A 48499-nucleotide genomic window follows, 5' to 3' on the forward strand; every position below is an offset into this window, starting at 1 on the left:
CCCGCCGTACCGTCCTGCGCTACAAGGCCGACCACCCCTGGACCAGCCTTCGGCTTGACGGCTTCGGGCACCTCTAGGCCCTACCGGCTCCGTAGACACACGGCTCCTGCCTCCTGTCCACCACGCCCCTGAAGGAAGAACCCTCTGGCCCCCGGAAAGGCCCGACCACCGCGAGGCGACACGCGGCAAGCCGTCACACCCAACCGGCATAATCTCACCCACGACACCGGCAACGACGCCGCCAAACCCCACTCAACCAACCAATGAAAGTTAGGATCGAGATGCACGACATGTCAAAGCGCATTCTAGGGGAAGCAACGCTGTCAACAACTTACCTTATAATTAAATGATTGTAAATGGGGCGGATACATTCCAAGGGTGGCTGTAGCCAACAACGGGGCGTAACATCTTCCTGCACCATTATCTGCTCCAATGAAGGACACCGCCATGCTCGGCTATCGCAGCAGTTTCTCTGTAGAACTAGATCCGCAGCTCGGTTTGGATCGTGAGAAGGCCGTCGATGTGCTCCTCGGTGAAGGGTTCGCCTGGATGCGGAGTCAGAAGGGGGTTAAAAGCGTTGAAGATCTGGAACCGCTTCATGAGCAGAGGTTTCCGGGAGGTGATCGGGCAATTTATACCCGCAGCCGAACGGGTGCAGGAGTTGACTACGCCAAACTAATTTACTTTGATGCGCCGAGAGGTGACGAGCAATGGGTTACCTCACTGCTCGTCGGTTTTGATTTCACTGATGACCGAGCTAAGCCCACAGTCGCCATCGAGATCGACTCACCGCCAGATCCGAAAAATGAAGGAAAACCGCACTGGACTGCGAGACCTAAGCTCGTTCAGCGTGTCCTCGAGGCATACTCCTGTAGTGAGCACGGCTTAGTTATGGGGGCTAAACCTGCATATCTACGCGGAGGTGAGGGAGTAAATTCCTTGATCGAGGGGATGGCTGATTCTCGTAGGCGTTCCCTTGTCATTATCTGTGCTGAGGATGGCACGGTTGATCCTACGTACTGGCAAAAAATTATGACTGAGTTAACGGTGCAGACGATTGGGCAAGCATCCGTATATGTGCTCGATAAGACGTCCACTGAAGAATTCAATGCCAGTGTGTCGAACGGACATCAAATCTCTCCATACTCCCCAAGAACTTTCAGGCCGCCGATTGACCCTACAGACCCTCAAGATGGGTTGAGGCACCGTGTGCTGTCTGCGCAAAGACTTATACAATCTACCGCTCCTTACCTTAGTCGCATGTATGGTCGCCTCTGTCGAGAACACGCCAATACTCAGCCTATCGGAAAATTTTTGCGGCGTCTCGATGCAGTGACTGCGCGAGAACTTGATCGTGCAACTCACCCGGGAAACAACGCTGTCGAGCTTCCCGCGGCCCCTGTAACGCCTGGATCCGAAACTATTGTGTTACAAACCATTCCCATTGGAGAGCAGGCTAAAGTAACCTCGATTGAAAAACGAAATCATGTTCGGAATGAACTCCAAGATTCTGTTACGGAAACAGTCAACGGTGAGCAACTAGTTGACTTGCTTAACGAAAATGCTGAACTGCGGGCTGAACGAGATCGGCTTCAAGCTGCGGACGCACTGCTAAGGGAATCGCTGCAACGCGCTAACTCGTCAATCCAAAGACTTGAACAAACCATCGACGACAACATTGTCGATCATAATGAAATAGTTCAAGAAATGGAGTCTCGACACAAAGAAGAAATAGAGAACCAACAATTTGAATGGCTAATTAAGGATGAGGAGGCTCGAACTTCCTCGGATAAGGTCCGTTCACTCACCTACCAATTAGATGAAGCTCGTCGGTTGCTGATCGAGAATGGTATAGATGTCAGTAGTTCCCGTGGCGCTCCAGAATGCCGTTACGTGCAGGAACTGGGACAGTGGGAAGAGATTGAATTGTTCGGTAAAGACAAATTTCCGAACTTGGTATTTACTTGTGACTGGAAGAAGATGATGTATATCGCAGAACGGGACGAGAGCGGCGCCTGGTTATCTCAGACTTGGCAAAGCCTTGCCATGCTCGATGACTATTGTGAATTCCGTCGATCAGAAAAAGGAAGTAGATTTATTGGTGGATTACGTGAGTATCTTGAAGGTGGTTATGGTGGGGCATGGGCTATATCGTCCGGTCGCTATCGCTCTAATGAATCAGACATTGTAAAGGGTTCTAGGAAGTACTCTGCAGAGCGCATTTTTAATGTGCCAAAGGAGGTGGATCCTTCGGGAAAAGCAGTAATGTACTCTCATATTGTTATCCAAACGAAGGGTACGGTGAGTCCTCGAATCTACTTTCGAGACTGTGTTCAGCAACTTGGTAAGATCGTTATTGGATACATTGGCAAGCATCCGCGTAATACTTTGACAAACTAATGGAGACATTTTGGGAGTTTGGTCGCCCCTACTGGGAAGGTCAACGAGGTCTGTACTGTTCCACGTGGGGAGTTTTTGGCTGCGTCCTGGCTTCCGGGACTGCGATGTGCGCCTCCTCCTGGCTCCGTTAGTACCAAGCGCTAGGAGGTCTCCAGTGTGGTCGTCCCCATCGACGAGTTGAGGCGTGCTCGTAACTGTTCTCTTCTCAGCTTCCGTTCTTCGGGAAATTGTCGGTAGGAGGTATCTCATCTCGCTGAACCTGCTCGTCGACGGGAATTTCGTAATGCCGATTACTTGATGGTGCTGGATTGTCTATGATGTCGAAAGTGATCCACTTTGCTCCTTCAGGGAGTCCTTCGTTGTTCACTTTTATGCTTTCGGGAAAAAATAAACTTACGTCTGGGCTAGGATTGAAGTTGGCATTCAGGAAATGATCGACTTCATTGTGCTTAGAGTTACTTTCTAGTTTGGTTTCCCAAAAATCAACGTCGTTTAAGAAAAAAGATCCCATAAAATTTGCGCCACGAGGAAACGTGGCTCTCCTAAAACTGACACTGTACTTGAATGTGACTTTATGAAATATAGATTCATGTGCGAATGTGACGCCCCACATAGAAGTGTCGCCATTGAAGGTAACGCCAGTGAAATTACTGCGCTGCTTAAAGATGGTTCCCGTAAAGTCGGTAGAATTATTAAATTCTGCATTTGAAAATATGGTGTCGTGCACAAAAATGGCGCCCAAAAAAAGGACACCATGTTTGAATTTTGCGTATTCTAAAATAGTTTCTCCACCAAATGTAACGCCTGTAAAATCGGCAAACTGACGAAAGGTTGCCCTCTTTAAATTAACATACCCTGGAAAGGTGACACCTCTAAATTGAATTTCTTTCTCACAATTAATGGCTTCGAAAGTGACGTTGGCTGTGAATGTGGCGAGGGTGAAAGAGATTTTATTTTCAAATGTGGATCCATCGAAGTAAACGTCCGAAAAACGAGTACCGGTGAAGTTGACTTTCTTTTTAAGTGTCGCATCACTAAAAATTGCCTGTCGATCAAATCTAACATTACCAAAGTTGACGCCTTGAGTAAAAATAGAATTTATGAAAATTGCGCAATTTGCGAAAACGGAATCCTGAAAAGAAATATGTCCTGCGAATTTGATGTCTTGCACATTAAATGCTCCAATGTGTGATCCTGTAAATTGAATCGATTCTGTTAGGGTGGCTCCATGAAGATTGAGGGTGCAGTGACTCCATGGGCCAGGGCTGGCGTTCTCTTTGGTGTCATTCTCGGAAACCGTTTTGAGATGGCTGTCCAGTACCGAGAGAATCGTAGATTCGACGGCTCCGTCTGCGCTGAGGGGCTGGTCATAGTTAGGGGTTCCATCGTCGTTGGTAGCGTACCGCGTGTCTCCGTTTGCGTCCTTGAGAAGTCGGTCGGTACGCAGGTATCCGCAGAGAATATCGACGACACGTTGATGGTAGGGGCCCTCGTAGGTGTCGGCCACGTCAGCCAGTGCGTAAACTCCAGCGATGCGCACCTGTGGTGAGGCGTCGCCCAGCTGCTGGACTGCACGAACAAGCTTTTCATCTGCCTCCCCGCGCTCAAGCGCTGCGCGTTCACGGTACTTGATGACTAGGTAGCCAACGGCGCCGACGCCGCCCAAAGCCGTCAAAGTGACTTTGATGCGTTCCAAAGGATCGTGGGTCGCGCCAATGTGCCATCCTGCGAGAATGCGGCTCCATCCGTGTCCATATCCCCATATTGCGCTCAGTAGTGTGTAGGCAATGATGGCTATAATGATCCAGGAGACAATAGCGCAGAACAACCCATTTTTGCGACGCCATGACGCGAACTGTCTCCATCGGAGATTGATGCTCATTTGACGTCTCCGGAGAGTCTGTGGAGATAGGTGCGTCCGGCGTCGGTGATTCGGTAGCGCTGAAGGCGGCTCGTGGGCTTGTCGGGGATCGTTCGTTCGACGAGTCCGGCCTCGATCAACGGTTCGACATGGCGCTGGAATGCGCGCGTCTGGTTCGTAATGCCCAGCGCGTTCATGATCTCTGCCCTGCTTGCTGTCGCTGTCTCCATCTGATGGAGAACAGTCAACTCGTCCGGCGTCAGAGCGGTAGTCGGTGTGCTTGGCACTCCGTCTTGGTGCTCCGACTTAGTGCCTCGACTTAGTGCCTTGGTGTCCTGACTTAGTGCCTCGACTTGGTGCCTTGGTGCTCCGTCTTGGTGCTCCGACTTAGTGCCTCGACTTAGTGACTGGCTACTCCGACTTGGTGACTTAGTGCTTCGACTTGGTGACTCACCGTGTTCTCCGGCATCGGCAGGGTTGTGGCTGAGCACGTGGATCGTGACCCGCACGCGGTCGATGACCTCCTCGATGGTGGGCTCGGGCAAGCCGGCCTGGGCCACCTGCTCGAAGACGCGCTGGATGCCCGTACCCCACTGCTCCATGATCCCGGCTTCGCGGAAGATGCGCGCCAGTGCGGGGTTACGCAGTCGGGACACCCGCCGCATGGTGTCGACGGTCATGCCGGGGAGGAGTAGCCCGGGGCTGTCGATCTGGATCCGGTCGTCGTAGAAACCGATGCGGATCGGGGTACTGCTCTCGGCGTAGGAGGCGTGAACGAGGGCGTTGACGATGACCTCGCGGATCGGCTCGATGGGGATGGAGTAGACATCGCGGCGGCGCACTTCTCCGAAGACGGCGGTCTTGTAAGCGTGCTTCAGCAGGAACTCCACGGCCTGGTCAACGGCCAACGGCATCGGTCCGTGGATCTCAACCTGGTCGAAGATGTCCGTGCCCTGGGGGCCGCGCAACCGGCCGCACTGAACCCAGGCGGAGGGCAGGAAACGCGTGGGGTCGGGGCACGCAGCGAGAATCCCTGCGTAGGCCGGAATGATCTGATCGCCTTGTCTCACTGCAAGACCGAGTGCCAGCAGATCATCCGTGTCGGTGGTGCGGCCGCGCAGCTCGGCCAGAGCGCTCAGATCCAGGTCAGTCAGGGTGGCGCGTGGCTCGGGCAGGTTCTCAAAAGCGATGCCGTGAGCGTTGCGTTCGAGCTCGGCGACCAGCGCCGGATCGGCCTGGCGAGTGGAGGAACCGAGACGCACGTAGACGCCCGCTTCTGGCCCCAGCCGAGTGATGTAGTGGGGGCGTCGGGTGCTCAGAGGAACATCGACGACGAGAACAGTATTGCCGCCGAGCGTGACAAGGTCGATGGCGGGAACCAGCTGGGGCGAGATCCAGTCATCGATGAGACTGGCGACGCGCTCCTCCTCGGCGAGTGGGTCCTCAACACCGACCACGGTGCCATCATCCGCGATCCCGATGACGAGGCGACCACCCGCGGAGTTCGCGAAGGCCGTGATGGTGCGCAGTGGCCCGGTGGGTGAGCTGAGATCCCGCTTGAGCTCCAGAGTCTTGCCTTCGCGGTCTACGAGTCGGCCGTCATTTCCAAGGGTGAGGTAGTCAGTCATACGAATCCTCGAAAGACATTACTGGTGCGGGTACCGCCCGCGATTCGGGGCCCTGGGCCGACTGCAACAACACTAGCCGATCCGAGATGGAGAGTCGGGATCAGATGTGACGTACCGGAAGAATGTTGAGAGGCCCAGCAGGTCCGGATGACGATTAGGACGTCATGATGTGGCTGCAGAGTGCGCGAGAGTGCGCGCGGCCCAGGGTGACGTGCCCTCGGCGTCTCTGGGGCCAATCATCTAGGATCGACAGTGATGACGACACCGCCCACCGCAGCAGCCGGTTCGCCGGCGATGACCTCCTCAACCGCCAGCTCCTCAATCCCGGCAGGTTCCGCAGCCCCGACCGTCTCATCAGTCAACTCGGCCACCACTCATCCGGAGTCCACCGCCCCCGACTCCACCGTGGTCCGCACCCTCACCCTGCCCGAGGACGTCGCCCCGGTGACCCTCCTGGGCGCCCGGGACGAGGTCCTGCGGGCCATCGAGAAGGGCTTCACCGACGTCGACATCCACGTGCGTGGCACCACCGTCACCGTCTCTGGCCCCGCCGCCCGCGTCGACACCGTCGTCGTCCTGCTCTCCGAGCTCATCGACGTCGCCCGTACCGGCACGCCCCTGACCGCGGACGCCGTCGAACGCGCCGTCGGCCTGCTGGAGACCTCCACCCGTCCCACCGAGGTCCTCACCGACGACATCCTCACCTCCCACGGCCGCACCATCCGCCCCAAGTCCCTCGGCCAGAAGGCCTACACCGACGCCATCGAGGAATCCACCATCACCTTCGGCATCGGCCCCGCCGGCACCGGCAAGACCTACCTGGCCATGGCCAAGGCCGTCGACGCCCTGGCCCGCAAGCGCGTCTCACGCATCATCCTCACCCGCCCCGCCGTCGAGGCCGGCGAGAACCTCGGCTTCCTGCCCGGCAGCCTCACCGACAAGATCGACCCCTACCTACGCCCCCTCTACGACGCCCTCCACGACATGCTCGAGCCCGAGGCCCTGCCCCGCCTCATGGCCGCCGGCACCATCGAGGTCGCGCCCCTGGCCTACATGCGCGGACGCACCCTTAACGACGCCTTCGTCATCCTCGACGAGGCCCAGAACACCAGCCCTGAGCAGATGAAGATGTTCCTCACCCGCCTCGGCTTCGGCTCGCGCATGGTTGTCACCGGAGACATCTCCCAGGTCGATCTGCCCGGCGGGCGCGAGTCCGGCCTCATCGTCGTGCGCAGGATCCTCGCCGGCGTCGAGGGCATCAGCTTCTGCGAGCTCGGGTCGGCCGACGTCGTGCGTCACCGCCTCGTGGGCCGCATCATCGAGGCCTACGCCCGCCACGACGCCGAGGTCGCCGCCCAGGACGCCGCCGCCCGACCCGCCGGACCGCCTGGCCGTAGCGGCCGCAACAGCCAGTACCGTCGGGGGAGCAGCAACCGCCCCGCCCGGCCTTACTCGGAGAGGAACCCGCATGACCACTGAGGTCATCAACGAGACCACCACCGTCATCGACGCCGCCGAGTTCGCGGACCTCGCCGACCACGTCCTGACCGCCATGCACGTCAGCCCCGCCGCTGAGCTCAACATCATGTTCATTGACCCCGAGCCCATGGAAGAGCTCCACGTGCGCTGGCTCGACCTGCCCGGCCCCACCGACGTCATGAGCTTCCCCATGGACGAGCTGCGCCCCGGCTCTGCCGACTCGCCCACCCCCGCCGGGACCCTGGGCGACATCGTCCTGTGTCCTCAGGTCGCCGCCAAGCAGGCCCTGGCCGCCGGGCACTCGGCGGCCGAGGAGATGCTCCTGCTCACCGTCCACGGCATCCTCCACCTCCTGGGCTACGACCACGCCGAGCCCGAGGAGAAGAAGGAGATGTTCGACCTCCAGCGCCGCCTCCTGCTGACCTTCCTGGCCGAGCGCGGCAAGTGAGACCCGCGTGACCGGTATCCCCACCGCCGCGCTCATCGCCTGCGCGGTCATCGTCCTGGCTCTGGGCGCCCTGCTCTCGGCCGGAGAGTCCGCCCTGCTGCGCTTCACCCGGGCCGCCGCCGACGACCTCGTCGAGGAGGGCCGCCGCGGCGCCGCCAGGGTCCGCCGCCTCGCCGAGCACCGCCCCCGCGTCCTGGGCGCTCTCAGCGTCGCCCGCGTCGCTGTCGACATGCTCGCCGCCGTCCTCATCACCCTGGCCGCCTCCGGGCTCGTGCGCGCCTGGTGGCAGGTCCTGGCCCTGGCCCTGCTGGCCAACATCATCCTGCTGGGAGTCGTCGTCGGCTTCTCCCCGCGCACCTACGGCCGGCGTAATCCTGCCGGCACCCTCCTGGCCCTGGGTGGTCTGCTCACCTGGGTCGACGTCCTGGGCGCCCCGCAGCGCCGCCTCCTCTCGCGCACCCGCCGTACCGAGGCCGCCCCCACCGACGCCGAGACCCGCGAGGCCGTCAACGAGGACCTGCGCGAGATGATCGACGAGATCGGCGAGACCGACACCATCGAGGACGAGGACCGTGAGATGATGCGCTCGGTCGTCGAGCTCGGCCAGACCCTCGTGCGCGAGGTCATGGTCCCACGCACCGACATGGTCACCATCGACGCCCACAAGCCCGCCTCCGCCGCCATGCGCCTGTTCATCCGCTCCGGCTACTCACGCGTGCCCGTCATCGGGGAGGACGCCGACGACGTGCGCGGCATCCTCTACCTCAAGGACGTCCTGCGCCGCCTGGCCGCCCACCCCGAGCACGAGGAGCTGGCCGTGGCCGGATTCGTCCGGGAGGCCGAGTACGTCCCCGAGATGAAACCCGCCGACGACCTCCTGCGCGAGATGCAGACCGGTCGCTTCCACATGGCCCTGGCCGTCGACGAGTACGGCGGCACCGCAGGCCTCGTCACCATGGAGGACCTCCTGGAGGAGGTCGTCGGCGAGCTCACCGACGAGCACGACCCCGAGCTGCCCGAGGTCGTCGAGGTCGCCCCCGGCACCTACCGCGTCCCCGCCCGGCTCGCTCTGGACGAGCTCGGCGAGCTCTTCGACCTTGAGATCGACGACGACGACGTCGACACCGCCGGCGGCCTGCTCACCAAGGCCATCGGCCGCGTCCCCCTGCCCGGAGCCGCCGGAGACACCCAGGGCGTCCACCTCCAGGCCGAGGAGGCCGCCGGCCGCCGCCGCCAGGTCTCCACCATTCTCGCCTCCCGCACACCCGCCCCCGAAGAGGACACCGATGACTGACACCGCAGACCGCTCCGACAACTCCGTCGAGCCCGCCCAGGACGACCAGCCCCAAGCCCCTGAGGAGGCAGCCCAGGCGCTCTCGACCGAGCCCCTCGAGATGCCCGAACCCGGCTCCGCCCCAGCCGGCTTCCGTTTTCCCTCCGACGCCGAGCTCATGGACGGCCCCAACCCCCTCACCGATCCTGACGATGAGGACGAGACCGGAGACGAGATCGACGATTCCGACGTCACGGCCCGGCTGGACGCAGACGGCTTCCCGATCCTGGGCGAGGAGGACGACGAGGATGAGGCCGCCGACTCTGCGGATTCGACCCGCGTCGAGATTGTCGTCCCCGACTTCCCCGAGGACTTCCGCGCCGGCTTCGCCTGCATCGTGGGCCGCCCCAATGCCGGCAAGTCCACCCTCACCAACGCCATGGTCGGCACCAAGATCGCCATTACCTCCGGGCGCCCCCAGACCACCCGCCACAACGTGCGCGGCGTCATCCACAAGGAGAAGGCGCAGATCGTCCTGGTCGACACCCCCGGCCTCCACCGTCCCCGCACCCTGCTGGGCAAGCGCCTCAACGACCTGGTGCGCGAGACCCTCACCGACGTCGACGTCGTCGTCTTCTGCATCCCCGCCAACGAGAAGATCGGCCCGGGCGACCGCTTCATCACCCGCGACCTCGCCGAGCTGCGCACCCCCGTGGTCGCCGTGGTCACCAAGGCCGACACCGTCACCCGCGAGGCCCTGGCCGCCCAGCTCCTGGCCGTCAGCGAGCTGGGGGAGTGGGCCGACATCGTCCCAGTCTCAGCCCAGCGCAACGAGCAGATCGACGTCCTGGAGGAGGTTCTGCTCAAGTACATGCCGCTGTCCCCTCCGCTGTATCCCACCGGCGAGATCACCGACGAGCCCCAGCAGGTCATGATCGCCGAGCTCGTGCGCGAGGCCGCCCTGGAGGGCGTGCGCGACGAGCTGCCCCACTCCCTGGCCGTCGTCGTCGACGAGATCGCCGACCCCGACGACGAGCGCGAGGTCGGCCGCATCAAGGGCGTCGGAGGCCGCCTCCAGGTACGTGTGAGCCTCGTCGTCGAACGCGACTCCCAGAAGGCCATCATCATCGGCAGGGGTGGACGGCGCCTCAAGGAAGTGGGCGTCAACGCCCGCAAGGGCATCGAGAAGCTGCTGGGGCGCAAGGTCTACCTCGACCTGCACGTGCGCACCGCCAAGGACTGGCAGTCCGACCCCAAGGCCCTGGCCCGCCTCGGTTTCTAGCCTCTCCTTCCCGATCCGATGAGGGCCGGGACAAGGCCCGGGAAGGGTACGGGGCCGGCGGGGCCGGCACTAGGGGATGCCTAGGACCAAGGTGTCTTGCGAAACGCCGGGGACTCGTGCAGCGAAACGGTCGCGCTTCAGGGGTGTTGTATCGCACACTATGTGTGTCTCACACAAGCCGAGCCTGGAGGCCCACGCATGACGAACAGTGTCGTTCCCAGCCAGCCCCGCACCAACGCAGGTAATGCAGGGCGCCGTTGCCCCGATGACCTGTGGGCGCTAGGGGAGAAGGCCGTCGCCCGAGCGCGCCGGTGGGCTGACGAGTCGGCATCCGAGCCGGTACCGCGCTCGGCCAAGCTGCTGTCCCGGATCCTCGCCGACCCCGACGGCCTGACCTTCACCACGCGCTTCGTCGACGACGTCGTGCGCCCCACGGACCTCGACGTCGCCGGTGACGCCCTCAAGCGCCTGTCCTCGGGCCGCACCGACTTCCTGCCTCCCGCCCTGGCCGGTGCCATGGGGCTGGGATCGGCCGCCTCCCGCCTCGCCCCGCGCACCGTGACCGCCGTGGCCCGGCGGGTCTTCCGTGAGATCGTCGGCGACCTCGTCGTCGACGCCACCGACAAGAGCCTCGGCCCGGCGCTCGCCCGCCTGCGCAAGGGCGGCAACCGCCTCAACGTCAATCTCCTGGGCGAGGCTGTCCTGGGGGAGAAGGAGGCCGCTCGGCGCCTGGCCGAGGTCTCCCGCCTGGTGACCCGCGAGGACGTCGACTACGTCTCGGTCAAGGTCTCCGCCGTGACGGGCCCGCACAACCCCTGGGGCTTCGATGAGGTCGTTGCCCACGGCGTCCAGGCCCTCCTGCCCCTCTACCGCCTGGCCCGCGACAACGGCACCTTCCTCAACCTGGACATGGAGGACTACAAGGACCTGGACCTGACGATCGCCGTCTTCACCGCGATCCTGGACCAGGAGGACATGTACGGCTACGAGGCCGGCATCGTCCTGCAGGCCTACCTGCCCGACTCCCTGGGTGCCATGCAGCGCCTCCAGGAGTGGGCCTCCCGCCGCGTGGCTGCGGGCGGCTCGCGCATCAAGGTCCGTGTCGTCAAGGGCGCCAACCTGTCCATGGAGAAGGTCGACGCCGAGATCCACGGCTGGGAGCTGACCACCTGGCCCTCCAAGCAGGCCACCGACACCAACTACAAGCGCATGCTCTCCTGGGCGATGACCCCGGAGCGCACCCGCGCGATCCGCCTGGGTGTGGCGGGCCAGAACCTGTTCGACATCGCCTTCGCCTACGAGCTGCGCGCCGCTCGCGGCGTCGAGGACGGCGTCGAGTTCGAGATGCTCTCCGGGATGGCCACCGGTCTGCAGGAGGTCGTGCGCCGAGACACCGGCCACCTGCTGCTCTACGTGCCCGTCGTCGACCCCCACGAGTTCGACGTCGCCATCTCCTACCTGGTGCGCCGCCTGGAGGAGAACGCGGCACCTGAGAACTTCATGTCCGGCGTCTTCGAGCTGGCCGCTGACGAGGCGGTCTTCGGCCGCGAGCGCGACCGCTTCCTGGCCGCTCTGTCCGACCTCGACCCGGACGCCCCGGTGCCCGAGCCCAACCGTCGCCAGGACCGCCTGGCCGAGCGGGACGCGGGTGTCCCGGAGGAGACCGGCACCCTGGAGGAGCGCTCCAGGAGGCCCTTCGTCTCCGAGCCGGACTCCGACCCTGCCCTGGCCGCCAACCGCCAGTGGGCCCGGGACATCGCCGCGGCCATCCCGGACTCCACGCGGGGCGTGGCCGAGGTGGAGGCCGGAGCCGCCCGCCTGGCCACGAACGCCGAGGTCGACGCCCTCGTGACCGCCACGGCCGAGGCCGCCGGCGTCTGGCAGTCCCTGGACCCGGCCGAGCGGGCCGCCGCCCTGCACCGGGTCGGCGACGTCCTGGCCGCCCGGCGCGCCGAGCTCATCGAGGTCGCCGGCTCCGAGGCCGGCAAGACCATCGACCAGTCCGACCCGGAGGTCAGCGAGGCCATCGACTTCTGCCACCACTACGCCGAGTCCTCCCTGCTGCTGCACGATGGTGAGCACATGGTCGGGGCCCGCTTCACCCCGGTGGACGTCACCGTGGTCGCCTCGCCCTGGAACTTCCCGTTGGCCATCCCCACCGGGGGCGTGGCCGCGGCTCTGGCGGCCGGCAGCGCCGTCATCCTCAAGCCCGCTCCGCCGGCCCGGCGCTGCGCGGCCGAGCTCGTGCGCGCCTTCCATGACGCTGGGATCCCCGAGGACCTCGTGGTGCTCGCCCCGCTGGAGGACGGCGACGTCTCACGCCACCTCGTGACCCACAAGGACGTCGACCGCGTGGTCCTCACCGGTTCCTACGACACCGCCCGCCTCTTCCGCTCCTGGAAGCCGGATATGCACCTGCTGGGGGAGACCAGTGGCAAGAACGCCATCATCGTCACCCCCTCGGCCGATCCCGACATCGCCGTGCGCGACGCCGTCTACTCGGCCTTCGCCCACGCCGGCCAGAAGTGCTCGGCCTCCTCGCTGCTGGTCCTGGTCTCCTCGGCCGGCACCTCCGAGCGCATCGCCCGCCAGCTCGTGGATGCGACCGCCTCCCTGCGGGTGCGCCTGCCGCTGTCCCTGGACTCCCAGATGGGGCCCGTCGTCGTGCCCGACGACGAGAAGGCCGTACGCGGCCTGACCACCCTGGGATCTGGCGAGCACTGGGTCCTCAAGCCCCGCTACCTCGGTGACGGCCTGTGGACCCCGGGCATCCGCGCCGGGGTCGTGCCCGGCAGCGAGTTCCACCTCACCGAGTACTTCGCCCCCGTTATCGGGGTGATGCGCGTGGACACGCTTCAGGAGGCCATCGAGGCGGTCAACGCCGTCGACTACGGGCTCACCTCCGGGATCCAGACCCTGGACGCCACCGAGCTGGCGATCTGGCTCGAGGGCGTTCAGGCAGGAAACCTCTACGTCAACCGCGGCATCACCGGGGCCATCGTGCGCCGCCAGCCCTTCGGCGGCTGGAAGCGCTCGGCCATCGGCTCCACCACCAAGGCGGGTGGTCCCTCCTACCTGCTGGGCCTCGGCGAGGTCGAGCCCGCCCGCGGTCAGGGTGGAAAGGTTGAGCAGGGAACCGCCGCCCTCGACCCGCGCGTGGCGAACCTGTGCGACGCCGTGAGCAGTCAGCTGGACGCCGCCGACCTGGCCGAGCTGCGCCGCGCCCTGGTGGCAGATGCCGCTGCCTGGCGGACCGCCTACGGTGCCAACCGTGACGTGACGGGCCTGGCCTGCGAGCGCAACATCCTGCGCTACCGGGAGGTCGACGTCGTCGTGCGCGCCGGGCAGGGCACCGCCCTGGCCGACGTCGTTCGCGTCATGGCGGCCGGGGTGCGTGCCGGCGGGTTCATCAGCCTGTCGGTCGCGGACCGTCTGCCCCAGCCGCTGCAGAACGCGTTACTGGCAGCCGGCGTCCAGGTGGCGGTCGAGGACCAGGGTGCCTGGGACGCCCGCCTGGCCGAGCTGGCGGCCTCCGGCGGGCTGGGTACGCGCGTGCGCGTCATCGGCCCGCGTGAGGAGACCTCGGCCGCCCGCTGGAGCCACGCCAGCCGGGTCACCGGTGGGAGCCCCGACATCGCCCTGTACACGGGCGCCGTGACGGCCTGCCCGCACTCCGAGCTGCTGCCCTTCCTGCGCGAGCAGGCGGTGGCCGTCACCAACCACCGTTTCGGCACCCCGCTGGACCTGGCTGAAGGCCTCCTGTAGGCCGGGCGATGCCGTAGCGTCCCGGCGGGACCGAGTGACAGGACCGATCATCCGGGTGGTGCCCTCCTGATTGGAGGGCACCACCCGGCTTCCATACTGCAAGGGACCGGGGAGGAAGGGATGGGGACAGGGCTCATGCGTCCTGCGGTGACGTCTTGGTGTGACCAGGCATGGTCACTGAGGCGAGGCCGGCGACTCCGTACGCGACGATAGGTACCCACAGGGCGGTTGTGACGGCCTCGCGAGCGTCGGCCGTGTCCTGAAGGATCCCGAAGAACATGGTTCCGGCAAGAGCGACTCCCAGCACCATACCGACCTGACCGAAGGTGGTCAGGGTGCCGGATGCCGCTCCGGCGTCCTGGGTGGGCACCGACTCAAGCGTGATACTCGTCAGCGGCATGATGAAGGTCATCAGCCCGGCACCCGTCAGTACCAACGGGGCGGTGAGGTCCCAACCCGTCAGGGACGTTCCGGCGGTCCAGATCGTCCACAGGACCCAGGTCAGTGCAGCCGCTTGCACCATCCCGCCGAGCAGCACGGCCCACTTGCCGATCTGCTTCGTCGCGAGGATCGCCAACGGCGTGGCCACGATGGAGCCCAGTGCGAAAGGCAGAAGCGTGAGCCCCGCCGCCAATGCGGTGAAGCCGAGTGCGCTCTGAACGTAGTACAGCAGGATGAGCACGTACCCGCCGTTGCCGATCGACGAGAGCACCTGCACCAGCTGTCCGCTCGCAAAGCCTCGGTCGCGAAACAGCGGGAGTGGCAGCAGCGGGGATCCGTGAGCCTTGAGCATGCGCCTCTGCTGCCACACGAAGGCGGCGATGATGAAGGGCGCCGTCGTCAGCATGGCCCAGATCCACCACGCCCACCCCGCGGCGCGGCCGTCGGTGAGCGGGAAGACGACCAGGAAGACACCGAGACCACCCAGCAGCACCCCGACCAGATCGGGCCTGAGCGGATGCTCCGAACGACTCCTCGGTACGAACAGGAGCGCCGCAGCGACAAGCACGATTCCGACCGGCACGTTCACGAGGAAGATGCTGCGCCAGCCCATACCCAGAAGGTCGGCCGTGACGAGCCAGCCACCGAGGATCAGTCCCCCGATGGCCCCCAGCGAGCTCAGCGCTCCAATAATGCCCAGGACAGGAGCGCGCTCCTCCGGTGCGAACATCACCTGCACGCTGGAGAGCACCTGGGGCACCATGATCCCGGCGAACGCGCCTTGAATCACGCGGGTCGCAACGAGCAGGTCGCCTGTCTGGGACAGCGCTGCCCCGAGGGAGGCGAGGGTGAATCCCACCATCCCGATCACGAAGATGCGCCGGTGCCCGAAGATATCGCCCAGCCGACCGCCCGTGATGAGTAGCGTCGCGAAGGCGATGACGTAACCGGCGAGAGTCCACTCCAGCTGCTCCGGCGTCGCATGGAGGTCCTTGCCGATCGTGGGCAGTGCGACGTTGGTGATCGTTGAGTCCATGAGATCCATGAATGTCGCCACCATGAGCACAGTGGTGGCAACGGTGCGTGACCTTGCGGTGGCCTGGTGCTGGGGTCGTTCCTCGTTCGTCATGCTCCCGTCCTCTCACGGCTCCAAGGTGTGTACGCTGTACACGTCGGTTGTGAGTACACTGTACGCATGTGTCGTGGTCGACGCAATCCGATCCCCGATGCAATGGCGAGGAGACAAAACGATGCACACCGATTCGGACACCCCGCCCAAGTGGGAGCGGTGGCTGTGGGAAGTCGATGCCTCTGAGGCGGCCGAAGAGTGGGAGGGGGGCAAAGGTCTGGGCGTCGGCAAGATCGTCCGCGCGGGTATCGCGCTCGCAGACGATGAGGGGCTGGAGGGCGTGTCGGTTCGCAAGCTCGCCCAGCGCCTGAGCGTGAGCACCATGGCGGCGTATCGGCACATCAGCTCCCGCGATGAGGTCATCGCCGCCATGGTCGATGTCGCCTTCGGGCCGCCTCCGGTCCTTTCGGGTTGCTCCGAGGACTGGTCAGGCGGACTGCGGTGCTGGGCGCTCGCCGTACACGCCCGCTATGACGCGCATCCCTGGCTCCTGGACGCCCCGGTCCACGGCATGCCAACCGGGCCGCATCGTCTGCGATGGATGGAGGCAGTCCTCCAGGTGCTCGCCGGTGCGGGGCTCGAGCTGCAGGAGCGGCTCAATGCGGCGCTGCTCGTCGACGGCCACGTGCGCACCGTCGCCGCGCTGAAGCGCTCCCTGGCGACTGCGGCGCACGGTACTACGCGCCGCAGTGCGTCCTCGACCTGGCTCCTGACCCGTCTCGAAGCCGACGGGCTGACATCCATGGCGCAGGTGCTCAAGGCCGGGGCCCTTGATGATGGACAAGGGTATGAGCTCGACTACGGCCTCGATCGGATCATCGCTGGGATCGAGGCCGATAGCACCTCAGGGTGACGGCCCGGTCAGAGCGTGAGGGCGGGGTGCGTCTCACGTCAGTCGGGGGAACTCCTCGAGGGAGAAAACTGACTCCACGGCCACGTCGAAGTAACGGGCGATGCGCAGGGCCAGGTGCAGCGAGGGGGCGTACTCCCCGCGCTCGAGGTAGCCCACCGTCTGGTAGTGGACGCCCAGCGCCTCGGCGAGCTCTCGGCGGCTCACCCGGCGGTCGGCGCGCAGGACCGCGATCCGGTTGTGGACGACGTCGTCGGACATGGTCACAGACCGGTCTGAGAACGGATGGTGGACTGCACGCGCGCCAGGCTACCGATCGTCTCCTTGCGGAAGCTGCGCCGCACGACGAGCGAGGCCCCTGCGAAGCCGAGGACTGTCCAGGTCACCAGGATCCCGACGGCGAGCACCGGGAAGAAGGCCCGGCCCAGCTCCCACGAGGGATCGCCCACCAGCGTCCACCGGGTCAGGTGCCCCGACCAGTAGGTGGGCAGTGCCAGCTGGACCGCCTGCACCCAGGAGGGGAGTCGGTCCAGGGGCATGAAGAGGCCGCTTGTCGCGATGAGGGCGAAGAGGGGCAGATAGGAGACCATGAAGCTGTAGACGCCTCGGACGAAGGCGCCCACGAGGAAGCCCAGTGGGGCTGTTGCGATGGCCGACAGCATCATGAGTGGCAGGCAGGCCAGTATCTGGGGTGGGCTCAGGGGAAGTGTCTCAACGAACAGGGCCCCGCCGAGAAGGATGGCGCCCTGGAACACGAGGGTCTGAGTGAGCGAGGACATCGTCTTGCCGATCGTCCACGTCAGCGGGCCGTGGGGGAGAACGCGCACCCGCAGCAGGGCGCCGCCGATGCGGTCGGAGTAGGTCTCGCTGGCGATCTGAAAGGTGATGAAGCAGCTGATCGTGCCGATGCTGCTGGTGAGGAACATGGGGCCGAAGGCCGTGTGGGCCTCGGTCGCGGCCTGGGTGCTCCTGCTGGCCAGCACGATGGCACTCACCGAGGCCAGCAATGCGATGCTCGACCCGACAATGCCTGCTCGCAGGTCCAGGGCGGCCTGGCGGCGGGCCGCGCGTAGAACTGCCAGAAAGGTGCGAGTGCTCATGAGTGGGGCTCCTTGCTGCTGACGAGGGAGAGGTAGGTCTCCTCCAGGGTGGGGCGGGTGATGGTGAGCCCGGTGACGTGATCGAGATCGAGCTCCTTGACGAAGCGCTCGGGGGAGTGGGTGGAGTGGACGTGGCGGGTGCCGTCCTGGACCCAGGTGATCTCAGCGCCGCGGTCAAGGCGCTCGCGCAGCGCGGTGACCGTGCCGTCGGCGATGATCCGTCCCTCGTTCATGATGAGCACGCGTGAGGCTAGGTGCTCGGCCTCGGCCAGGTCATGGGTGGTCATGACGATAGTGGCGTCGTCGTCGACCCTGGCCAGGATGAGGTCGTGCAGGCGCGCCTTCGAGGCCGGGTCCAGGCCCGTGGTCGGCTCGTCCAGGACGAGGAGCTCGGGTGCGGCCATGAGGGCGGCCGCGAAGTCAATGGTGCGTCGCTGCCCGCCGGAGAGCCGGGACAGCCGGGAGTCGGCCTTCTCGCTGAGCCCGACGGCGTCGAGCACCTCTTCGACGCCGCTCACCCGGCTCGCCGCCGTCAGCTGGACCGAGCGGATCCACTCCAGCTGGTCCCTCACCCGCCACTTGGCGTGGTCGGTCCAGCTCTGCTGCACCAGCCCGATTCGTGACCAGAAATCGGCGCCCGCCCGGTGCGGATCGGTGCCGAGTACTCGCACCCGGCCGCTGGTTGGCGTCAGCGAGCCCAGCAGGTTCTCCACCAGGGTCGTCTTGCCCACACCGTTGGGGCCGAGCAAACAGACGACCTCTCCGGCCTCGACCGACAGGTCGAGTCCGCGCAGCACCGGGGTGTCCCCGTAGGAGAACTCAAGGCTCTCCGTGGTGATGACTGGAGGCATCACACAAACCCTCCTCAGTAGAAGCACAACTATATATAGCAGAGATACTACAATATGGTGTTGGTGTTCGGTAGACCGAGGGGAGTGCTGCGTGGTTGATCGCCCCGGCGTGTGTCTCATACTGCGGTCCGGCGTGGTCGCCTTACCTGACGTCGGGTCGTCGTCGGGGTAGGGTCTACCCCGTGCGAGCGACTCCACGGCCTCAGGCCTGGCAGCGGGCGAGCCTCCTGCTTAGTCGCCGCGGCGGGGCCTGACAGGCCGGCACCCCGACCGCGGCTGACTCGTCCTGCTCGGCCACGTTCCCGACCGCGCCTCTCTGCTTCCCCAGAGCTCTCCGGAGCCTTCCGGTCTCTCGCCGGAACCGCCGTCGGAACCACGAAGCACCTGATCCCAGGAGAACCCCGATGCGTAACGCCCGCCCCGCCCCCCAGCAGCCCTCCGGTATGCCGTTTGCCAAGTACCGGCCCTTCCTCGACGTCGTCAGCATCGACCTGCCCGACCGCACCTGGCCGGACAAGCGCATCACCCAGGCCCCCCGCTGGCTGAGCACCGACCTGCGCGACGGCAACCAGTCCCTCATCGAGCCCATGGGCCCCCAGGCAAAGCGCGCCATCTTTGACCTGCTCGTGAACATGGGCTTCAAGGAGATCGAGATCGGCTTCCCCGCCGCCTCCCAGACCGACTACGACTTCGTGCGCTCCCTGGTGGACGACGGCGCGATCCCCGAGGACGTCACCATCTCCGTGCTCACCCAGTCGCGCGGTGAACTCATTGACCGCACCCTGGACGCCTGCGTCGGCATCCCGCGGGCCACCGTCCACCTCTACAACGCCCTGTCGCCGCTGTTCCGCAACGTCGTCTTCCGCATGGACCGCGACCAGATCCGCGAGCTCGCCGTCGACGGCACCCGCCAGATCATGGCCCGTGCTGAGAAGGTCCTGGATGAGGACACGATCTTCGGCTACGAGTACTCCCCGGAGATCTTCGTGGACACCGAGCTCGACTACAGCCTTGAGGTCTGCGAGGCCGTCATGGACGTGTGGCAGCCCGAGGATGACCGCGAGATCATCCTCAACCTTCCCGCCACCGTTGAGCGGGCTACCCCCAACGTCTACGCCGACCAGATCGAGTGGATGAGCCGACACCTGTCCCACCGTGACGCCGTGTGCCTGTCCCTGCACAACCACAACGACCGCGGCTCGGGCGTGGCCGCCGCCGAGCTCGGCCTCATGGCCGGCGCTGACCGCGTCGAGGGCTGCCTGTTCGGCCACGGCGAGCGCACCGGCAACGTGGACCTGGTGACCCTGGCCCTCAACCTCTTCAGCCAGGGCGTCGACCCCATGCTCGACCTGTCCGACATCGACGAGGTCCGCCGCATCGTCGAGCGGGCCACCGACATGGACGTGCCCCCGCGCACCCCCTACGCCGGCGAGCTCGTCTACACCTCCTTCTCCGGCTCCCACCAGGACGCCATCAAGAAGGGCTTCGCCGCACGCGCCAAGCAGGTCGACGCCAGGAAGGCCGAGGGGCTGACCAAGGCCGACGCCGAGATCGCCGTGCCGTGGTCCATGCCCTACCTGCCCATCGACCCCCATGACGTGGGCCGATCCTACGAGGCGGTCGTGCGCGTCAACTCCCAGTCCGGCAAGGGCGGGGTCGCCTACTTACTGGGCACCACCCGCAAGCTCGAGCTGCCGCGCCGCCTCCAGATCGAGTTCTCCCGCATCGTCCAGCGCCACACCGACACCTACGGCGGCGAGGTCGACGGCGCCCGCCTGTGGTCGATCTTCGCCGACGAGTACCTGCCCGCAGCGGCCGCTCCCGAGGCCGAGCTCAGCCGCTGGGGCCGCTTCGAGCTGCGGGGGGCAACCCTGACCTCCACCGGTGACGACAAGGACTCCACCCTCACCGTCACCCTGGTCGACGGCGGCCAGGAGAAGCGCCTGACCGCCGTCGGCAACGGCCCCCTGGACGCCTTCGTCACCGCCCTGGAGGGCACGGGCCTGAGCGTGCGGATCCTGGACTACGCCGAGCACGCCCTGAGCGAGGGACACGACGCGAAGGCCGCCAGCTACGTCGAGTGCGAGGTCGACGGACAGGTCCTGTGGGGCGTGGGCATCGACCCCTCCATCACGACCTCCTCCTTCAAGGCCGTCATCTCCGCCCTCAATCGTGCCCTGCGCTGACGGGGCGTGAGAGACTGCGTCCGTGACGAGCAGGCTGTACCGGGACGAGGCGATCGTTCTGCGCACCTACAAGCTGGGTGAGGCCGACCGCATTATCGTGCTGCTCACCCGTCACCACGGGCAGGTGCGCGCCGTGGCCAAGGGCGTGCGCCGCACCAGCTCCCGCTTCGGGGCGCGTCTGGAGCCCTTCTCCATGATCGACGTCCAGCTCCACGCCGGACGCAGCCTCGACGTCGTCACCCAGGCCGAGATCATCGATCCCTTCGGCCGGGCCATCTGCGCCGACTACGCCATGTTCACCTGCGCCTCGACCATGGTGGAGACCGCCGAGCGCCTCAGCGCCGACGACGGCGACCTGGGCACCGAGGCCAGCCCCCAGCAGTACCTGCTGCTGGCAGGGGCCCTGGCCGCCATGTCCCACCGGCGCCACGCGCCCGGACTCATCCTGGACTCCTACCTGCTGCGCGCGCTGGCCCTGGGGGGCTGGGCGCCGTCGTGCTACGACTGCGCCCTGTGCGGCGCGCCCGGACCGCACCGGGCCTTCCACGTACAGGTCGGCGGTGCGGTGTGCGAGTCCTGCCGCTCGGCCGGAGCCGTGGAGGTCGAGCCGGCCGCGATGGTGCTCCTAGGCGCCCTGCTCTCCGGCGACTGGGCCGTGGCCGACGCCTCCGGCCAGCGCGGGCGCTCACAGGCCTCCGGCCTCGTGTCGGCCTACACGACCTGGTACCTGGAGCGGCGCCTGCGCTCCCTCGCACTGGTGGAAAGGGCATAACATGACAGACGTCGCCAGAGACATGACGGTCGAGGCCGCCCCGCCCCTGCACCGGCCCGGCCTGACCCCGCCCGTGCTGCCGGCCGCCTCCCTGCCCCAGCACGTCGCCGTCGTCATGGACGGCAACGGGCGCTGGGCCAACGCCCGCGGCCTGCCCCGCACCGAGGGCCACCGGGTGGGGGAGGCCAATATGCTCGACGTTGCCGCCGGCGCCATCGAGATCGGTGTCAAAGAGCTGAGCGTCTACGCCTTCTCCACCGAGAACTGGCGGCGCTCACCCGGCGAGGTCCGCTTCATCATGGGCTTCGCCCGCAAGGTACTGCGCACCCAGCGCGATGTCCTCAACTCCTGGAACGTCAGGCTGCGCTGGATCGGGCGCACCCCGCGCCTGTGGAAGTCCGTGCTGCACGAGCTGCGCGAGGCCGAGCGCCTCACCGCCCACAACACGGGGCTGGTCCTCAACCTGTGCATCAACTACGGCGGGCGCGCCGAGATCGCCGACGCCACCCGCGCCATCGCCGAGGACGTCGCCGCCGGCCGGCTCAAGGCCTCCTCCGTCAACGAGAAGACCATTCAGCGCTATCTCTACTCACCCACCATGCGTGACGTGGACCTGTTCATCCGTACCGGGGACGAGCAGCGCACCTCCAACTTTCTCATGTGGTCCTCCTCCTACGCCGAGCTCTACTTCTCGCCCCTGCCCTGGCCCGACTTCAACCGGAGCGAGCTGTGGAGGGCCTGCGAGGTCTACGCTGGGCGTGAGCGCCGCTACGGCGGCGCCGTGGACAAGGTGCTGCACGAGGAGCCCGGCCAGGCCGGTGACCCGTTGGACGACGAGACCCCGGAGGACCACGAGCAGTAGCGGTCCGGCCGACTCCGGCTTGCTCGGTCTCAGTCCGGGGAGGTGTCTCAGGCGGTTTCCTGGACTGATTCCTGGGGTGAGCAGCTGGCGCACAGGCCGAAGAACTCCGCGGTGTGCTCCATCTGGGTGAAGCCCTGCTGGGCCGAGACCCGCTGAATCCATTCCTCCAGCTCTCCGCCGGCGACCTCCACGGCGTATCCGCAGCGGCGGCACACGATGTGGTGGTGGTGCTCCTGCCTCTCGCAGGCCCGGTAGAGGATCTCGCCCTCGGCGCTGCGCACCTGGTCCACCGCACCGGTCTCCGCCAGGGTCTGCAGGTTGCGGTAGACGGTGGCCAGCCCCACCTTGGTGCCCTCGGCTTCCAGAGCCGCGTGGATCTGCTGGGCCGAGCGGAACTCGTCGGTGCGCGACAGGATGTCGGCGACGGCGGCGCGCTGACGCGTGGCACGAGGGCGCTGCGTTGTGCCGCTTGCGCTCATGATCTACCTCCTGAGGTGATGCGGTGCCGTCGGGAGCGGCTGACGAGCTGCCACAGGCCGGAGAGGAGGGCGACGACGGCGTACCCCCCTACTAGGAGTACCACGATCATGGCGCCGGGGGAGGCTGCCACCAGGTAAGTGATCGTCAACCCGGACACGCAGGCCACCACGCCCAGCCCCATCGCCAGGTACATGGTGCGGGAGAAGGAGTGCGAGACGAGCTGGGCGATGGCCACCGGCACGATCATCACCGCCGAGACCAGCAGGGCACCCACCACCCGCATGGACACTGAGACCGTCAGTGCCGCCACCACCGCCACCAGGACGTTGAGGGCGCTGGTCGGCAGTCCGCAGGCGCGGGCGAACTCCTCGTCGTGGCACAGGGCGAACAGGGGGCCGCGCAGCCCCAGCCCCACCAGGAGGACCAGGGTCGCCAGGGCGATGGTGAACCAGGCGTCTGAGACCGAGACCGTGGAGATCGAGCCGAACAGGTAGGAGTTGAGGTTCGTCGTCGTGCCACCGGCCAGACGGATGAGGATGACGCCCCCGGCGATGCCCCCGTAGAACAGGATCGCCAGGGCCACGTCGCCGCGCGTGCGGCCGTTGGCGCGGATGACCTCGATCGCCACGGCGCCCAGCACGCTGATGATGATCGCCCCGGGGACGGCCCAGGCGTCGTGGGGGGAGACGTTGGCGGCGGCTCCGGCCAGCCAGCCCAGTGCGATACCGGTCAGGGCGATGTGCCCGATCCCGTCACCCAGCAGCGCCAGGCCCCGCTGAACCAGGTAGGTGCCCACCACCGGGGCGGCCAGCCCCACGAGTACCGCGACGATGAAGGCCCTCTGGATGAGGGGGCTGGCGAGCATGTCGGAGATGAACTCGATCATGGCCGGGCGCTCCTACCGGTGCGGGGCTGCGCATTGGGCAGCCGGTGATCCAGGACGGGGGCGTGGTGCGCCGGAGGTCCGCCGGCGTCCGGGTGGTGGTCTCCGTGGTCATAGTCGTCCTCCCAGTGCTCACCGTGGGCGCTGTGGTGGCTATGGTGCCTGCCGACGACGCCGTCGCGCAGGCGAGCGACCTCGCCGGCCGGCCCGTCGGCGACGAGCCTTCCGTCCTGCAGAAGGATCGCCCGCTCGACGACGTCAGCGAGCTCTCCCATCTCGTGCAGGACCGTCACCAGGGTCAGCCCCCGCTCCCGCAGCCCCTTGAGGATCTCGGCCAGGGACTCGCGGCTGGCCCGGTCGATCCCTGCCAAAGGCTCATCGAGGATGAGCAGCTCGGGGGAGCGGACCAAGGCCCGGGCGATGAGAAGACGCTGAGCCTGCCCGCCGGAGAAGACCTGGACGTGGTCACCGGCCCGGTGAGCCAGTCCGACGGCGTCGAGCGCGTCCATGGCCTGTCGCCTGGCGGTCCGGCCCCGGTCCGCCCAGGGGCGGCGCGGCCCCAGGAGCCCGGAGCGCACCACCTCCAAGGCTGTGGCTGGGACGCCCGAACCGGCACCGATCCGCTGAGGGACGTAGCCGATGCGCTCCCAGGGGACCCTGCGGCGCCGGGTGATGGAGGTGCCCAGCACCTCGATGCCTCCGCCGGCCATGGGCACCAGCCCCAGGACGGCCTTGACGAGAGTGGACTTGCCCGAGCCGTTGGCGCCCAGCAGCGCCACGGACTCACCGCCTCCCACCGCCAGGCTCACGTCCTCCAGGATGAGGGAGGCCCCCAGGACGACGCGGAGGTCTCGGACCTTGATGGCGAGCACGGACGACGCCGCCCGGGGTGAGCCGGACGGCGTCGCCGGAGACGATGCTGCTGATGGAGATGAGGAGGTCATACCTGAGTGATCATGCCGATCTGCTTGGATGTCATCTGCTCGGGCCGCCGGGCTCGGCCGGCAGCGTCCGACTCTACTGGCACACCAGGGCGCCCTTGAGCCGCTCCAGGTTGGAGGTCATGGCGTCGGTGTAGTCGCCCCGTTCGGGCTTGGACTCCAGAGGACTGAGGACACTCGTCTCCGCTCCGGTCTCCGCGGCGATCGCCTTGGCCGGCGCATCGGAGACCAGTTCCTCGGTGAAGATCGTCTTCACCCCCGTGCTCTGGACCACCGACTTGATGTTGGCCATCTCCGCGGGGCTGGGCTCGGTCTCCGGGTCGATGCCGGAGATGGAGGCCTGGGTCAGCTTGTAGCGGTCGGCCAGGTAGCCGAAGGCGGCGTGGGAGGTGATGAAGGTGTTGTGCTGGCAGCTGGACAGGCCCTTGGTGTACTGCGTGTCCAGGTTGGTCAGCGCCGTCTTGAGCTTGTCCAGCCCTGCCTTGTAGTCGTTGGCGTTGGCCGGGTCGACCTGGGCGAAGGAGGACTCCAGGGTCTCAGCCACCTTGATCATGCGCTGAGGGTCGAGCCAGAAGTGCGGGTCGAGGTCGCCGTCGTGATCCTCGCTGCCCTCGGCGTGGCTGTGCTCGGCATGCCCGTGATCGTCGTGGCCGGCCTCGGTGGACTGCGCGGTGGCGACGGCGGACGCTGTGTCAGTGGCGCCGTCAGACGCCTCCTCACTGTGCTCGTGCTCCTCCTCGACCCCCTCGTGGTGGACGAGGTTGGCCGGCTTGCTCAGGTCCACCACCGTGGGCCCGGAGCCGACCTCCTTGACGGCCTTGTCCAGGGAGGGCTGGAAGCCGGGGACGTAGGCGATGAGGTCGGCCTTGCTCAGCTCGGCGGTCTCCTTGCCGGAGAGCTCGAAGTCGTGCGGCTCGACGTTGGACGGGGTCACGGTGGAAACCTTGACGAGCGGGCCACCGATGGCCTCGGCCAGGTACTGGATCGGGTAGAAGGACGTGGATACTGTCAGCGTCTTGCCCGGGGCGATCGTGTGCGGTGCTGAGGCGCTTGACGAGCTCTCACTCTTCAGGGCGCTGCAGGCGCTCATGCCGGCAGCCAGGACCAGGGCGGCTCCGAGCGCGACGATGCGACGGAGATCATGGGAACGAGTCCGTGAAACACTCATGCGAATCATTCTCATACTGCTGGCGCGATGCGTCAAACCGCGGCGAGTCGCCATGTGCGCTGCTGAGGGGTTGTTTGCGAGCCCGGCCCCGTCCCCGCGGCCTTGCTGTGGCTGCACGCGCAGCCGCGGTGCGACGGGCCCCTCACCTCAATATGACGGCCCTCCGCCTAGACTGTCCCCACTCGTCCCCACCAACCAGGCGGGACCACGACTACTCCTGAAGGAGCACTCCGTTGGCATCCACCCCTTCACGCCTTGACGCCGTCATCAACCTCGCCAAGCGGCGCGGGTTCGTCTTCCCCTGCGGCGAGATCTACGGCGGAACCCGCTCGGCCTGGGACTACGGGCCGCTGGGCGTCGAGCTCAAGGAGAACATCAAGCGCCAGTGGTGGCAGTACATGGTTCGCTCGCGCGACGACGTCGTCGGGCTGGACTCCTCGGTCATCCTGCCGCGCGAGGTGTGGGTCGCCTCCGGGCACGTTCAGGCCTTCACCGACCCGCTCATCGAGTGCCAGTCCTGTCACAAGCGCCTGCGCGAGGACGAGCTCCAGGAGACCTACGCCGCCAAGCACGGCATCGAGGACCCCTCCACGGTGAGCCTGGAGCAGGTCGCCTGCCCCAGCTGCGGCACCCGTGGCCAGTTCACCGAACCCAAGGCCTTCTCCGGCCTGCTCAAGACCTACCTGGGCCCGGTCGACGACGAGTCCGGCCTGCACTACCTGCGCCCCGAGACGGCCCAGGGCATCTTCGTCAACTTCGCCGCGGTCATGAGCGCGGCCCGCAAGAAGCCGCCCTTCGGCATCGGCCAGGTGGGCAAGTCCTTCCGCAACGAGATCACGCCCGGGAACTTCATCTTCCGCACTCGCGAGTTCGAGCAGATGGAGCTGGAGTTCTTCTGCGAGCCGGGAACGGACGAGGAGTGGCACCAGTACTGGATCGACTACCGCAAGGCCTGGTACACCGACCTGGGCATCAGCGAGGACAACCTGCGCCTCTACGAGCACCCCGCCGAGAAGCTCTCCCACTACTCCAAGCGCACCGTGGACCTGGAGTACCGCTTCGGCTTCGCCGGCTCGGAGTGGGGCGAGCTCGAGGGCATCGCCAACCGTACCGACTTCGACCTGTCCACCCACGCCGAGCACTCCGGCAAGGACCTGTCCTACTTCGACCAGACCCGTTCCGAGCGCTGGATCCCTTACGTCATCGAGCCGTCGGCCGGCCTGACCCGCTCGCTCATGGCCTTCCTCGTGGAGGCCTACACCGAGGACGAGGCCCCCAACACCAAGGGTGGGGTGGACAAGCGCATCGTCCTCAGGCTCGACCCGCGCATCGCCCCGGTCAAGGCGGCCGTCCTGCCGCTGAGCCGCAAGGAGGAGCTGACCGGCCCGGCTAAGGAGCTGGCGGCCCGCCTGCGTCGCTCCTGGAACGTGGACTACGACGACGCCGGCGCGGTGGGCCGCCGCTACCGCCGCCAGGACGAGGTGGGCACGCCCTTCTGCCTCACCTATGACTTCGACTCGCCCGAGGACGGCGCGGTCACAGTGCGCGAGCGCGACACCATGGCCCAGGAGCGCATCCCGCTCGAGGGCGTGGAGCGCTACCTGGCTGAGCGTCTCGTCGGCTGCTGAGGTCCGTCCTAACTTTGCGCCCCGCCGTCGGATTTTGGTCCGACGGCGGGGCATCGTCAACGACGTCACGATCACCCGGGCCTCTGCGGTGTGGGGTCACTCTGCTGACTGTCTGGGCCGCCGGGCCCTTCGCCGTCGGACTACGGTGATGGCGAGCGGTATCGTCAGCGTCCAGAAGCCAGAGGCGGGCATGGTCGCTACCCCTGCGGCAGTCAATGCCGCCAGACCGCCTGTCACTGGTAGGGGCAGAGCGGGATTGCGTCTCTCCAGTTCCGCTACGGCGGTGCTGAGCACCATGAGCGAGGCGCCGGTGACCAGGAACCAGTAGGTGGCGCTGCGCTCCGCCGGCGCGGCCCAGACACCCACGAGGCCTTCGGCAACCCCTGCCTTGATGACGTCCCAGCCGGTGACCATGCCGATTCCTGTGTGGAGAACCGCCACAACTGCCAAGGACCATGCGACGAGCGGATGGCCTTCTGTGCTCATGCCAGGAGCGTATTCGGACCAGGTCTGTCCGGAGGGCGCAACAGCGTTCGCCCGGGGTGGACGATCCTGCGAAACACTGGTACGTGGCATGGGCTGATGACGCATGAGACTCGCCTGTGCGGGGTTCTGCCAATGGTTGCAGCAATGCCGGGACGACCCCCGTGCGCGCCGCCAGGTGTTCTGGGTCATGCAGCGATTCAGCACTTCCACCGTCGCCGCGTTCATCGGCGAGGAGCTCCTGGTGAGGCACTGCATCGAGGCCCTGCGGCTACGGATGGTCACGCCATGCGTCCGGACGGCCGGTCTCACGCTGCCCTGGTTCCCGTTCGCGATCGCGCGGTTGAGCACAGGGGGCTCGGGGCGGGCATGATGGGACGGTGAGCACCAACTCGACCTCTCCGAGCCACGAGACCTTCCCTCCCGAGGACCTTCCCGAGCCGCCGGCCGAGGAGGGGCGGGACAGCAGGGGCCACAGCCGTCATAGCCGCAGCGGGCACAGCCACTCCCACTCCGGTCCTCTCGACCTGGATGCCGGGGAGGCCCGCAGGGTACGGATCGTGCTCGGGGTCATCGTCGGCGCCCTGGTGCTGGCCACCGTCGTCGGGCTGTTCGTTCTCTGGCCTGGCAAGAGCTCACTGATCGGTTCGCGCTCCTTCACCGCCGAGGGCGGATCGGTGGGCAAGGCCACCATCACCTCCGTGGACCTGTCGGGCTGTCAGAGCGCCGTGAGCGCCCTGACGGAGGTCAACGGCGTCAAGCAGGAGGACTTCTCCAAGGGGCACGTGTGCGCCCGCATCACCGAGGGGGAGGGCAAGGGGCTGATCATGCCGGTCCAGCTGGTCGGCGAGCCCCGCAAGCTGGCCCATGCCGGTGACCGGCTCGTGGTGCTCTACTCGCCCCAGGCCATCCTGTCCGGCTCGCCGTACTCCTTCATCGACTACCAGCGCCAGCTCCCGGTCGGCGCCCTGGCGATCGTCTACCTCGTGCTCGTCGTCGCCGTGGCCGGACGCAAGGGTGTCCTGAGCGTCCTGGGCCTGCTGGTGGCCACCGGTGTGCTCGCCTTCTTCATGATCCCTGCGCTCCTGTCCGGCTCCCACCCGCTGGCGGTGACGCTGGTCGGGTCGATGGCCATGATGCTGGCGGCCGTCTACGTGGCTCACGGCGTATCCATCCGCACCACGACGGCCCTGCTGGGAACGGTGGCCGGCATCGTGCTGACCGTGCTGCTCGCCCTGTGGGGGACCGACGCCGCCCACCTGACCGGCGACGTCGACGAGACCGCCCGCCTGCTGGCCTCCCGCACGCATATCGATCTGCAGACGCTGCTGACCTGCGGCATGGTCATCGCCGGTCTCGGTGTCCTCAACGACGTCACCATCACCCAGGCCTCCTCAGTGTGGGAGCTGCACGCCGCCAACCCGCTGCTGTCGCGCACGCGCCTGTTCACCGGCGGGATGAGGATCGGCCGGGACCATATCGCCTCGACCGTCTACACCCTGGCCTTCGCCTACGCCGGCACGGCGCTGCCGCTCATCCTGGCCGCCTCCCTCATGGACCGGGCGGTGCTCGACACCATGCTCTCGGGCGAGATCGCCGAGGAGATCGTGCGCACCCTCATCTCCTCCATCGGCCTGGTCCTGGCGATCCCGGCGACGACGGCGATCGCGGCGGCCCTGTGTCGCGTCACCCCGGTCTTAGACGATTAACTGACGACTAACTGACGGCTGACTGACGGCTGACCGGACGACTGACCGGAGGGCGGCAGTCGGACTCGCTCAGCCGCCGGAGACGTCGGACTCGGCCTGGCTGAGCATCTCGCGGTGCGCCTCGTCCAGGACGGGGGAGTCCAGCCACCCGTCGGGTAGGCGTGGGGTCTTGGGGCTGCCGGCCCGGCCCCGGGGGCCCTCGACGATGTCACCGGGGTAGTCGACGACCTCCGGCAGGCGCGAGCGCATCCGCTCCAGGCCGGCGTCGAGCTCGGCCAGCGTCCTGATCCCCATGAGGTCGGCGCGCGCGGCGCCGCCGACCGGGTAGCCCTTGAGGTACCAGCCCACGTGCTTGCGCAGGTCGCGTACGCCCCGGTCCTCGCCCATCTCCTCGGCCAGCATGCGCCCGTGGCGGCGGATCACCTCGATGACGGCGTCCAGGTCCGGGCGAGTGCGCGCCGGTGAGCCGTGCAGGGCCGCCACGATGTCGGCGAACAGCCAGGGCCGCCCCTGGCAGCCGCGCCCCACGACGACGCCGTCGCAGCCGGTGGCCTCCATCATGCGCACCGCGTCGTCGCCGAGCCAGACGTCCCCGTTGCCGAGCACCGGCAGGTCGGTGGCCCCCTTGAGACGGGCGATCTCTTCCCAGCGGGCCTGACCCGAGTAGTGCTGGCGCGCGCTGCGGGCGTGCAGGGCCACGGCCGCGATCCCCGAGTTCTCTGCGGCCCGGGCGGCGTCGAGGAAGGTCTCGTGCTCCTCGTCGATGCCCAGGCGCATCTTCATGGTCACCGGGACCTCCCGTACCCGCCCGGTGGCGCGGACGGCCGCCTCACTGGCGCGCACCGCCTCGGTGAGGATCGCCGCCAGCAGGTCGCGCTTCCAGGGCAGCGCCGCCCCGCCGCCCTTACGCGTCACCTTGGGCACCGGGCAGCCGAAGTTCAAGTCGATGTGGTCGGCCAGGTCCTCCTCCACCAGGATCCGCACTGCGGCGCCCACCGTGGCCGGATCCACCCCGTAGAGCTGGATGGAACGCACCCGCTCGGCCGGGTCGGTGCGCACCATCGCCAGAGTGCGCTCGTTGCGCTCCACCAGGGCCCGGGTGGTGACCATCTCGGTGACGTACAGACCCGCCGGAGCCAGCAGGCCGCCACCCGGTGCCTCTATCGGGCCGGTCGAGGTGGGCGCCAGCGTCGTGGGCAAGGCGGCCTCGGCCATCTCGCGGCACAGGCGGCGGAAGGAGGCGTTGGTGACTCCGGCCATGGGGGCGAGCTCGACCGGGGTGGCCACTTCCAGCGGGCCGATGCGCAGTGGCACGGGCGCAGGACCGCAAGCGCCGGCACTGGGGGCGGAGGTAGTGGTCTCAGTCGTCGTCATCCTGACATGCTGACACATGACAGGCACCACGACGCAGACCGGCCGTGCCCTCCGGCTCCATATTGCGACAGGTATGGACCACCTGTGGGGTAGATAACACAGGTTGATCAAGGGTGGTGCGTGACGAACTGCTGATGATGAATGCTCGCGCGCGTTACCTTGTGTGCTTGTGCTGATGAACGAAGAGACCGAGCCGTCAATACCACGTTCCGTCGTCGTGACCGGTGCCTCCCGAGGGATTGGGGAGGCAGTCGCGAAGGAGTTCCTCGCACAGGGTGATCGGGTGGCCGGCATCTCCCGTTCCGGTGAGGCCCCAGGCGGGGTCCTGGGGCTGGCCGCCGATGTCACCGACCCCGAGGCGCTGGCCCAGGCGCTCAGCGTTGCCACCGAGGCGCACGGCACCATCGAGGTCCTCGTGGCCTCGGCCGGCGTCAACCGGGAGTCCCTGGCCGCCCGCACCTCCTCCCAGATGTGGGACGAGGTCATCTCAGCCGACCTGACCGGCACCTTCAACACGGTGCGTGCCGTCACCCCCGCCATGATGCGGGCCCGCCGGGGGCGCATCATCCTGGTCTCCTCGGTGATTGCTGCCCGTGGAGGCGTGGGCCTGTCCGCCTACGGCGCCGCCAAGGGCGGGGTGGAGGGCCTCACCCGTTCCCTGGCCCGCGAGCTCGCGCCGCGCGGCATCACCGTCAACGCGGTGGCGCCCGGATTCGTGCGCACCGCCATGACCGCCTCCCTGCCCGACCACATCCGCACGGCCTACCTCGAGCAGATCCCCCTGGGGCGCTTCGCCGAAGTCGCCGACGTCGCCGGCCCCGTCCTGTTCCTGGCCTCCTCAGCAGCCTCCTACGTCACCGGCGCGATCCTCGGCGTCGACGGCGGCATGGGCATAGGGCGATAGACGGTCGGCAGGCGTGGGACGATGAGGGCATGAACCCTCCCACGGGACTGCTCAGTGACCGTACGGTGCTTGTTACCGGTGTCCTGCGGCCCAGCTCGATCGCCAGCACTGTCGCCGACGTCGCCGCCCAGCAGGGCGCCCGTGTGCTGCTGAGCGGTCACCCTCGCACTCTGGTAGCCACCGCCTCGGTGGCTCGCGGCCTCGGTCTGCCCGACCCGGTGACGCCCCTTGACGTGGCCGACGCCAACTCCCTGTCCGCCCTGGCGCCGGCCTTGAAGGAGCTGGGCGTCACCCGCCTGGATGGTCTGGTCCACTCCGTCGCCCGTGCCGACCTCGACCTGCTGGGCACGGTCCTCCCTCTCGAGACGCCCGGTACCGGCGATACCGGACCCGAGTCCACTGCTCGGACTGAGGAGCGGTTGCGCGGCCTGGAGCGCGCCTTCACTGTCTCGGCGGCCTCTCTGCCCGCCCTTGTCGATGCCGCCGGCCCGCTGCTGAGCCGCGGGAGCAGCGTGGTGACCCTGACCTTCGACAGTGCCCGGGTCTACCCCGGCTATGGCTGGATGGGCCCCCTCAAGGCGGCGCTGGAGGCCTCAGTGCGCGCCCTCGCCGTCGAGCTCGGAGAACGCGGAGTGCGAGTCAACGCCATCTCGTCGGGCCCCATGAGCACCACGGCGGCCGGCGCCATCCCGGGCTTCGAGGAGCTCAGCAGGAGCTGGAGCGAGGTCGCCCCCCTGGGCTGGGACACCGGTGACGCCACCGCCGTGGCACGCACCGCCGTGGCCCTGCTGTCGACCTGGATGCCGGCCACCTCCGGGCAGACCATCCACGTCGACGGCGGGGCGTGCGTCGTCGGCCGAGCGCGCTGAAACGCTCCGTGACAGCTGTCCGTGACAGTCGTGTCAGGACCGCCGCGGTGCCGTAGGGTAGAGCCGTGACAACGGATCCCATGCGCCGCCTCGTGCTCGTCCGCCACTCCAAGGCCTCACACGACGCCGTCACCGACCTGGAACGTCCCCTGACCTCCAAGGGCGCCGCCCTCGCCGGCCTGCTGGCCAAGGAGCTGCGCAAGCGTCTGGAGTCCACCGACCTGCTCGTGGTCTCTCCGGCCGCCCGTGCCCGCGAGACCGCCCGCCCCCTGCGCGACCGCCTCGAGCCCGCCGACACCGTGGTGCGTGAGGAGATCTACAACCTGGGCCCCAACGGCATCCTGCGGGTCCTGGCCGAGGAAGGGGGAGACGCGAGCACAGTGGTGGTCGTCGGCCACGAGCCCACGATCTCAGTCCTGGCCCACATCCTCCACGACACCGACGACGACCTGGCCTCCCAGATCTCCTTCGGCGTGCCCACGGCCACCGCCGTCGTCATCGACGTCCCCTGCCGCTGGGCGGAGCTGGAGCCCAAGAGCGCCCGGATCCGCGAGATCTTCACCGCCCGCAAGCGCGACTGAGCCGGCCGGCCCCACAAGAGCCCGGACCGGCCCCGGTCCGCCTCTGATCAGCTCTGGATCAGCTGCAGGACTGCCCGCAGGTCGCGTACGTGGACTGCGGCGTCGGCCTGCTCGACGACGACCGGCTTGGCGCAGAACGCCACCCCCAGCCCTGCGGCTGCCAGCATCCCCAGGTCGTTGGCGCCGTCCCCGACGGCGATGGTGCGCTCCATGGGCACCCCGTCCTGCTCGGCCCAGGTAAGCAGGCAGCGGACCTTCTCCTGACGGTCCACGATCCTGCCCAGCACCCGGCCGGTGAGCACGCCGTCGTCCGTCTCCAGGCGGTTGGCCGCCACATGGTCGATACCGAGGCGCTCGGCCAGGGGCACCACCACCTCCTCGAAGCCGCCAGAGACGACCCCGACCCGGCAGCCGCGCGCGTGCAGTGCCTCAATGAGCTCGGCCGCCCCCCTGGTGGGGCGCACCTCGGCCAGGACGTCCGCGAAGACGCTCTCGCGGACCCCGGCCAGTGTCGCCACCCGCTCGCGCAGTGAGGCGGCGAAGTCCAGCTCCCCGCGCATCGCCCGGGCCGTGACCTCGGCGACCTGCTCGCGCGTCCCGGCGCGCTCGGCGATGAGCTCGATGACCTCCTGCTCGATGAGAGTCGAGTCAACGTCCATGACCAGCAGGCCGGGGCCCTCGGTCACGAGGGGCCCGTCGGTCAGCGCGCCGCTGACCGGACCGGCAGGGGCGGGAGAGGTGCTACTCATGGTGTCATGCTAACCGCGCACACGACTGCGCCGTCTCCCCGGGATGAACCGGGAGACGGCGCAGCGGGCAGCGGATCGGCAGCGGGTGCAGCCGGGGGCGGGCGGTGAGTGCCGCCCGGGTCAGCGGGTGACGACCTGCCCCTTGGCCACCACCGTGATGCCGGACTCGGTCACGGTGAAGCCGCGTTCACGGTCGTGCTCGGGATCGATACCCACCATGGCACCCTCCTCGACCCGGACGTACTTGTCCAGGATCGCGCGGTTGACCACCGTGTTGCGGCCGACCTCCGCGCCGTCCATGAGGACTGACTCGCGCACCGAGGACCAGGAGTTGACGCGCACGCCGGGGGACAGGACCGAGGAGATCACCTCACCACCGGAGACGATGACGCCCGGCGAGACGATCGAGTCGACCGCGTGCCCCAGGCGCTCGTGGTGCCCGTAGACGAACTTGGCCGGAGGCATCGCCGCCTGGTAGCCGGCGAACAGCGGCCAGCGGTCGTTGTACAGGTTGAACACGGGCGTCACCGAGATGAGGTCCTGGTGGGCGTCGAAGAAGGCGTCCACGGTACCCACGTCACGCCAGTAGTCGCGGTCACGCTCGGAGGAACCGGGAACGTCGTTGTCCTTGAAGTCGTAGACGCCGGCGGCGCCCCGGTTCACGAACCAGGGCACGATGCTGCCGCCCATATCGTGCTTGGAGGACTCGTCGGCGGCGTCCACCGTGACGGCCTCCAGGAGCGCGTCGGCGTTCATGATGTAGTTGCCCATCGAGGCCAGGACCTCATCGGGGGAGTCCGGCAGCCCCGGGGTCTCCTTGGGCTTCTCGACGAAGGCCTTGATCTTGCCTCGGTTGGTCGGGTCGGTCTCGATGACGCCGAACTGGTCCGCCAGGGACCTCGGCTGGCGGATGCCCGCCACGGTGCACGGCAGCCCGGAGGCGATGTGGTGGTCTAGCATCTGGGAGAAGTCCATGCGGTAGATGTTGTCCGCACCGGTGATGACCACGTAGTCGGGCCGCTCGTCGTCGAGCAGGTTGAGGGACTGGTAGATCGCGTCGGCGCTCCCCAGGAACCAGTGCTTGCCCACGCGCTGCTGGGCCGGTACCGGGGCGATGTAGTTGCCCAGCATGTCGGACATGCGCCACGTCTTGGAGATGTGGCGGTCCAGCGAGTGGGACTTGTACTGAGTGAGCACCACGACCTTGAGGAAGCCGGAGTTGATCATGTTGGACAGCGAGAAGTCGATCAGCCGGTAGATGCCACCGAAGGGGACGGCGGGCTTCGCGCGGTCGACGGTCAGGGGCATGAGACGCTTGCCCTCGCCACCGGCGAGGACGATTGCGAGAACGCGAGGTTGAGCCATGTGGCCTACCTTACGTTGCTCGAGGGACTTATGGGGCCAAACAGATCACAATCTGAGTCATCCCTGACTCAACCCGGACCTTCGATCTAGATCCCCTTCCGTCCGGGCTCTCGCAGGGCCTCGGTGTGAGAGTCGGTGGAAACCACCGACGTCGAACAGTCCCACTTCCAGGCGCGTGCGTATACCGTCGGGTGTGGCGCCCGCCCACCGTAGGGCGCCCGTCCTGCGCCGAGGACGGCGCGGTCAGTCCATCCAGCAGACAGAGGAGAGGCACACCCATGAGGGTCGACCTGCTGACCAAGGAGTACCCACCCTTCATCTACGGCGGCGCCGGGGTCCACGTCAACGAGCTCGCCAAGGTCCTGCGCCCCCTGGCCGACGTCCGCGTCCACGCCTTCGGCGGCCCCCGCGAGCCCGGCACCGAGGGCGCCGACGACGGCGTCACCGGCTACCCCGAGATCGCTGAGCTCGACGGCGCCAACGCCGCTCTGCGCACCTTCGGGGTCGACCTGGAGATGGCTCAGGGCACCGAGGGGACCGACCTCGTCCACTCCCACACCTGGTACGCCAACCTCGCCGGCCATCTGGCCGGTCTGCTCCACAGCGTCCCCCACGTCATCAGTGCCCATTCCCTGGAGCCCCTGCGCCCCTGGAAGGCCGAGCAGCTCGGCGGCGGCTACGCCCTGTCGTCCTGGGCGGAGAAGACCGCCTACGAGGCCGCCTCCGGTATCATCGCGGTCTCCAACGGCATGCGCGAGGACATCCTGCGCTCCTATCCGGCCATCGATCCCGAGCGCGTCAAGGTCGTCCACAACGGCATCGACCTCGAGGCCTGGAAGCACCCGCAGGGCGAGGACGCCGACGCCGCGGCCGCCGCCACCCTCAAGCGCCTCGGCATCGATCCCGACCGCCCCACCGTCGTGTTCGTCGGCCGCATCACCCGCCAGAAGGGACTGCCCCACCTGCTGCGCGCCTGCGAGCAGCTGCCTGCCGATGTCCAGGTCATCCTGTGCGCCGGTGCCCCTGACACCCCCGAGATCAAGGCCGAGGTCGAGGGCCTCGTGGCCCGCCTGCGCGAGAAGCGCACCGGCGTGGTCTGGATCGAGGAGATGCTGCCGCGTCCCGAGCTCATCGCCGTCCTGGCCGCCTCCGACGTCTTCGTGTGCCCCTCGGTCTACGAGCCCCTGGGCATCGTCAACCTCGAGGCCATGGCTGTGGGCCTGCCGGTGGTCGGATCGGCCACCGGCGGCATCCCCGACGTCATCGTCGATGGTGAGACCGGACTGCTGGTGCCCATCGAGCAGGTCCAGGACGGAACCGGCACCCCCATCGACCCGGCCCGTTTCGAGGCCGACCTAGCCGAGCGCCTGACCACCCTGGTCACCGACTCCGAGGCCGCCAAGGTCATGGGAGAGGCCGCCCGGCGCCGCGTCGAGGAGCACTTCGCCTGGGAGGCCATCGCCCAGCGCACCATGGACGTCTACAACTGGGTCCTGGCCCAGGGCTGATCCACGGCTGCCCCAGGGATGACGCAGACCGAGACGGCCGGTGTCGTCGGGCGCCACCGAGTGGTACGGCTCTGAGCCCCTTTACCGGGCCCACCACTCGGTGGCCGCCGCCGCGCCGTGGCGGGCCACCGCCAGCAGCGGACGCAGCACGTCGCAGCGCCGCTGGGCCTGAAGCGCCGTCGTAGCCGCACCGTCGTCGTCCAGAGCCAGCTCGCAGATCCCCGCCAACCGCAGTGAGCGCTCCAGCAGCTCCCGGTTGCGCCTCGGCAGCCAGGGCGGGATGAGACGGGGGTCCACCACGGCCGTGAGAAGGTCGTTGAGGGCATCGGCCGTATCCGGGCGCTCACGCGCCAGGTCGAGTTCGATGAGTGAGTCGATGGCCTCCTCGGTGGCGGCGTGCACCTGCCTGCGGGCGTGGGCGGCGTCCAGCGGGGGCAGCGGAGCGGTCACCGGATCGGCGTGCCAGGTCATGGAGGTGCCCGACTCCTCGGGCACCAGCAGCACCCGCCCGAGTGCCCCCTCGATGACGACTCCCTCCTCGACGTCGGGCAGGATGCCCCACGTTCCGGTACTGCCGGCAGGAGAGGGCAGGACCGCCGTCACCCGGGTGAGTGGCCGGGCATCCGTGAGCCAGTGCTCCAGGCCGACGCGCCCTGGACCGGTGGTGGCACCGGTCGACGCGCCCAGGGCCTTGGGGACGGTGCTGCCGACGACGTCGTGAACGCCGTCGGCGCCCTGAAGCAGCGACAGGCCGTGGGAGGAGGGAACCGGCGCCCACAGGGCCAGCACGATGCTCGCGGGAGGATTGAGGGGATCCATGGGGAACCACCTTAGTGAAGGGCGGGGCGCCCAGGACCCGGTTGGCCGACCGGATGGGGAGCAGGTCCCGCCGTCTCCTGCTCCGGTGGTTCCTCACCTGCCCGATGTGATGTCGGTAGCACGATAGGATCGGCCCATGACCAGTGTCCTGCGCCTCGACGACGTCTCGCTGCACCGCGGCAGCCACCAGATCCTCAGCCATGTCGACTGGACCGTGGAGGAGGGGCAGCACTGGGTGCTGCTGGGACCCAACGGTGCGGGCAAGACCACGATCGCCAGAATCGCCTCGGCCAGGCTCTTTCCCTCCTCGGGAACGGTGGACATCCTCTCCGAGAGGCTCGGACGCGTGGACGTCTCCGAGCTCCACCCGCGTATCGGTCTGCTGTCCTCCGCCCTGGCCGCCAATGTCCAGGGCGGCGAGAAGGTGCTGGGCGTGGTCCTGTCGGCCTCCTACGGGCGCATCGGGCGCTGGCGCGAGGAGTACGACGACTTCGACGTCGAGCGGGCCCAGGCCCTGCTGGGCGCCCTGGGCGCCGGTCACCTGATCGACCGCCTCTGGGGGACGCTGTCATCCGGGGAGCGCAAGCGCGTCGAGCTGGCCCGCGCGCTCATGCCGGACCCGGAGATGCTCTTCCTCGACGAGCCCGCCTCGGGCCTGGACCTGGCCAGTCGCGAGCAGCTCCTGGCGGCGCTCACGGAGATCATCTCCTCGCCCGACTCGCCCTCCATGGTTCTGGTGACCCACCACCTTGAGGAGATCCCAGAGGGCTTCACCCACGCGCTCACGCTGCGCGAGGGGGAGGTCGTGGGCTCCGGCCCGCTGGAGCAGGTCCTCACCGAGGACACGATCAGCGCGACCTTCGGTCTGCCGCTGGAGGTCACCCACGACCGTGGACGCTACACCGCCCGAGGCCGACGCACCGGTCACGGCAGGCGCGTCGCCGAGGCCAGGGGCTGACCGGCTCCGGGCACGGGCAGGCACCCCGGCTCACACCGTCCCCGCCCAGGACCGGACCACATACTCGCCAACCGCGTTCATCAGGAGGTTCTCATGGAATGGCTGTTCTGGATCGGAGGGGCCCTGCTCCTCGTCGTCATCGAGACGGTGACGGCCGATCTCACCTTCCTCATGATCGCCGGAGGCGCGCTGGGAGGCGGACTGACGTCCTTCCTCGGCGGGCCCCTGTGGGCGCAGGTGGTGGTCTTCGCCTGTGTCTCCACCCTGCTGCTCTTCGCCGTACGCCCCTGGGCCAAGCGGCGCCTGGCGGCCACCACACCGCAGATGAAGACCAATGTCGACGCCCTCATCGGCAGGTCGGCCACCACCATCACCGCAGTGGACGACGGCGGCGGCCGGGTCCGCCTGGGCGGTGAGGAGTGGAGCGCCCGCCTGGCCCCCGTCGTCCAGGGGACGACCCGCCTGGAGGCCGGAGCCAGCGTCATCGTCACCGAGATCGACGGGGCCGTGGCCGTCGTCGCCCCGGCGGCTGCGCCCGCCGATGCCTCCGCATCCTGATTCCGGACGCCGCCTGAGACGTCCGCAGCGGTTTCGAGCCGGCCGGTGATGTCCTACCGTGTTGGCATCTGTGGGCCTTGATGGGCGTCGTCGGCAGCTCACCCGTCCACCTGCCCCCTCGTCACCCGACACCTTCAGTTCCCGTGGCCGGCTCACAGCCGTCCTGACCACCCGTTCAACCCCGCAGGAGGAAACTCGTGCCCGTCATTTCCATCATCTTGCTTCTCCTGGCAGTGCTGGTCATCATCGCCATCTTCCGGGCGGTGCGGATCGTCAAGCAGAGCACCGCCATCATCGTTGAGCGCCTGGGTCGCTTCCAGGCGGCCTACACCGCCGGTCTGCACTTCCTGGTGCCCTTCGTCGACCGGGTGCGCAACGTCATGGACCTGCGCGAGCAGGTCGTCTCCTTCCCGCCCCAGCCGGTCATCACCTCGGACAACCTCGTCGTGAGCATCGACTCGGTCGTCTACTACCAGATCACCGACCCGACGCGCGCCACCTACGAGATCTCCAACTACCTGCAGGCGATCGAGCAGCTGACCGTCACCACGCTGCGTAACGTCGTGGGATCCATGGACCTGGAGCAGACGCTGACCAGCCGCGACCAGATCAACGGGCAGCTGCGCGGCGTCCTGGACCAGGCCACCGGCCGCTGGGGCATTCGCGTCAACAGCGTCGAGCTGAAGTCCATCGACCCGCCCGCCTCCATCCAGGGCTCCATGGAGCAGCAGATGCGCGCCGAGCGTGACCGCCGCGCCGCGATCCTGACGGCCGAGGGTGTCAAGCAGTCCCAGATCCTCACGGCCGAGGGTGACAAGCAGTCCGCGATCCTGCGCGCCGAGGGTCAGGCGCAGTCCGCGATCCTCAAGGCCCAGGGTGAGTCGCGCGCCATCCTCCAGGTCTTCGACGCCATCCACCGAGGAAACGCCGACTCCAAGCTGCTGGCCTACCAGTACCTCCAGACCCTGCCCAAGATCGCCAACGGCTCCTCCTCCAAGATGTGGATCGTGCCCACCGAGTTCACCGCGGCCCTTGACGGGATCGCCGGTGCCCTGGGTGGCGGCAAGGACGGGGGCCCCGGTGGCGGCCTGAGCGGCTCGGACGACGATGCCGACTCCGGGGCCGGCGTCGACCTGTCGGGCAGCGAGCTCGATCTGGGCATCGCCTCGGACCTGGCCAGCACCAGTCTCCAGGCCCCCGAGGAGGCCCTCGCCCAGGCTCGCGGCGAGGTCGAGTCGGCCTCCCAGGAGGCCAGTGAGGAGCCCGTCCCCAAGGGGAGCGCTGCTCCGAAGGCTCCCGCGGACGAGGCCGACGGCGGGCCGACCGTGACTGTTCCGACCTCCGACGGCGTCGAGGAGGCTCACTCCGCGCACGGCAGCCATACGGCCGCTCCCGGGGAGCACCCCGGCCAGCCCGGCACCGTGCCCCCGCGCGGCGGTTACGGTATCCAGGCCCAGCCCGGATACGGCACGCCTCCCGGCGCGCCCCAGGGGCCCCACGGGGCCTGAGACGCATCCGCTGACGCCGGTTGCCGGCATCGGCTGAGCCTCCCGGCACGCTACGGCGGGAAGACTAGGTGATCCAGGCGGATCGGCCTATTCTTCCCGCCGTACTGCTGTGCTGAGCGAGGACGGACCCAGAAGGTGACGGGCGATGATCATTGAGCTGGCCGACGGCGCCGACGAGCGCCTGGCGGACTACACCCGGCTGACGGACGTGGCGCTGCGCCGCCGGCTGGAGACCCAGCGCGGCCTGTACATGGCCGAGTCCTCCAAGGTCATCACCCGTGCCGTGGCCGCCGGGCACGCCCCGCGCTCCTTCCTCATGGCTCCGCGCCACCTGGACGAGATGCGTCCGGTCATCGCCTCCGCGGCCGGCTGCGGGGGAAGCGACGACGGCGGGGAGGTCCCCGTCTTCGTCGCCCCCGAGGAGGTGCTGGAGTCCATCACCGGGTTTCACCTGCACCGCGGGGCGCTGGCCGCCATGAATCGGCCCGAGCTCGCTGGCGTGCTCGAGCTGCTGGCCTCCGCGCGTGCAGGAGCGGGTGCCAGGCGCGTCGCCGTCCTGGAGGACCTGGTGGACCACACGAACGTGGGAGCCGCCTTCCGCAGCGCAGCGGCCCTGGGGATCGATGCCGTCTTGGTCACCCCGCGCTGCGCGGACCCGCTCTACCGGCGCAGCGTGCGCGTCTCCATGGGCACCGTCTTCCAGGTCCCCTGGACCCGGATCGAGCGCTGGCCTGCCATGGATGAGCTCCATGTGCAGGGCTTCACCGTGGCCGCGCTGGCCCTGTCGGAGAACTCGGTGGCGCTGGATGAGTTCGCGGCCTCGCCGGCCTGTACGGAACCGGACTCGCGGGTCGCCGTCGTCCTGGGCACGGAGGGTGACGGGCTGTCCCACCGGACGATTGCCGCGGCCGACGAGGTGGTGCGCATCCCCATGGCCGGGGGAGTGGACTCCCTCAACGTGGCGGCTGCCGCGGCCGTGGCCTTCTGGGCGCTGCGTCTGCACTGATCCGGACCGGAACCGGCACTGCCAGCAAGTACCGGGCAAGCAGCACGTCGGGGCCGGATCCGTCCATTCACGGATCCGGCCCCGACGTCGTATCAGCGGCCTATCGGGTCGGCTGTGTCGCTATGCGACTCAGGCCTCGGGTGCGGTGACCTTGATAAGGGCCTCACCGGGCTCCACCGAGTCTCCGCCGACGACCTCAACCGAGGCGAAGGAGGCGGTGTTGGTGATGAGCACCGGCGTGGTCAGCGGGTAGCCGGCCTGCTCGATGACGGAGCGGTCCACGCGGACGAGCTCCTGGCCCTCGCTGACGCGGTCGCCCTGGGAGACCTTGACGTCGAAGCCCTTGCCCTCCAGGTTGACGGTGTCCAGACCCACGTGGATGAGGATCTCCACGCCGTTGTCCAGGGTGATGCCGAAGGCGTGCCCCGAGGAGGGGGCAACGACGACGGTTCCGTCCGCGGGAGCTGTGACGACGATGTCGCCCTCGGGCTCCAGACCCACACCTTGGCCGACGGCGCCCGAGGAGAACACCGGGTCGGGAACCTTGTCCAGGTCCATGGTCGTGGCCTTGAGCGGCGAGGCGATCTCTGTGACCGCGCCGGGAACGAGGGCCGGCTTGGGCGTGGGGGCCTTGGCGGTCCGGTCGCCCTCCTCAGCGGTACCGGCAGCCGCGGCGGCGCCGTCGGTCTCGGGCTCCTCAGCGGCCTCAGCCGGGGCAGATGCAGAGACCTTGGCGGCCTCCGCGTCGGCCACAGCCGCACGGGCCTCGGCCCGCTCCTCCTTGGTGCGGTAGTCCGTGAAAATGATGAGAGTCATCGAGGTGGCGAAGGCCGCGGCGATGGCGATGCCGTACAGGGCCATGGGGGTGAAGACCGGGATGCTCAGCAGTGAGCTGAACACGAAGGTAGAGGCCTTGATACCGCCGCCGATACCGGTGATGAGACCGCCCACGAGACAGCCGGCCAGCAGACGCGGGTAGATGCGCTTGAAGCGCAGGTGGATACCGTAGAGGCTTGGCTCGGAGATGCCGCCGAAGAGGCCGGCGGCCAGGGCACCGGAGGCCGTCTGACGCATGACCTTGTCCTTGTCACGAATGGCCAGGACCAGCACACCGGCGGTGGCGCCGAAGCAGGCGAAGTTCCACGAGCCCATGGGACCCTGGATGAAGTCGTAGCCCAGCGAGCTGATGTTGGCCAGCATGATGGCGTTGAGTGGCCAGTGCAGACCCAGCGGCACCAGGAACGGGTAGAGCAGTGGGATGACGATTGCGAAGACGATCGGAGCGCTCGTGTTGAGCCACGCCAGTCCGGATCCCAGGCCTGTACCGACCCAGATACCTACTGGACCGATGATGAAGGCCGTCACCGGCATCATGATGATGAAGGAGAAGAACGGAACAAACACCATCTGCACGTTAGAGGGAATGAGCTTGGCCAGACCCTTGTAGACCAGGGCCAGGATGGCCACCATCATGAGGGGAACGAAGACCTGGCCGCTGTAGTCGTTGAGCTGCATGGGAACGCCCGCGATATGCGCGACACACAGGTCCTTGTTCAACGTGGCGTTGTGGGTGCATGTCGTTCCCAGTGCCTTGCTGAGGTCAAGGAATGGAGGCGTCATCAGCGCCGCCATGACCGCGGCGCCGACCCAGGGGTCGATGTTGAGCTTCTTGGCGGCGTTGTAGGCCACCATGATGGGCAGGAAGTGGAACACCGACTTGTACATGGCCTCAGCGAAGACCTGTGCGGCGGGCTTGTCCGCGGCCGTCAGGTTCGGATCACTGGCATTGATGACGCCGAACGCATCCAGTACCGCAAGACCGGCGATGATGAGCGAGGCGCCCAGCAGCACCGGCAGCAGGGGACGGAAGGAGTCCGAAAGGTACTCGAAGAAGGCGTCGACCATGGCGTTCTTGCCACGGGCCTTGGCGCGGGCAGCGGCCTTGACGTCGGCGTCGGACTCACCTGAGCCGGAACCGGAGGAGCCGCTCTGGCTCTTCATGGCCGGCAGGTTGTTGATCTCGTCGTACACGCTCTGTACGGCACCACCGATGACGATCTGGTAGCGGTCCCCGGACTGGGGGACGGCGCCCATGACACCCGGGATGGCCTCGACGGTCGCCTTGTCGACGCCGGAGGCGTCCTTGAGCTCGAAGCGCAGCCGGGTGGCGCAGTGGGTGAAATGGATGATGTTATCGGCGCCGCCGACGGCGTCGAGGATTGCCTCAGGGGTTGAGGTCGTAGTTGCCATTCGGGCCCTTTCCTACTGGGCGAGGTCGACGACGACGGATGCACGCCGGTGCGCTCCGGGCCCTCGGTGGGCTCGCTCTCGGTGGTGGGGAATCTGTCACCTCCCACGCTGCGCGGGCGCAGCAGAGGTGCTTGAGACAGAGGCTACTGCCTCACGGCCCAGAACTGAAAGGCAACAGTCCATCCGGCCGGTGCTGAGTCCTGGTGCGGTACCCAGGGGGCCACCGACGTCGGTTCGAGCAGAAGAAGTCGCTTTTGCGCACAGGCGCTCGGGGCAACTGCTGCGTCGGCGGAGCGGTTCTCGCAGTCTGGAGGCCCAACCCGCCTCGAACGAAGGAGCTCAACATGGTCGCGTCGACCACTCCAGTACGGCCGCCCACCACGACCCCGTCTCCCGCATCGTCTCCAACGGGCTCGCCCGATTCACCGCGCCTCTACGGTCCACCGGGGTGGACGGTGCGTATCGGCCTGTGGCACCTGCTCGAGCCCTGGCTCGATGCTCCGCGCTGCTTGCCGGGGGAGACGCCGTTGCGCACGGACGCCCTCGGCGCCCCGATGAGCGACTACGTGCCGTTCCGCGGGATGGATGCCGCCACGGCGGCCGACCTGCTCCTGCGCCTGCCGGCTCCGGCGCTGGTCGATCGCCAGAACCTCTCCCCGAGTCTGAGAACGATGCTGACCGCCTGTGCTCACGCCGACGGGCGGGTGCGTCTGTCCGGCTACGGGATCGGTCCTCAGCGCGAGGACGAGCGCCTGAGCGTCGAGGCCCTGTGGGTGGCCGACCCCGATCTGCAGGGCTATGAGGTCTTCGTCGAGCACAGCCGGGCCTGCCAGTGCTCCGCGCTGTGGGAGCGGGTCAGGGATCGGTACGAGCTCGATGCCCACAGCGTCCCGGACGACATCGTGCGCACCCGACCCGAGTGGGCCGGCGGCGGGGTCGGCTGGTGGATGTGGTGGGACTGATAGGTCCGTTGCGGCGGGCAGGAGCGGCGGGCCCGTACGATGGCGCGCGTGATCAATGTCCAGGACCTCACCATGCGTATCGGTGCCCGACAGCTCGTGGCTCACGCCGGCTTCCGGGTCGACAAGGGGATGCGCATCGGTCTCGTGGGCCGTAACGGCGCCGGTAAGACCACCATGACCAAGCTGCTCGCCGCCACCTCCGTGGCCCAGGGCGCCGGACGCGCCGTCAACGACGCCGATGAGCGCCACGGGCTGGAGGCCGTCGAGCACGAGGGCACGATCACCTGCACGAGCTCGGTGGGTTACCTGCCTCAGGACACGAAGGTCGGGGACTTGAGCGAGATCGCCCGGGACCGGATCCTCTCGGCCCGTGGCATCGATGCGCTCCTGGCCCGCATCCGCAAGGCCGAGGAGCGCATCGCCGTGACCGAGGGGGAGACTCAGGCCAAGGCCCTGGACCGCTACACGCGCCTGGACCACGAGTTCACCATGGCCGGCGGCTACGCAGCCGCCTCGGAGGCCGCCCGCATCAGCGCCGCCCTGGGCCTGCCCGACCGCGTCCTCGACCAGCCTATCGGCACGCTCTCGGGCGGTCAGCGTCGTCGGGTCGAGCTCTCCCGGGTTCTGTTCCAGCAGCCCGACACACTCCTGCTCGATGAGCCCACCAACCACCTCGACCACGACTCGATCCTGTGGCTGCGCGACCATCTGCGCACTTACGCCGGGGGCTTCATCGTCATCAGTCACGACGTCGAGCTCCTGCGCGACACCGTCAACCAGGTCATGTACCTCGACGCCGGCCGCGGGGTCCTCGACGTCTACCACCTGGGCTGGGACGCCTACCTCAAGCAGCGTGCCGACGACGAGCACCGACGCCGTCGCGAGCGCGCCAACGCCGAGAAGAAGGCCGCCGCCCTGCGCGCCCAGGGGGAGAAGATGCGGGCCAAGGCCACCAAGGCCGTGGCCGCCCAGCAGATGCTCAAGCGCGCCGAGCGCCTCATGGCCGACCTGGAGGACGAGGCCGCCGTGGAGAAGGTCGCCCACCTGCGCTTCCCCGACCCCGCCCCCTGCGGCAAGACGCCGTTGCGCGCGGCCGGGCTGTCCAAGGCCTACGGCTCCCTGGAGGTCTTCGCCGGCGTGGACCTGGCCATCGACCGCGGCAGCCGGGTCGTGGTCCTGGGCCTCAACGGCGCCGGCAAGACCACGCTCCTGCGCCTGCTCGGCGGGGTGGAGGAGCCCGACTCCGGCGAGGTCATCCCCGGCCACGGGCTCAAGATCGGCTACTACGCCCAGGAGCACGAGACCATCGACACCGAGGCGACCGTCGTGGAGAACCTGCGCCGCGCCGCCCCCGGCATGGATGACACCCAGGTGCGCAGTGTCCTGGGCTCCTTCCTCTTCTCCGGCTCGGACGCCGACAAGCCCGCCCGGGTCCTCTCCGGTGGGGAGAAGACCCGTCTGGCCCTGGCGATGCTGGTGGTCTCCAGCGCCAATGTTCTCCTGCTGGACGAGCCCACGAACAACCTCGACCCGGCCAGCCGTGAGGAGATCCTGGGGGCGCTCGGTACCTTCGCCGGCGCCGTCGTCCTGGTCACCCACGATGAGGGAGCCGTCGAGGCCCTGAACCCCGACCGGGTCCTCCTGCTGCCCGACGGCGACGAGGACCTGTGGGGTCCGGAGTACCTTGAGCTGGTGGCCCTGGCCTGAGGGTGAGACCATGTCCCTTTCGTCCCTTCCCCTCCCGAGCCAGGGGCGACGCCCTTGAACACAGTGAGTCCCGTCACCCCGGCTCCGGGGCAGGGACCGCGTAGGGTTGTCACCAGGAACAAGGCATCCGGATGGAGCGTTGGCTCCAGTGGATCCTTAGGGCTCTCGTCAGAAGGGCCGCCGCAGGACCCTCAGCGGCATCACACGGAGCGCCGCAGACACACGTAGGCATACCAGACCAGGAGATGATCATGGCAGAGACCGCCCTGACCGACACCACTGACACCGAGACCCCCGAGCACGAGGTCATCCTCACCGAGACCGCCGCGGCGAAGGTCGCCAGCCTCCTGGCCCAGGAGGGGCGTGACGACCTGCGCCTGCGCGTGGCCGTCCAGCCCGGCGGTTGCTCCGGCCTGGTCTACCAGCTCTACTTCGACGAGCGACTCCTGGACGGCGACGCCGTGCGCGCCTTCCCCACCGAGGGCGCCGAGATGGATAGTGTCGAGGTCGTCGTCGACCGCATGAGCGTGCCCTACCTGTCGGGCGCCACCATCGACTTCGCCGACTCCATCGAGAAGCAGGGCTTCACCATCGACAACCCCAACGCCGCCGGAAGCTGCGCCTGCGGCGAGTCCTTCCACTGATCCCTGCCGCGCAGGCCCTCCCGTACGCAAGGAGCTCATGTGCGCCGCACATCCCTGACCCTGACCGCCCTGGCCGCGGCCGCCTGCCTCGCGCTGGCCGGCTGCTCGGGGTCGTCGTCCTCCTCCTCAGCATCGGCGTCCAAGGCCGCTGCCTCCGAGACTCCGGTGCCGGCGGCCACGGCGCCCGTGGACTGCTCCACCCTGACGATCGACTCCGACTCCGAGTCGTTGCCGACCGTCGGTGGTGACGCGGGCAAGCAGCCCACTGTGACCTGGAAGAAGGGTTCGCAGGCGCCCAAGAACCTCACCGTCAAGACGTTGACGAAGGGGAACGGGGCTGAGATCGACGCCGCCGGTGTGGTCAAGGCCAACTACACGGGCTGGCAGTGGGACGGCTCCGACCCCTTCGACACCTCCTTCAAGAGCGGTGCTCCGGCGACCTTCCCGCTGGGGAACGTGATCCAGGGATGGAAGTGTGGTCTGGCCGGGCACCACGTGGGTGACCGGGTCGTCATGTCGATTCCCCCGGAGCTGGCCTACGGCAACAAGGCGGCCCAGGACGCTCAGGCCGCCCAGGCCGGCGGCGCCCAGCAGCAGAGGCAGCAGAACCCGGCCGGAACGCTCGTGTTCGTCGTCGAGATCGTTGACGGCGTCAGCGGCAAGATCTCCGGCGGCTCGGCCTCGGCCACGATGGAGGGCGAGGAGGCTGTCAGTCAGCGCGGAATCACGGTCAGCGGTGAGCTCGGCCAGCCTGCGAAGCTCTCCATCGGGGCCGACGCCGCCCAGCCGACCAAGTCCGAGGTCATCGTGCTGGCCCGCGGCTCCGGTCCGGCCATCAAGGAGAACTCCACGGCCGTGATGAACATTGCCGGAAACTACTGGGACGGCTCCCAGCCGTCCAACACCTGGGAGCAGCACGCCGCCGAGTCGATCAACATGGCGCAAGCACAGCAGTCCGTTCCGGGACTGATCGGCGTGCCGGAAGGCTCCCGGATCGTGGTGCTCATGCCACCGGTGCAGGCTACTGGCCAGCAGCAGGGGGCCCCGGCCTCGGCCTACGTCATGGACGTTGAGAAGGTTTTCTAGCAAGAGCTGTTTGGCAGCGCCAGATATGGCTG

Annotated in this window: 40 protein-coding genes; 24 read left to right on the forward strand and 16 right to left on the reverse strand. The window is 67.5% G+C overall.

Annotated features, from left to right (window positions below):
• Window positions 1-432: 432 nt before the first annotated feature.
• Window positions 433-2400, forward strand: a complete 1968-nt coding sequence (locus BKH33_RS13670) for a hypothetical protein (RefSeq protein WP_143229062.1) — start codon at window positions 433-435, stop codon at window positions 2398-2400.
• A gap of 205 nt (window positions 2401-2605) precedes the next feature.
• Here the strand turns inward: BKH33_RS13670 and BKH33_RS13430 are convergent, their stop codons facing one another.
• Both BKH33_RS13430 and BKH33_RS08115 read right to left on the reverse strand, forming a co-directional pair.
• A complete protein-coding gene (locus BKH33_RS13430; RefSeq protein ID WP_081395427.1) occupies window positions 2606-4282 on the reverse strand; it encodes a pentapeptide repeat-containing protein in 1677 nt (558 codons plus the stop codon).
• Complete coding sequence (locus BKH33_RS08115) at window positions 4279-5889, reverse strand: AlbA family DNA-binding domain-containing protein (RefSeq protein WP_003784016.1); 1611 nt, start codon at window positions 5887-5889, stop codon at window positions 4279-4281. The genes BKH33_RS13430 and BKH33_RS08115 overlap by 4 nt, the downstream gene beginning before the upstream one ends.
• 255 nt (window positions 5890-6144) lie before the next feature.
• On the opposite strand from BKH33_RS08115, the gene BKH33_RS08120 reads away from it, so the two are divergent.
• The 5 genes from BKH33_RS08120 to BKH33_RS08140 all read left to right on the forward strand — a co-directional run bounded on the left by BKH33_RS08120 (window position 6145) and on the right by BKH33_RS08140 (window position 14136).
• The gene (locus BKH33_RS08120) at window positions 6145-7368 is read left to right on the forward strand and encodes a PhoH family protein (protein WP_373692702.1); all 1224 of its coding nucleotides are present in this window, start codon (window positions 6145-6147) and stop codon (window positions 7366-7368) included.
• On the forward strand, window positions 7358-7816 hold the full coding sequence (gene ybeY / locus BKH33_RS08125; protein WP_003784018.1) for an rRNA maturation RNase YbeY: 459 nt from the start codon (window positions 7358-7360) through the stop codon (window positions 7814-7816). The genes BKH33_RS08120 and ybeY overlap by 11 nt, the downstream gene beginning before the upstream one ends.
• 7 nt (window positions 7817-7823) lie before the next feature.
• Window positions 7824-9110, forward strand: a complete 1287-nt coding sequence (locus BKH33_RS08130) for a hemolysin family protein (RefSeq protein ID WP_003784012.1) — start codon at window positions 7824-7826, stop codon at window positions 9108-9110.
• Window positions 9103-10371: a GTPase Era gene (gene era, locus BKH33_RS08135; RefSeq protein ID WP_003783991.1), complete on the forward strand. Its 1269-nt coding sequence runs from the start codon at window positions 9103-9105 to the stop codon at window positions 10369-10371. The genes BKH33_RS08130 and era overlap by 8 nt, the downstream gene beginning before the upstream one ends.
• A gap of 198 nt (window positions 10372-10569) precedes the next feature.
• Window positions 10570-14136, forward strand: coding sequence for a bifunctional proline dehydrogenase/L-glutamate gamma-semialdehyde dehydrogenase (locus BKH33_RS08140; RefSeq protein ID WP_076142688.1), 3567 nt, complete (start codon window positions 10570-10572; stop codon window positions 14134-14136).
• A 133-nt stretch (window positions 14137-14269) separates the two neighbouring features.
• Here BKH33_RS08140 and BKH33_RS08145 read toward each other — a convergent pair whose 3' ends face one another.
• On the reverse strand, window positions 14270-15706 hold the full coding sequence (locus tag BKH33_RS08145; protein ID WP_003780478.1) for an MFS transporter: 1437 nt from the start codon (window positions 15704-15706) through the stop codon (window positions 14270-14272).
• A 121-nt stretch (window positions 15707-15827) separates the two neighbouring features.
• Between BKH33_RS08145 and BKH33_RS08150 the strand changes: the two genes are divergently transcribed.
• Entirely contained in the window at window positions 15828-16559 is a 732-nt protein-coding gene (locus BKH33_RS08150) for a TetR/AcrR family transcriptional regulator (protein ID WP_003780470.1), read from the forward strand.
• A 33-nt stretch (window positions 16560-16592) separates the two neighbouring features.
• On the opposite strand, the gene BKH33_RS08155 is transcribed toward BKH33_RS08150, so the two are convergent.
• Genes BKH33_RS08155 through BKH33_RS08165 form a run of 3 tightly spaced genes read right to left on the reverse strand, consistent with a single transcriptional unit; the run spans window position 16593 to window position 18507 of the window.
• Complete coding sequence (locus BKH33_RS08155) at window positions 16593-16817, reverse strand: helix-turn-helix transcriptional regulator (protein ID WP_009397847.1); 225 nt, start codon at window positions 16815-16817, stop codon at window positions 16593-16595.
• A gap of 2 nt (window positions 16818-16819) precedes the next feature.
• On the reverse strand, window positions 16820-17656 hold the full coding sequence (locus tag BKH33_RS08160) for an ABC transporter permease (RefSeq protein WP_076142689.1): 837 nt from the start codon (window positions 17654-17656) through the stop codon (window positions 16820-16822).
• On the reverse strand, window positions 17653-18507 hold the full coding sequence (locus BKH33_RS08165) for an ABC transporter ATP-binding protein (protein ID WP_043538686.1): 855 nt from the start codon (window positions 18505-18507) through the stop codon (window positions 17653-17655). Before BKH33_RS08165 ends, BKH33_RS08160 begins: the two co-directional genes overlap by 4 nt.
• Window positions 18508-18911: 404 nt before the next feature.
• Here BKH33_RS08165 and leuA point away from each other — a divergent pair, with 404 nt between their 5' ends.
• Genes leuA through uppS form a run of 3 tightly spaced genes read left to right on the forward strand, consistent with a single transcriptional unit; the run spans window position 18912 to window position 22327 of the window.
• Window positions 18912-20693, forward strand: a complete 1782-nt coding sequence (gene leuA / locus BKH33_RS08170) for a 2-isopropylmalate synthase (RefSeq protein ID WP_076142690.1) — start codon at window positions 18912-18914, stop codon at window positions 20691-20693.
• A 22-nt stretch (window positions 20694-20715) separates the two neighbouring features.
• Window positions 20716-21465 (forward strand): DNA repair protein RecO, encoded by a 750-nt coding sequence (gene recO, locus BKH33_RS08175; RefSeq protein WP_003780445.1) that lies wholly within the window; start codon window positions 20716-20718, stop codon window positions 21463-21465.
• 1 nt (window position 21466) lies between these two features.
• A complete protein-coding gene (gene uppS, locus BKH33_RS08180) occupies window positions 21467-22327 on the forward strand; it encodes a polyprenyl diphosphate synthase (RefSeq protein ID WP_003780405.1) in 861 nt (286 codons plus the stop codon).
• Between the two features lie 47 nt (window positions 22328-22374).
• Here the strand turns inward: uppS and BKH33_RS08185 are convergent, their stop codons facing one another.
• The 4 genes from BKH33_RS08185 to BKH33_RS08200 form a co-directional block, all read right to left on the reverse strand.
• Window positions 22375-22806, reverse strand: a complete 432-nt coding sequence (locus BKH33_RS08185; RefSeq protein WP_003780438.1) for a Fur family transcriptional regulator — start codon at window positions 22804-22806, stop codon at window positions 22375-22377.
• Window positions 22803-23693 carry a metal ABC transporter permease gene (locus tag BKH33_RS08190; protein WP_076066535.1) on the reverse strand — a complete coding sequence of 297 codons (891 nt, stop codon included), beginning with the start codon at window positions 23691-23693 and terminating at the stop codon, window positions 22803-22805. Before BKH33_RS08190 ends, BKH33_RS08185 begins: the two co-directional genes overlap by 4 nt.
• A complete protein-coding gene (locus tag BKH33_RS08195; RefSeq protein ID WP_003780453.1) occupies window positions 23690-24634 on the reverse strand; it encodes a metal ABC transporter ATP-binding protein in 945 nt (314 codons plus the stop codon). Before BKH33_RS08195 ends, BKH33_RS08190 begins: the two co-directional genes overlap by 4 nt.
• Window positions 24635-24707: 73 nt before the next feature.
• Window positions 24708-25799 (reverse strand): metal ABC transporter substrate-binding protein, encoded by a 1092-nt coding sequence (locus tag BKH33_RS08200; RefSeq protein ID WP_003780415.1) that lies wholly within the window; start codon window positions 25797-25799, stop codon window positions 24708-24710.
• Between the two features lie 233 nt (window positions 25800-26032).
• Between BKH33_RS08200 and BKH33_RS08205 the strand changes: the two genes are divergently transcribed.
• A complete protein-coding gene (locus BKH33_RS08205; protein WP_076078535.1) occupies window positions 26033-27427 on the forward strand; it encodes a glycine--tRNA ligase in 1395 nt (464 codons plus the stop codon).
• A gap of 96 nt (window positions 27428-27523) precedes the next feature.
• Here BKH33_RS08205 and BKH33_RS08210 read toward each other — a convergent pair whose 3' ends face one another.
• Entirely contained in the window at window positions 27524-27913 is a 390-nt protein-coding gene (locus tag BKH33_RS08210) for a DUF6463 family protein (protein WP_043538682.1), read from the reverse strand.
• A 377-nt stretch (window positions 27914-28290) separates the two neighbouring features.
• Here BKH33_RS08210 and BKH33_RS08220 point away from each other — a divergent pair, with 377 nt between their 5' ends.
• Window positions 28291-29619: a YibE/F family protein gene (locus tag BKH33_RS08220; RefSeq protein WP_003780441.1), complete on the forward strand. Its 1329-nt coding sequence runs from the start codon at window positions 28291-28293 to the stop codon at window positions 29617-29619.
• Window positions 29620-29688: 69 nt separating this feature from the next.
• Here the strand turns inward: BKH33_RS08220 and dusB are convergent, their stop codons facing one another.
• Window positions 29689-30993, reverse strand: coding sequence for a tRNA dihydrouridine synthase DusB (dusB, locus tag BKH33_RS08225; protein ID WP_043538677.1), 1305 nt, complete (start codon window positions 30991-30993; stop codon window positions 29689-29691).
• 175 nt (window positions 30994-31168) lie between these two features.
• Between dusB and BKH33_RS08230 the strand changes: the two genes are divergently transcribed.
• The 3 genes from BKH33_RS08230 (at window position 31169) to BKH33_RS08240 (ending at window position 33347) form a co-directional block, all read left to right on the forward strand.
• Entirely contained in the window at window positions 31169-31897 is a 729-nt protein-coding gene (locus tag BKH33_RS08230) for an SDR family oxidoreductase (protein ID WP_181950037.1), read from the forward strand.
• A 29-nt stretch (window positions 31898-31926) separates the two neighbouring features.
• Complete coding sequence (locus BKH33_RS08235) at window positions 31927-32766, forward strand: SDR family oxidoreductase (protein WP_003780461.1); 840 nt, start codon at window positions 31927-31929, stop codon at window positions 32764-32766.
• Between the two features lie 80 nt (window positions 32767-32846).
• Window positions 32847-33347 carry a SixA phosphatase family protein gene (locus tag BKH33_RS08240; protein ID WP_081379751.1) on the forward strand — a complete coding sequence of 167 codons (501 nt, stop codon included), beginning with the start codon at window positions 32847-32849 and terminating at the stop codon, window positions 33345-33347.
• Window positions 33348-33394: 47 nt separating this feature from the next.
• Here BKH33_RS08240 and serB read toward each other — a convergent pair whose 3' ends face one another.
• Both serB and BKH33_RS08250 read right to left on the reverse strand, forming a co-directional pair.
• Window positions 33395-34096: a phosphoserine phosphatase SerB gene (gene serB, locus BKH33_RS08245; RefSeq protein ID WP_043538674.1), complete on the reverse strand. Its 702-nt coding sequence runs from the start codon at window positions 34094-34096 to the stop codon at window positions 33395-33397.
• Between the two features lie 120 nt (window positions 34097-34216).
• A complete protein-coding gene (locus tag BKH33_RS08250; protein WP_003780446.1) occupies window positions 34217-35461 on the reverse strand; it encodes a glucose-1-phosphate adenylyltransferase in 1245 nt (414 codons plus the stop codon).
• A 278-nt stretch (window positions 35462-35739) separates the two neighbouring features.
• On the opposite strand from BKH33_RS08250, the gene glgA reads away from it, so the two are divergent.
• On the forward strand, window positions 35740-36969 hold the full coding sequence (gene glgA, locus BKH33_RS08255; RefSeq protein ID WP_003780406.1) for a glycogen synthase: 1230 nt from the start codon (window positions 35740-35742) through the stop codon (window positions 36967-36969).
• An 81-nt stretch (window positions 36970-37050) separates the two neighbouring features.
• Here glgA and BKH33_RS08260 read toward each other — a convergent pair whose 3' ends face one another.
• Window positions 37051-37788 (reverse strand): hypothetical protein, encoded by a 738-nt coding sequence (locus BKH33_RS08260; RefSeq protein ID WP_003780408.1) that lies wholly within the window; start codon window positions 37786-37788, stop codon window positions 37051-37053.
• Between the two features lie 136 nt (window positions 37789-37924).
• On the opposite strand from BKH33_RS08260, the gene BKH33_RS08265 reads away from it, so the two are divergent.
• The 4 genes from BKH33_RS08265 (at window position 37925) to BKH33_RS08280 (ending at window position 41818) form a co-directional block, all read left to right on the forward strand.
• Window positions 37925-38746: an ABC transporter ATP-binding protein gene (locus tag BKH33_RS08265; protein ID WP_003780421.1), complete on the forward strand. Its 822-nt coding sequence runs from the start codon at window positions 37925-37927 to the stop codon at window positions 38744-38746.
• A 93-nt stretch (window positions 38747-38839) separates the two neighbouring features.
• Complete coding sequence (locus tag BKH33_RS08270) at window positions 38840-39304, forward strand: NfeD family protein (protein WP_003780448.1); 465 nt, start codon at window positions 38840-38842, stop codon at window positions 39302-39304.
• Between the two features lie 197 nt (window positions 39305-39501).
• Window positions 39502-40812 (forward strand): SPFH domain-containing protein, encoded by a 1311-nt coding sequence (locus BKH33_RS08275; RefSeq protein ID WP_003780469.1) that lies wholly within the window; start codon window positions 39502-39504, stop codon window positions 40810-40812.
• Window positions 40813-40957: 145 nt separating this feature from the next.
• Window positions 40958-41818: a TrmH family RNA methyltransferase gene (locus BKH33_RS08280; RefSeq protein WP_003780433.1), complete on the forward strand. Its 861-nt coding sequence runs from the start codon at window positions 40958-40960 to the stop codon at window positions 41816-41818.
• Window positions 41819-41947: 129 nt separating this feature from the next.
• Here the strand turns inward: BKH33_RS08280 and BKH33_RS08285 are convergent, their stop codons facing one another.
• A complete protein-coding gene (locus tag BKH33_RS08285; RefSeq protein ID WP_075407192.1) occupies window positions 41948-44068 on the reverse strand; it encodes a glucose PTS transporter subunit IIA in 2121 nt (706 codons plus the stop codon).
• Window positions 44069-44412: 344 nt separating this feature from the next.
• On the opposite strand from BKH33_RS08285, the gene BKH33_RS08290 reads away from it, so the two are divergent.
• From BKH33_RS08290 to BKH33_RS08305, 4 genes are all read left to right on the forward strand, one after another.
• Complete coding sequence (locus BKH33_RS08290; RefSeq protein ID WP_003780454.1) at window positions 44413-45030, forward strand: hypothetical protein; 618 nt, start codon at window positions 44413-44415, stop codon at window positions 45028-45030.
• Between the two features lie 48 nt (window positions 45031-45078).
• Window positions 45079-46737: an ABC-F family ATP-binding cassette domain-containing protein gene (locus BKH33_RS08295; protein WP_003780457.1), complete on the forward strand. Its 1659-nt coding sequence runs from the start codon at window positions 45079-45081 to the stop codon at window positions 46735-46737.
• A gap of 251 nt (window positions 46738-46988) precedes the next feature.
• Window positions 46989-47381 (forward strand): HesB/IscA family protein, encoded by a 393-nt coding sequence (locus tag BKH33_RS08300; protein ID WP_003780404.1) that lies wholly within the window; start codon window positions 46989-46991, stop codon window positions 47379-47381.
• Window positions 47382-47420: 39 nt separating this feature from the next.
• Complete coding sequence (locus tag BKH33_RS08305) at window positions 47421-48467, forward strand: FKBP-type peptidyl-prolyl cis-trans isomerase (protein WP_003780481.1); 1047 nt, start codon at window positions 47421-47423, stop codon at window positions 48465-48467.
• Window positions 48468-48499 lie beyond the last annotated feature (32 nt).

The sequence above is a fragment of the Actinomyces naeslundii genome (assembly GCF_001956585.1).
GTDB classification, from domain to species: domain Bacteria; phylum Actinomycetota; class Actinomycetes; order Actinomycetales; family Actinomycetaceae; genus Actinomyces; species Actinomyces naeslundii.

Coding starts and splice junctions, on each gene's coding strand:
- BKH33_RS13670 (WP_143229062.1), top strand. CDS start 433: ATGAAGGACACCGCCATGCTCGGCTATCGCAGCAGTTTCTCTGTAGAA.
- BKH33_RS13430 (WP_081395427.1), bottom strand. CDS start 4,282: ATGAGCATCAATCTCCGATGGAGACAGTTCGCGTCATGGCGTCGCAAA.
- BKH33_RS08115 (WP_003784016.1), bottom strand. CDS start 5,889: ATGACTGACTACCTCACCCTTGGAAATGACGGCCGACTCGTAGACCGC.
- BKH33_RS08120 (WP_373692702.1), top strand. CDS start 6,145: ATGACGACACCGCCCACCGCAGCAGCCGGTTCGCCGGCGATGACCTCC.
- ybeY (WP_003784018.1), top strand. CDS start 7,358: ATGACCACTGAGGTCATCAACGAGACCACCACCGTCATCGACGCCGCC.
- era (WP_003783991.1), top strand. CDS start 9,103: ATGACTGACACCGCAGACCGCTCCGACAACTCCGTCGAGCCCGCCCAG.
- BKH33_RS08140 (WP_076142688.1), top strand. CDS start 10,570: ATGACGAACAGTGTCGTTCCCAGCCAGCCCCGCACCAACGCAGGTAAT.
- BKH33_RS08145 (WP_003780478.1), bottom strand. CDS start 15,706: ATGACGAACGAGGAACGACCCCAGCACCAGGCCACCGCAAGGTCACGC.
- BKH33_RS08150 (WP_003780470.1), top strand. CDS start 15,828: ATGCACACCGATTCGGACACCCCGCCCAAGTGGGAGCGGTGGCTGTGG.
- BKH33_RS08155 (WP_009397847.1), bottom strand. CDS start 16,817: ATGTCCGACGACGTCGTCCACAACCGGATCGCGGTCCTGCGCGCCGAC.
- BKH33_RS08160 (WP_076142689.1), bottom strand. CDS start 17,656: ATGAGCACTCGCACCTTTCTGGCAGTTCTACGCGCGGCCCGCCGCCAG.
- BKH33_RS08165 (WP_043538686.1), bottom strand. CDS start 18,507: ATGCCTCCAGTCATCACCACGGAGAGCCTTGAGTTCTCCTACGGGGAC.
- leuA (WP_076142690.1), top strand. CDS start 18,912: ATGCGTAACGCCCGCCCCGCCCCCCAGCAGCCCTCCGGTATGCCGTTT.
- uppS (WP_003780405.1), top strand. CDS start 21,467: ATGACAGACGTCGCCAGAGACATGACGGTCGAGGCCGCCCCGCCCCTG.
- BKH33_RS08185 (WP_003780438.1), bottom strand. CDS start 22,806: ATGAGCGCAAGCGGCACAACGCAGCGCCCTCGTGCCACGCGTCAGCGC.
- BKH33_RS08190 (WP_076066535.1), bottom strand. CDS start 23,693: ATGATCGAGTTCATCTCCGACATGCTCGCCAGCCCCCTCATCCAGAGG.
- BKH33_RS08195 (WP_003780453.1), bottom strand. CDS start 24,634: ATGACCTCCTCATCTCCATCAGCAGCATCGTCTCCGGCGACGCCGTCC.
- BKH33_RS08200 (WP_003780415.1), bottom strand. CDS start 25,799: ATGAGTGTTTCACGGACTCGTTCCCATGATCTCCGTCGCATCGTCGCG.
- BKH33_RS08210 (WP_043538682.1), bottom strand. CDS start 27,913: ATGAGCACAGAAGGCCATCCGCTCGTCGCATGGTCCTTGGCAGTTGTG.
- dusB (WP_043538677.1), bottom strand. CDS start 30,993: ATGACGACGACTGAGACCACTACCTCCGCCCCCAGTGCCGGCGCTTGC.
- BKH33_RS08230 (WP_181950037.1), top strand. CDS start 31,169: ATGAACGAAGAGACCGAGCCGTCAATACCACGTTCCGTCGTCGTGACC.
- BKH33_RS08235 (WP_003780461.1), top strand. CDS start 31,927: ATGAACCCTCCCACGGGACTGCTCAGTGACCGTACGGTGCTTGTTACC.
- BKH33_RS08240 (WP_081379751.1), top strand. CDS start 32,847: ATGCGCCGCCTCGTGCTCGTCCGCCACTCCAAGGCCTCACACGACGCC.
- serB (WP_043538674.1), bottom strand. CDS start 34,096: ATGAGTAGCACCTCTCCCGCCCCTGCCGGTCCGGTCAGCGGCGCGCTG.
- BKH33_RS08250 (WP_003780446.1), bottom strand. CDS start 35,461: ATGGCTCAACCTCGCGTTCTCGCAATCGTCCTCGCCGGTGGCGAGGGC.
- glgA (WP_003780406.1), top strand. CDS start 35,740: ATGAGGGTCGACCTGCTGACCAAGGAGTACCCACCCTTCATCTACGGC.
- BKH33_RS08260 (WP_003780408.1), bottom strand. CDS start 37,788: ATGGATCCCCTCAATCCTCCCGCGAGCATCGTGCTGGCCCTGTGGGCG.
- BKH33_RS08265 (WP_003780421.1), top strand. CDS start 37,925: ATGACCAGTGTCCTGCGCCTCGACGACGTCTCGCTGCACCGCGGCAGC.
- BKH33_RS08270 (WP_003780448.1), top strand. CDS start 38,840: ATGGAATGGCTGTTCTGGATCGGAGGGGCCCTGCTCCTCGTCGTCATC.
- BKH33_RS08280 (WP_003780433.1), top strand. CDS start 40,958: ATGATCATTGAGCTGGCCGACGGCGCCGACGAGCGCCTGGCGGACTAC.
- BKH33_RS08285 (WP_075407192.1), bottom strand. CDS start 44,068: ATGGCAACTACGACCTCAACCCCTGAGGCAATCCTCGACGCCGTCGGC.
- BKH33_RS08290 (WP_003780454.1), top strand. CDS start 44,413: ATGGTCGCGTCGACCACTCCAGTACGGCCGCCCACCACGACCCCGTCT.
- BKH33_RS08300 (WP_003780404.1), top strand. CDS start 46,989: ATGGCAGAGACCGCCCTGACCGACACCACTGACACCGAGACCCCCGAG.